Annotated in this window: 47 protein-coding genes, 1 tRNA gene and 1 pseudogene (2 of these 49 cut by a window edge); 26 read left to right on the top strand and 23 right to left on the bottom strand. The window is 64.9% G+C overall.

The genetic code is table 11. The features are described from left to right. The 7 genes and pseudogenes from hflK to BM315_RS25470 all read left to right on the top strand — a co-directional run. Positions 1-965, top strand: partial view of an FtsH protease activity modulator HflK gene (gene hflK / locus BM315_RS12940; RefSeq protein WP_090501590.1) — the 3' portion only. 190 nt of this gene lie to the left of the window's left edge; the window shows 965 of its 1,155 coding nt (coding positions 191-1,155); its start codon lies off the left edge, out of view; the stop codon is at positions 963-965. Then, complete coding sequence (hflC, locus tag BM315_RS12945) at positions 965-1,834, top strand: protease modulator HflC (RefSeq protein WP_090501592.1); 870 nt, start codon at positions 965-967, stop codon at positions 1,832-1,834. Before hflK ends, hflC begins: the two co-directional genes overlap by 1 nt. 154 nt (positions 1,835-1,988) lie before the next feature. Then, complete coding sequence (locus tag BM315_RS12950) at positions 1,989-2,174, top strand: DUF2065 domain-containing protein (protein ID WP_090501593.1); 186 nt, start codon at positions 1,989-1,991, stop codon at positions 2,172-2,174. A gap of 37 nt (positions 2,175-2,211) precedes the next feature. Beyond that, complete coding sequence (locus BM315_RS12955) at positions 2,212-3,399, top strand: ATP phosphoribosyltransferase regulatory subunit (RefSeq protein ID WP_090501595.1); 1,188 nt, start codon at positions 2,212-2,214, stop codon at positions 3,397-3,399. 147 nt (positions 3,400-3,546) lie between these two features. After that, entirely contained in the window at positions 3,547-4,842 is a 1,296-nt protein-coding gene (locus BM315_RS12960; RefSeq protein WP_090501597.1) for an adenylosuccinate synthase, read from the top strand. Positions 4,843-5,787: 945 nt separating this feature from the next. After that, positions 5,788-6,048: pseudogene (locus BM315_RS25465) on the top strand (HAMP domain-containing protein); the annotation flags it as partial. After that, on the top strand, positions 6,022-6,906 hold the full coding sequence (locus BM315_RS25470) for a methyl-accepting chemotaxis protein (protein WP_425287784.1): 885 nt from the start codon (positions 6,022-6,024) through the stop codon (positions 6,904-6,906). The pseudogene BM315_RS25465 and the gene BM315_RS25470, both read left to right, overlap by 27 nt. 148 nt (positions 6,907-7,054) lie before the next feature. Here BM315_RS25470 and BM315_RS12970 read toward each other — a convergent pair. Then, positions 7,055-7,141 (bottom strand) — tRNA-Leu (locus BM315_RS12970). 214 nt (positions 7,142-7,355) lie between these two features. Between BM315_RS12970 and rnr the strand changes: the two genes are divergently transcribed. The 7 genes from rnr (at position 7,356) to dnaB (ending at position 14,571) form a co-directional block, all read left to right on the top strand. After that, positions 7,356-9,902, top strand: a complete 2,547-nt coding sequence (gene rnr / locus BM315_RS12975) for a ribonuclease R (RefSeq protein ID WP_090501601.1) — start codon at positions 7,356-7,358, stop codon at positions 9,900-9,902. Beyond that, positions 9,899-10,651 carry a 23S rRNA (guanosine(2251)-2'-O)-methyltransferase RlmB gene (gene rlmB / locus BM315_RS12980; protein WP_090501603.1) on the top strand — a complete coding sequence of 251 codons (753 nt, stop codon included), beginning with the start codon at positions 9,899-9,901 and terminating at the stop codon, positions 10,649-10,651. The genes rnr and rlmB overlap by 4 nt, the downstream gene beginning before the upstream one ends. 292 nt (positions 10,652-10,943) lie before the next feature. After that, positions 10,944-11,369: a 30S ribosomal protein S6 gene (rpsF, locus tag BM315_RS12985; protein ID WP_090501605.1), complete on the top strand. Its 426-nt coding sequence runs from the start codon at positions 10,944-10,946 to the stop codon at positions 11,367-11,369. A gap of 28 nt (positions 11,370-11,397) precedes the next feature. After that, a complete protein-coding gene (gene rpsR / locus BM315_RS12990) occupies positions 11,398-11,628 on the top strand; it encodes a 30S ribosomal protein S18 (RefSeq protein WP_003246847.1) in 231 nt (76 codons plus the stop codon). Positions 11,629-11,664: 36 nt separating this feature from the next. After that, positions 11,665-12,558 (top strand): hypothetical protein, encoded by an 894-nt coding sequence (locus tag BM315_RS12995; protein WP_090501607.1) that lies wholly within the window; start codon positions 11,665-11,667, stop codon positions 12,556-12,558. A 21-nt stretch (positions 12,559-12,579) separates the two neighbouring features. Then, positions 12,580-13,029, top strand: coding sequence for a 50S ribosomal protein L9 (gene rplI / locus BM315_RS13000; protein ID WP_090501609.1), 450 nt, complete (start codon positions 12,580-12,582; stop codon positions 13,027-13,029). A 147-nt stretch (positions 13,030-13,176) separates the two neighbouring features. After that, entirely contained in the window at positions 13,177-14,571 is a 1,395-nt protein-coding gene (gene dnaB, locus BM315_RS13005) for a replicative DNA helicase (protein WP_090501611.1), read from the top strand. 190 nt (positions 14,572-14,761) lie between these two features. Here dnaB and BM315_RS13010 read toward each other — a convergent pair whose 3' ends face one another. Beyond that, on the bottom strand, positions 14,762-16,669 hold the full coding sequence (locus tag BM315_RS13010; RefSeq protein ID WP_090501613.1) for a diguanylate cyclase: 1,908 nt from the start codon (positions 16,667-16,669) through the stop codon (positions 14,762-14,764). A gap of 196 nt (positions 16,670-16,865) precedes the next feature. On the opposite strand from BM315_RS13010, the gene BM315_RS13015 reads away from it, so the two are divergent. Continuing rightward, complete coding sequence (locus BM315_RS13015) at positions 16,866-19,193, top strand: YgiQ family radical SAM protein (protein WP_090501615.1); 2,328 nt, start codon at positions 16,866-16,868, stop codon at positions 19,191-19,193. A gap of 191 nt (positions 19,194-19,384) precedes the next feature. Here the strand turns inward: BM315_RS13015 and BM315_RS13020 are convergent, their stop codons facing one another. From BM315_RS13020 to BM315_RS13030, 3 genes are all read right to left on the bottom strand, one after another. Then, positions 19,385-20,650, bottom strand: coding sequence for an Hsp70 family protein (locus tag BM315_RS13020; protein WP_090501617.1), 1,266 nt, complete (start codon positions 20,648-20,650; stop codon positions 19,385-19,387). A 148-nt stretch (positions 20,651-20,798) separates the two neighbouring features. Beyond that, positions 20,799-21,251, bottom strand: coding sequence for a YqaA family protein (locus tag BM315_RS13025; RefSeq protein ID WP_090501619.1), 453 nt, complete (start codon positions 21,249-21,251; stop codon positions 20,799-20,801). Positions 21,252-21,306: 55 nt separating this feature from the next. Then, a complete protein-coding gene (locus BM315_RS13030; protein WP_090501682.1) occupies positions 21,307-22,020 on the bottom strand; it encodes a VC0807 family protein in 714 nt (237 codons plus the stop codon). Positions 22,021-22,282: 262 nt separating this feature from the next. Between BM315_RS13030 and BM315_RS13035 the strand changes: the two genes are divergently transcribed. Further along, positions 22,283-22,549, top strand: coding sequence for a DksA/TraR family C4-type zinc finger protein (locus BM315_RS13035; RefSeq protein WP_090501621.1), 267 nt, complete (start codon positions 22,283-22,285; stop codon positions 22,547-22,549). Between the two features lie 92 nt (positions 22,550-22,641). Here the strand turns inward: BM315_RS13035 and BM315_RS13040 are convergent, their stop codons facing one another. Next, positions 22,642-23,238 (bottom strand): MarC family protein, encoded by a 597-nt coding sequence (locus BM315_RS13040; RefSeq protein WP_090501623.1) that lies wholly within the window; start codon positions 23,236-23,238, stop codon positions 22,642-22,644. Positions 23,239-23,436: 198 nt separating this feature from the next. On the opposite strand from BM315_RS13040, the gene BM315_RS13045 reads away from it, so the two are divergent. Continuing rightward, entirely contained in the window at positions 23,437-23,706 is a 270-nt protein-coding gene (locus BM315_RS13045; protein ID WP_090501627.1) for a MoaD/ThiS family protein, read from the top strand. Between the two features lie 52 nt (positions 23,707-23,758). Beyond that, complete coding sequence (locus BM315_RS13050) at positions 23,759-24,835, top strand: WD40/YVTN/BNR-like repeat-containing protein (RefSeq protein ID WP_090501629.1); 1,077 nt, start codon at positions 23,759-23,761, stop codon at positions 24,833-24,835. A gap of 30 nt (positions 24,836-24,865) precedes the next feature. Here BM315_RS13050 and BM315_RS13055 read toward each other — a convergent pair whose 3' ends face one another. The 13 genes from BM315_RS13055 to BM315_RS13115 form a co-directional block, all read right to left on the bottom strand. Further along, complete coding sequence (locus tag BM315_RS13055) at positions 24,866-27,661, bottom strand: hybrid sensor histidine kinase/response regulator (RefSeq protein WP_090501631.1); 2,796 nt, start codon at positions 27,659-27,661, stop codon at positions 24,866-24,868. Positions 27,662-27,875: 214 nt separating this feature from the next. Next, positions 27,876-29,165: a phosphoribosylamine--glycine ligase gene (gene purD / locus BM315_RS13060; RefSeq protein ID WP_090501633.1), complete on the bottom strand. Its 1,290-nt coding sequence runs from the start codon at positions 29,163-29,165 to the stop codon at positions 27,876-27,878. 241 nt (positions 29,166-29,406) lie between these two features. Continuing rightward, positions 29,407-31,014: a bifunctional phosphoribosylaminoimidazolecarboxamide formyltransferase/IMP cyclohydrolase gene (gene purH, locus BM315_RS13065; protein WP_090501635.1), complete on the bottom strand. Its 1,608-nt coding sequence runs from the start codon at positions 31,012-31,014 to the stop codon at positions 29,407-29,409. A 94-nt stretch (positions 31,015-31,108) separates the two neighbouring features. Beyond that, entirely contained in the window at positions 31,109-31,429 is a 321-nt protein-coding gene (gene fis, locus BM315_RS13070; RefSeq protein WP_090501637.1) for a DNA-binding transcriptional regulator Fis, read from the bottom strand. After that, on the bottom strand, positions 31,426-32,424 hold the full coding sequence (gene dusB, locus BM315_RS13075) for a tRNA dihydrouridine synthase DusB (protein ID WP_090501639.1): 999 nt from the start codon (positions 32,422-32,424) through the stop codon (positions 31,426-31,428). Before dusB ends, fis begins: the two co-directional genes overlap by 4 nt. A gap of 258 nt (positions 32,425-32,682) precedes the next feature. After that, positions 32,683-33,990: a DUF3426 domain-containing protein gene (locus BM315_RS13080; RefSeq protein ID WP_090501641.1), complete on the bottom strand. Its 1,308-nt coding sequence runs from the start codon at positions 33,988-33,990 to the stop codon at positions 32,683-32,685. A 63-nt stretch (positions 33,991-34,053) separates the two neighbouring features. Next, positions 34,054-34,932 (bottom strand): 50S ribosomal protein L11 methyltransferase, encoded by an 879-nt coding sequence (gene prmA / locus BM315_RS13085; protein WP_090501642.1) that lies wholly within the window; start codon positions 34,930-34,932, stop codon positions 34,054-34,056. Positions 34,933-35,057: 125 nt separating this feature from the next. Further along, positions 35,058-36,407: an acetyl-CoA carboxylase biotin carboxylase subunit gene (gene accC / locus BM315_RS13090; RefSeq protein WP_090501644.1), complete on the bottom strand. Its 1,350-nt coding sequence runs from the start codon at positions 36,405-36,407 to the stop codon at positions 35,058-35,060. Positions 36,408-36,424: 17 nt separating this feature from the next. Continuing rightward, entirely contained in the window at positions 36,425-36,895 is a 471-nt protein-coding gene (gene accB / locus BM315_RS13095) for an acetyl-CoA carboxylase biotin carboxyl carrier protein (RefSeq protein ID WP_090501646.1), read from the bottom strand. 22 nt (positions 36,896-36,917) lie between these two features. Further along, entirely contained in the window at positions 36,918-37,361 is a 444-nt protein-coding gene (aroQ, locus tag BM315_RS13100; protein ID WP_090501648.1) for a type II 3-dehydroquinate dehydratase, read from the bottom strand. A 121-nt stretch (positions 37,362-37,482) separates the two neighbouring features. Next, complete coding sequence (locus BM315_RS13105; protein WP_090501684.1) at positions 37,483-39,261, bottom strand: protein-disulfide reductase DsbD; 1,779 nt, start codon at positions 39,259-39,261, stop codon at positions 37,483-37,485. Positions 39,262-39,402: 141 nt separating this feature from the next. Next, a complete protein-coding gene (locus BM315_RS13110; RefSeq protein WP_090501650.1) occupies positions 39,403-41,367 on the bottom strand; it encodes a methyl-accepting chemotaxis protein in 1,965 nt (654 codons plus the stop codon). A gap of 150 nt (positions 41,368-41,517) precedes the next feature. Continuing rightward, a complete protein-coding gene (locus tag BM315_RS13115) occupies positions 41,518-43,146 on the bottom strand; it encodes a response regulator (protein WP_090501652.1) in 1,629 nt (542 codons plus the stop codon). Positions 43,147-43,414: 268 nt separating this feature from the next. Here BM315_RS13115 and BM315_RS13120 point away from each other — a divergent pair, with 268 nt between their 5' ends. The 6 genes from BM315_RS13120 (at position 43,415) to rhlE1 (ending at position 50,174) form a co-directional block, all read left to right on the top strand. Then, a complete protein-coding gene (locus tag BM315_RS13120; protein ID WP_090501654.1) occupies positions 43,415-44,482 on the top strand; it encodes a DUF2333 family protein in 1,068 nt (355 codons plus the stop codon). Positions 44,483-44,485: 3 nt separating this feature from the next. Further along, entirely contained in the window at positions 44,486-45,022 is a 537-nt protein-coding gene (locus BM315_RS13125; protein ID WP_090501655.1) for an NUDIX hydrolase, read from the top strand. Positions 45,023-45,316: 294 nt separating this feature from the next. Continuing rightward, positions 45,317-45,688: a translation initiation factor Sui1 gene (locus BM315_RS13130; protein WP_090501657.1), complete on the top strand. Its 372-nt coding sequence runs from the start codon at positions 45,317-45,319 to the stop codon at positions 45,686-45,688. 115 nt (positions 45,689-45,803) lie between these two features. Then, complete coding sequence (gene speA, locus BM315_RS13135; protein ID WP_090501658.1) at positions 45,804-47,717, top strand: arginine decarboxylase; 1,914 nt, start codon at positions 45,804-45,806, stop codon at positions 47,715-47,717. Positions 47,718-47,938: 221 nt separating this feature from the next. Continuing rightward, on the top strand, positions 47,939-48,547 hold the full coding sequence (locus BM315_RS13140) for a 3'-5' exonuclease (protein ID WP_090501660.1): 609 nt from the start codon (positions 47,939-47,941) through the stop codon (positions 48,545-48,547). 289 nt (positions 48,548-48,836) lie between these two features. Next, the gene (rhlE1, locus tag BM315_RS13145) at positions 48,837-50,174 is read left to right on the top strand and encodes an RNA helicase RhlE1 (RefSeq protein WP_090501662.1); all 1,338 of its coding nucleotides are present in this window, start codon (positions 48,837-48,839) and stop codon (positions 50,172-50,174) included. Positions 50,175-50,444: 270 nt separating this feature from the next. On the opposite strand, the gene BM315_RS13150 is transcribed toward rhlE1, so the two are convergent. Together BM315_RS13150 and BM315_RS13155 are read right to left on the bottom strand one after the other, a co-directional pair. After that, complete coding sequence (locus tag BM315_RS13150; protein WP_090501664.1) at positions 50,445-51,680, bottom strand: BaiN/RdsA family NAD(P)/FAD-dependent oxidoreductase; 1,236 nt, start codon at positions 51,678-51,680, stop codon at positions 50,445-50,447. A gap of 214 nt (positions 51,681-51,894) precedes the next feature. Then, positions 51,895-52,107 (bottom strand): DUF3079 domain-containing protein, encoded by a 213-nt coding sequence (locus BM315_RS13155; RefSeq protein ID WP_090501666.1) that lies wholly within the window; start codon positions 52,105-52,107, stop codon positions 51,895-51,897. A 209-nt stretch (positions 52,108-52,316) separates the two neighbouring features. Here BM315_RS13155 and BM315_RS13160 point away from each other — a divergent pair, with 209 nt between their 5' ends. After that, complete coding sequence (locus BM315_RS13160; protein ID WP_090501668.1) at positions 52,317-54,455, top strand: NosR/NirI family protein; 2,139 nt, start codon at positions 52,317-52,319, stop codon at positions 54,453-54,455. Between the two features lie 91 nt (positions 54,456-54,546). Here BM315_RS13160 and BM315_RS13165 read toward each other — a convergent pair whose 3' ends face one another. Further along, a complete protein-coding gene (locus BM315_RS13165; RefSeq protein WP_212632954.1) occupies positions 54,547-55,527 on the bottom strand; it encodes a GlxA family transcriptional regulator in 981 nt (326 codons plus the stop codon). A gap of 82 nt (positions 55,528-55,609) precedes the next feature. On the opposite strand from BM315_RS13165, the gene BM315_RS13170 reads away from it, so the two are divergent. Then, on the top strand, positions 55,610-56,812 hold the full coding sequence (locus tag BM315_RS13170) for an NAD(P)/FAD-dependent oxidoreductase (protein ID WP_090501672.1): 1,203 nt from the start codon (positions 55,610-55,612) through the stop codon (positions 56,810-56,812). Positions 56,813-57,061: 249 nt separating this feature from the next. Here the strand turns inward: BM315_RS13170 and BM315_RS13175 are convergent, their stop codons facing one another. Next, positions 57,062-57,671: the 3' portion of a DMT family transporter gene (locus BM315_RS13175; protein WP_090501676.1), read on the bottom strand. The gene runs 353 nt beyond the window's last position; 610 of the gene's 963 nt are visible here — the last part of the coding sequence; the start codon falls outside the window, past its right edge; the stop codon is at positions 57,062-57,064.

Raw genomic sequence — 57,671 nt, forward strand, 5'->3', positions numbered from 1 at the left:
GTCTGCTGTTTATTGGCCTGGGTGTGCTCGCGGCCATTTGGCTGTACAGCGCGATCTATGTGGTCGATGAGCAGGAGCAGGCCGTGGTGCTGCGTTTCGGCAAATACTACGAAACCGTAGGGCCGGGCCTGAACATCTACTTCCCGCCGATCGATCGCAAGTTCCAGGAGAACGTCACCCGCGAGCGTGCCTACAGCAAGCAGGGGCAGATGCTCACCGAGGACGAGAACATCATCGAAGTGCCGCTGACCGTGCAGTACAAGATCAGCAATCTGCAGGATTTCGTGCTCAACGTCGACATGCCGGAAGTGAGTCTGCAGCACGCCACCGACAGCGCAGTGCGCCATGTGGTCGGCTCCACCGAGATGGATCAGGTGCTGACCGAAGGCCGCGAGCTGATGGCCAGTGAGGTCAAGGACCGTCTGCAGCGTTTCCTCGATACTTATCGCACCGGCATCAATGTCACCCAGGTCAACGTGCAGAGTGCGGCGGCGCCGCGCGAGGTGCAGGAGGCTTTCGATGACGTGATTCGCGCCCGTGAAGACGAGCAGCGCGAGAAGAATCAGGCGGAAACCTATGCCAACGGCGTGGTGCCGGAGGCTCGTGGTCAAGCCCAGCGCTTGATCGAGGACGCCAGTGGTTACCGCGATGAAGTGGTTTCCCGGGCAACGGGTGAGGCCGATCGCTTTACTGCGTTGGTGGCCGAGTACCGCAAGGCGCCGGAGGTCACGCGTGAGCGTTTGTATCTGGACACCATGCAGGAACTGATGAGCAATAGCAGCAAGGTGTTGGTGACTGGCGACAAGGGGCAGAACAATCTGCTCTATCTGCCGCTGGACAAGATGATCGACGGCCGCAGCAGTGCCGGCGCTAGTGCCATTTCGGGTGCGGGTGCCAGTGAGCTTGGTGCGCGTGTCGGTAGTGAGCCGCGCCAGGTCGAGCTGCGTACAAGGGAGAGCCGCTGATGAGCAATAAATCGCTGATCGCCCTGATAGTTGGCGTAGTGCTGGCGCTGGTGGCCTGGAACAGCTTCTATATAGTGGCGCAAACCGAGCGGGCAGTACTGTTGCAGTTCGGTCGAATCGTCCAGCCGGACGTGCAGCCGGGCTTGCATGTGAAGATTCCTTACGTCAATCAGGTGCGCAAGTTCGATGGGCGTCTGTTGACTCTGGATTCCTCCAGTTCACGCTTCCTCACCCTGGAAAAGAAGGCGCTGATGGTCGATGCCTTCGCCAAGTGGCGGGTGCTCGATGCCGAGCGTTACTACACCGCGACTTCGGGTATCAAGCAGATCGCTGACGAGCGTCTGTCGCGGCGCCTGGAGGCTTCGTTGCGTGACCAGTTCGGCAAGCGCACGCTGCACGAATCGGTGTCCGGCGAGCGTGATGCGCTGATGGCGGACGTTACCGCGTCGCTGAACCGTGCCGCCCAGCAGGAACTGGGTATCGAGGTGGTGGATGTGCGGGTCAAGGCCATCGACCTGCCGAAAGAAGTCAACCGTAGCGTGTTCGATCGCATGAGTTCCGAGCGTGAGCGTGAGGCGCGCGAGCATCGGGCCAAGGGTAAGGAACTGGCCGAAGGTATTCGTGCCGATGCCGATCGTCAGCGCCGCGTGTTGCTGGCTGATGCCTACCGCCAGGCGGAAGAGCTGCGCGGCGATGGCGATGCCCAGGCAGCGGCCATCTACTCCAAGGCGTATGGCCAGGATCAGGAGTTCTACTCGTTCTATCGCAGCCTGAAGGCTTATCGTGAGAGCTTCGCGGATAAGCGTGATGTGCTGGTGCTCGATCCGAGCAGTGACTTCTTCCGTTATCTGGAAAAGTCCAAGCCCTAAAGGCAGCGTCAAGCTGCAAGCCATAAGCTGCAAGTAAGCGTCGGACTTCGCTTGCAGCTTAAAGCTTGTGGCTTGTGGCTTGTGGCTTGTGGCTATGAGCGTGGTATGATTCGGCAGCCGGGGAAATCCCGGCTTTTTTGCGTCTGTGGGTATCATGTGGCAGGAATCGGGCATTGCGTTTTGTCTCTTGCTGGTCCTGGAAGGCATCCTGCCCTTCCTTTGTCCGCGCCTTTGGCGTGGGGCAGTCGCACAGCTTGCAAGGTTGTCGGATCGACGACTGCGATTGATGGGGCTGACCAGCATGTTGCTGGGTACAGCTTTCCTTTATCTGCTTCACTGAAGGCTTGTGCCGCCCGGTTCAAGAGGGGAATGGCGAAATGGCAACGGTAGACCGCTGGCTATTGCCAGATGGCATCGAAGAAGTACTGCCGCCGGAAGCGGCGCGCATTGAAGTCGCGCGCCGTCAGGTGCTGGATCTGTTCCAGCGCTGGGGCTATGAATTCGTGGTGACGCCGCATATCGAATATCTGGAGTCGCTGCTTACCGGAGCGGGTCGGGATCTGGATCTGCGCACCTTCAAGGTGACCGACCCGTTGTCGGGCCGGCAGATGGGCTTTCGTGCCGATATCACGCCGCAAGTGGCGCGGATCGATGCACATACACTGCGCCGCGAAGGGCCGAGCCGGCTGTGTTATGCCGGCAGTGTGGTGCATGCCCAGCCGCGCGCGCTGACCACCTCGCGCAGCCCGATCCAGTTGGGCGCCGAGTTGTATGGCGATGCCAGTCCGGCCAGCGATGTGGAGGTCATCAGCCTGCTGGTGGACACCCTGGAGCTGGCGCAGGTCCCCGACATCCACATGGATCTCGGTCATGTCGGTATCTACCGTGGCCTGGCGCGTGCCGCCGGCTTGTCCGGCGAGGTCGAGCAGCAACTGTTCGATGCGATGCAGCGCAAGGCCATGGATGAGATTGTGCTGCTGACCGAGGCCTTACCGGCTGCGCTGTGCACGATGCTGCGCGCCCTGGCCGAGCTCTGTGGTGGTCGTGAAGTGCTGGACCTGGCGCAGGCTTGCCTGGTCGAGGCGCCGGACGATGTGCATGCTGCGCTGGATGACTTGCTGGCGATTGCCGATGCGCTGAGCCTGCGTTACCCGGAGTTGCCGTTGTACTTCGATCTGGGCGAGTTGCGCGGTTATCGCTATCACACCGGCGTGGTATTCGCGGCCTTCGTGCCGGGTGTCGGCCAGTCGATAGCCCAGGGCGGTCGCTATGACGATATAGGTGCGGACTTCGGTCGGGCGCGTCCGGCGACGGGGTTCTCCACCGATCTGAAAACCCTGGTCAGTCTCGGTCAGATGCCGCTCGGTGAGCTACCGGCGGGCATCTGGGCGCCTGATCATCATGACCTGTACCTGTGGCGTGCCGTGCAGCGCCTGCGCAGTGAAGGCGAGCGTGTGGTGCAGGCTTTGCCTGGGCAGGCTTTGGCTGACGCGCATGAGGTGGGCTGTGATCGACAATTATTGCTGTGTGACGGCCGTTGGCAGGTGATGCCGCTGGCTTCCTGATCTGGGGTTCAGGTCGGTCGGGCGCTGGTTGCATACCTGATTGGGTCGGCCTGACAGGCCGTCCAAACTGGCCGTCCTGATAGGCCGTCCCAAATTGTTTCCGTCGGCTGCGGTCGACATCAAGCTTGCGCGAAGAGGACAAGTGTTATGGGTAAGAATGTCGTAGTCCTGGGCACCCAGTGGGGCGATGAGGGCAAGGGTAAGATCGTCGACCTGCTCACCGAACAGGCTGCAGCCGTCGTGCGCTACCAGGGTGGCCACAATGCCGGTCATACCCTGGTGATCGATGGCGAAAAAACCGTTCTGCACCTGATCCCTTCGGGCATCCTGCGCGAGAACGTCCAGTGCCTGATCGGCAATGGCGTGGTGGTTGCCCCTGACGCGCTGATGCGGGAAATCGTCAAGCTGGAAGAAAAGGGCGTGCCGGTGCGCGAGCGCCTGCGTATCAGCCCGTCTTGCCCGCTGATCCTGCCCTACCATGTGGCCCTGGATCAGGCGCGCGAGAGAGCTCGTGGCGATCTCAAGATCGGTACCACCGGTCGCGGCATCGGCCCGGCTTACGAAGACAAGGTGGCGCGTCGCGGTCTGCGTATTGGCGACCTGTTCCACCGCGAGCGTTTCGCCGCCAAGCTCGGCGAGTTGCTCGATTACCACAACTTCGTGCTGCAGAACTATTACAAAGAACCGGCCATTGATTTCCAGAAAACCCTGGACGAGTGCATGGAATACGCCGAGCTGCTCAAGCCGATGATGGCCGATGTGACGGCGGTACTGCACGAGATGCGCCGCGAGTCCAAGGACATCATGTTCGAGGGCGCCCAGGGTTCGCTGCTGGACATCGATCACGGTACCTACCCCTATGTCACCAGCTCCAATACCACGGCCGGTGGTATCGCCACGGGGTCGGGGTTTGGCCCCATGTACCTGGATTACATCCTCGGCATTACCAAGGCCTACACCACCCGTGTCGGCTCGGGTCCGTTCCCGACCGAATTGTTCGATGAAACCGGTGCCTTTCTCGCCAAGCGTGGCCATGAATTCGGCTCCACCACCGGGCGTGCCCGTCGTTGCGGCTGGTTCGATGCGGTGATCCTGCGCCGCGCCATCGAAATCAACAGCATTTCCGGTCTGTGCCTGACCAAGCTCGATGTGCTCGACGGCCTCGAGACCATTCGTATCTGCGTCGGCTACAAGGATCAGTACGGCGAAGTGCTGGTCGATGCGCCGACCGATGCCGACAGCTATCTGGGGTTGCAGCCGGTGTACGAAGAAATGCCGGGCTGGAGCGAGTCGACCCTGGGCGCCAAGACCCTGGACGAATTGCCGGCCAGTGCGCGGGCCTACATCAAGCGCGTGGAAGAACTGGTCGGTGCGCCGGTCGACATCATTTCCACGGGCCCGGATCGCAACGAGACCATCGTGCTGCGTCACCCGTTCGCTTGAGAGCTTGTGAGCGGTACAGCAAAGGGTCGCCATGGGCGGCCCTTTGTTGTTTTATGGTGGTGGCTTCAGCTTTGGATTCTGCGGCCGATCACTGGTTATAAGCTGGCCCGATTTGAAAGGAGTGGAACCTTGTCCGCCATGTTCGCATTGCTGCACAGCCGTTTGTTGCGTCCGGTATTCATTGCCCTGGGCGTGGCCATGCTGGTGCAGGTATTCCTGGCCGTATGGTTGACCCGCACCACTGTGGGTGACCTGGTCGCCGACCTGACGACGCGCCTGGAAGGCGATAGCCAGCGTCTGGGTGGCGAGTTGGGCGCTGCCGAGCGTGAGGTGGTGCAGAGCTTGACCGCCTTGTCGGCCAATACCCGTGAAAGCCTGGGGGTGGCGTTGTCCGGGCGGCTCCAGGCCGAGCAGGAGCAGTTGCGCGGCGTACTCGAGGAGAATCTCAAGCAGTCGGGCGGCGCCATGGCGCAGTTGCTGGCTGGTGTCGCGCCCAAGGCGATCTGGGATGGCGACGTGCCGGCGCTGACTGCGTTCACGCGCATCGCTCAGCGCGATCCCGCGGTGCTGTTCGCCGTCTATTACGACGCGCAGGGACAGCGCCTGACCCGCAATTTCAACCGCAGCGATGCGCGGGTTCGGGCTCTGGTCGCGGCGGGGCAGGGCGATACTCCGCTGGACAAGCTGGTCGAGGCGGCCTCGCGCGATCCGCAGGTGTATATGGTCGAAGTAGCTATTAGTCCCATGGGGGCGCAGATCGGCAAGGTCCAGTTGGGCTTGTCCAGGGCGGCTGTGGAGCAGGAGTTGCAAGCGCTTGATCAGCGTTTTTCCGCGCTGGTGGACAGCGCCGGCGAGTTGGTGGACGTCAGTCTGGCCAGCGCTGCGGGTGAAAGCACTCAGGCGCTGCAGCGGCGCCTGACTGAGGCGCAGCAGGCGGCCGAGGGGATGGCGCAGGGTAGCCTGAGCTCGGTGCGGGCTGCTGCCGAGAGCTTGCGCTGGCGTATCGCTGTCGGGCTCTTGGTGGTCGGTTTGCTGACGTTGCTGGCGGTGGCGCTGGTCCTCGGTTGGCGGGTGTTGAGTCGCCTGCGATTGCTGATCGCGGCCCTGCAGGACTTGGCGCAGGGCGAGGGCGACCTGACCCGGCGAGTCGAGTTGGACAGTCGTGACGAGGTGGGTGAGATGGCGGCCGCGGTCAATCGCTTTGTCGCCAGGTTGCAGCCCATCGTGCGCGAGGCGGGCGAGGTGGCGGTACTCACCGGACGCGAAATCGACGGTCTGGCGTCACGCAGTGCGGCGGCCGAGGCTGCCGCCGGGCGTCAGCGCGACGAGGTGGCGGGTAGCCTGCAGGCCTTGGCGCAGATGGCGGGTGAGGCGCAGGCGGAAAGCCAGGCGATGCAGGAGGCGTTGCGCCGGGTGGCGGCGATTCGGCAGGCGACTCAGGATAATGCGGCGATTGCGGCGCGGGTCGGTGGGGCGATGGAGACTCTGGTGCTGCGGGTCGGCGACGGAGCGGCAGTGATCGAGCGCCTGGCCAGGCAGAGCGAGCAGATCGAAGTGGTGCTGACGGTGATCCATGGTATCGCCGAGCAGACCAATCTGCTGGCCTTGAATGCCGCCATCGAGGCGGCGCGCGCTGGGGAGAGCGGTCGCGGTTTTGCCGTGGTCGCCGACGAGGTGCGTGCCCTGGCGAGCAAGACCCAGCAGTCGACCGGCGATATTCAGGCGCATATCGGTGCCTTGCAAAAAGGCGCGCGTGAGGCGGTTGGCGCAATCGGGCAGGCCGGCCAGCAGGCGGATCAGGGGCTGGCTGCGCTGCTGGAAAGCGCCAAGGTGCAGCAGTCGGTGCAGGCGGCGGTGGAGGAGGTGCATGGCGCCATCAATGCGGCGACTCAGGCAGCGGCGCATCAGGCGCAAGGTGCCGATGCGGTGCGTGGACGGGTCGAGGTGATTCATGCCGAGGCTCAGCGGGCGGCCGAGGCGGTGGCCGCCACGGCCGACAGCGGGCGGGTGCTGGATGGTCTGGCCAGGCAACTGAAGGCCAGTCTGGGGCAGTTCCGCGTCTAGTTGGGGATTCTGGATTACGTTTTTGTCGGTTGGGTTGCGCAGTCTGCAACTGCAAGACCCAGCCTGCAATTAGCAGTCGGGCGGGGCTAGTATGCCGTGCTAAATCGCAGGCAAGAAAAAACCGAGCGCTTGGCTCGGTTTTTTGAATTGGTGCCCAGGAGAAGACTCGAACTTCCACGACCGTAAGGTCACCAGCACCTGAAGCTGGCGTGTCTACCAATTTCACCACCTGGGCTTGATTGCAATGATCGCTCATTTGCTATCAACTACAACTTGGTTAACTTCGTTTCCCGTCGTTGTGGCGCGCATAATACGGATCGAGTTTTTACTTGTAAACCCCCGTGATCAAAAAATTTTATTCTGTGTGCTGGGCTGACCCGGATAGTGGTTTCGCGCTTCAATAGGCACATGGCAAACCGAATTTAAATAGAAAAGGTGAACTCTCTCTAATGGCCGACTGGCAATCCCTCGACCCTGAGGCCGCTCGTGAAGCGGAAAAATACGAAAATCCCATCCCGAGTCGCGAACTGATTCTGCAGCACCTCGCCGAACGTGGTTCCCCGGCGAACCGTGAGCAGTTGCTCGACGAGTTTGGCTTGACCACCGAAGAGCAGATCGAGGCGTTGCGCCGTCGGCTGCGCGCCATGGAGCGCGACGGCCAGTTGATCTACACCCGCCGCGGCACCTATGCGCCGGTGGACAAGCTGGACCTGATCCTCGGCCGCGTCAGCGGTCACCGCGATGGCTTCGGCTTCCTGATTCCGGACGACGGCAGTGATGACCTGTTCCTCAGTCCGGCGCAGATGCGTCTGGTCTTCGACGGCGACCGTGCCCTGGCGCGGGTTACCGGCCTGGATCGGCGTGGGCGCCGCGAAGGCGGCATCGTCGAGGTGCTGACCCGCGCCCATGAAAGCATCGTCGGTCGCTATTACGAAGAGAGCGGTATCGGTTTCGTGGTCGCCGACAACCCGAAGATCCAGCAGGAAGTGCTGGTCACCCCGGGGCGCAATGCCGGGGCCAAGCAGGGCCAGTTCGTCGAGGTGAAGATCACCCACTGGCCGACCCCGCGTTTCCAGCCGCAGGGCGACGTGATGGAGGTGGTCGGCAACTACATGGCGCCGGGCATGGAAATCGATGTCGCGCTACGCAGCTACGACATCCCGCATGTCTGGCCCGAGGCCGTGGTCAAGGAGGCGCGCAAGCTCAAGCCTGAAGTCGAGGAGAAGGACAAGGAAAAACGCATCGATCTGCGTCACCTGCCCTTCGTTACCATCGATGGCGAAGATGCCCGCGATTTCGATGATGCTGTGTACTGCGAGAAAAATGGCAGCAACTGGCGGCTGTTCTCCGGCGGCTGGAAGCTGTATGTGGCGATTGCCGACGTCTCCCATTATGTGAAAGTCGATTCGGCGCTGGATGCCGAGGCGCAGGTGCGCGGCAACTCGGTGTATTTCCCCGAGCGGGTGATCCCGATGCTGCCGGAGGAGCTGTCCAACGGCCTCTGTTCGCTGAATCCGCAGGTGGATCGTCTGGCCCTGGTCTGCGAGATGAGCATCTCCAAGACCGGCAAGATGATCGACTACCAGTTCTGCGAGGCGGTGATCCACTCCCATGCGCGCCTGACCTACAACAAGGTCAGTGCCATGCTCGAAGAGCCGAAAGGCAGCGAAGGCAAGGCCCTGCGCAGTGAGTACAAGGCAGTGCTGCCGCACCTCAAGCAGCTCTACTCGCTGTACCAGGTATTGCTGGCGGCGCGGCACGAGCGTGGCGCCATCGACTTCGAGACCCAGGAGACGCGGATCGTTTTCGGTGCCGGGCGCAAGATCGCCGAGATCCGGCCGACCCAGCGCAACGATGCGCACAAGCTGATCGAGGAGTGCATGCTGGCCGCCAACGTGGCCACCGCCGCGTTCATGCAGAAGCATGAGATTCCGGCGCTGTATCGCGTGCACGATGGTCCGCCGCCCGAGCGGGTGGAAAAGCTCAAGGCCTTCCTCACCGAGTTGGGCCTGTCCCTGCATCGCGGCAAGTCCAAGGACGGTCCGACGCCCAAGGACTACCAGGCGCTGCTGGAAAGCATTCGCGGCCGCCCGGATTACCACCTGATCCAGACCGTGATGCTGCGTTCGCTCAGTCAGGCGGTGTACAGCGCCGACAACCAGGGCCACTTCGGCCTGAATTACGAGGCCTATGCCCACTTCACCTCGCCGATCCGCCGCTACCCGGACCTGCTGATCCATCGGGCGATCCGCAGCGTGATCCGCTCCAGACTCGATACCCCGCACGTCAAGCGCGCGGGCGCGGCGAGCATGCCCAAGGCGCGCATCTATCCCTATGATGAGCCGACCCTGGAACAGCTCGGCGAGCAGTGCTCGATGTCCGAGCGGCGCGCCGACGAGGCCACCCGCGATGTGGTGAACTGGCTCAAGTGCGAGTTCATGAAGGATCGTGTCGGCGAAACCTTCCCTGGCGTGATCACCGCGGTGACCGGTTTCGGCCTGTTCATCGAGCTGACCGATATCTACGTCGAAGGCCTGGTGCACGTCACCGCCTTGCCGGCCGACTACTACCACTTCGATCCGGTCCACCACCGTCTGGCCGGAGAGCGCAGCGGGCGTAACTTCCGCCTCGGCGACACGGTCGAGGTCAAGGTCATGCGGGTCGATCTGGACGAGCGCAAGATCGACTTCGAAATGGCCCAGAGCGTCGTGGATGCGCCGGCCGGGCGTAGGCGCGGTGGTTTCGAGTCGGCGGCGGGTAAGACCGCGCGCAGGGATGGGCGAGTTGCCGCTGCCGGCGGTACCGATGTGGAGAAGAGTCGCGAGCTGAAAAAGGCGCTGCTGGCCGAGTCCAAGGGCAAGGGCCGCGGTGCTAAAGGCGAGCCGGCCAGGTCGGCGAGCGCGGATGGCAAGGCCGCCAAGCATCGCAAGGGTCCGCCGAAGGGCGGGGCGCCGGCCGCCGGTGATGGGTCGCGCAAGCGTAAGGCAAAATCATGAGTCAGTTGGAAAAGATCTACGGCGTGCATGCCGTGGAAGCCTTGCTGCGTCATCACCCCAAGCGGGTCAAGCAGGTCTGGCTGGCCGAAGGGCGCAATGATCCACGGGTGCAAACCCTGTTGGCGTTGGCGGCGGATGCGCGGGTTGCCGTCGGCCAGTGCGAGCGCCGCGAGATGGATGCCTGGGTCGAGGGGGTGCATCAGGGTGTGGTCGCCGAGGTCAGCCCCAGCCAGGTCTGGGGCGAGGCGATGCTCGAGGAGTTGCTCGATCGCGCCATTGGCCCGCCGCTGTTGCTGGTGCTGGACGGGGTGACCGATCCGCACAACCTCGGCGCCTGCCTGCGCACCGCCGATGCGGCGGGTGCGCTGGCGGTGATAGTGCCCAAGGACAAGTCCGCCACGCTCAATGCCACGGTGCGCAAGGTGGCCTGTGGCGCCGCCGAGGTGATTCCGTTGGTGGCGGTGACCAACCTGGCGCGCAGCCTGGAGAAGCTCCAGCAGCGCGGTCTGTGGGTAGTCGGTACGGCCGGCGAGGCCGAGCAGGAGTTGTATCAGCACGACATGACCGGGCCCACGGTGCTGGTCATGGGCGCCGAAGGCAAGGGCATGCGCCGGCTGACCCGCGAGCATTGCGATTACCTGGTCAAGTTGCCGATGGCCGGCAGCGTCAGCAGTCTCAACGTCTCGGTGGCGACCGGGGTCTGCCTGTTCGAAGCGCTGCGCCAGCGCAGCGGCAAGAGCAAGCCGTAGGAACCTGCGTGCTGTGGTTCGGCACTCCGGCGATCCGGTGTGCATGCGCGCCGATCGCCAGCAAGGACTCGGCGCCCCTGGCTGTCACATGAATTGGCCTGGTGTGGTGATCGCTGCGCTGCTCAAATAATCACCAGTCCACCTTGCTTGTGCCTGGGCGCTTCTCTAGAATGGCGCCCCTTGCCGCGACGGCAGGCGCTAGCGCGCCCTGCTGTTTCGGCAAGACACACAGTGATATTCACTCCTTGCCTGACCGCGTTTGGCGGCAGGCTACAACCCGTAAGGAGCATTTATGCGTCATTACGAAATCATCTTTCTGGTTCACCCGGACCAGAGCGAGCAAGTCGGCGGCATGGTTGAGCGTTACACCAAGCTGATCGAAGAAGACGGCGGTAAAGTCCACCGCCTGGAAGATTGGGGTCGTCGTCAGTTGGCTTACGCCATCAACAACGTCCACAAGGCTCACTACGTGATGCTCAACGTCGAGTGCACCGGCAAGGCCCTGGCCGAGCTGGAAGACAACTTCCGTTACAACGATGCCGTGATCCGTAACCTGGTCATCCGTCGCGACGAGGCCGTTATCGACCAGTCCGAGATGCTCAAGGCCGAAGAAAACCGCAGTGAGCGCCGTGAGCGTCGCGACCGTCCTGACAGTGCCGATTCCGCCGATGGCGATGACAGCGACTCCAGTGACAGCAGCGATAACGCTGACGAGTAATCCACGGATCTATTGAGGAGCCAATTACATGGCACGTTTCTTCCGTCGTCGTAAGTTCTGCCGTTTCACCGCTGAAGACGTGAAAGAGATCGATTTCAAAGATCTCAACACCCTGAAAGCCTACATCTCGGAAACCGGCAAGATCGTTCCTAGCCGTATCACCGGTACCAAGGCTCGTTATCAGCGTCAGCTGGCTACCGCTATCAAGCGCGCCCGCTTCCTGGCCCTGCTGCCCTACACCGACAGCCACGGCCGCTGAGATCGGGTGTTCGACAAGAAGTAAGGGATAAAACGCATGCGCGCCTTGGCTGAATTCATTATGCGCGGCCGTATGCAGGCCATCCTCGTGGTGGTGGTTTCGGCGGCATTGCCGCTGCTGTTCTGGTTAAGTGCTGCCGCAGGTTGCCTGGTGCTCCTGCGGCGCGGTCTGAGCGATGCCCTGGGCATCCTCGCCTGGGCGATGCTACCGGCGATAGGCTGGTGGTATTTCGGTGAGCCGCGCACCCTGTTGGTGTTGCTCGGTGCGTTGGGGCTGGCGTTGTTGTTGCGCGCCAGTCTGTCCTGGGATCGTGTGCTGCTGTGCAGCGTGGCATTGGGCCTGGTGTACGGGTTGGTTTTGGGTGCGGTGTTCCGCGAACCCATCGCGGCGATGGCAGGTGAGCTGCAAAAGCTCCTGCCGCAAATGCTCGATGGGGTTCACCAGCAGATGTCGGTGGACGAGCGAGCGCGCCTGGAGAGCCTGATTGCACCGGTGCTGACCGGTTTATTGGCGGCGTTGCTGCAGATTGTCAGCCTGCTGAGCCTGATGCTTGGGCGTTATTGGCAGGCGCTGTTGTATAACCCGGGTGGTTTCGGACGCGAGTTTCGCGCGCTGCGACTGCCGCTGGCACCGGCGATGTTGCTGCTGGTCGGCATGCTGTTGGGCCCCAACCTGGGCGCCGAGATGGCCATGTTGACCCCGCTGTGCAGCGTGCCGCTGGTGTTCGCCGCCATAGCCCTGTTGCATGGGCTGGTGGCGCAAGGGCGACTGGCCAAGTTCTGGCTGGTCGGGTTGTACATCACGCTGCTGCTGTTCATGCAGCTGACTTATCCGTTACTGGTGGTCCTGGCCATTGTCGACAGCCTGTTTGATTTTCGTGGTCGCTTCGAGCGCAAGCACGGCTCGGGTCCTGCGAACGGTGAAGGTTAAAAGTTAAGAGGTTATTACCAAATGGAACTGATCCTGCTGGAAAAAATCGCCAACCTGGGCAACCTGGGCGATAAAGTGAACGTTAAGGCCGGTTACGGCCGTAACTTCCTGCTGCCATTCGGCAAAGCCACCGCTGCAACCGCTGCCAACCTGGCTGCGTTTGAAGCGCGTCGCGCCGAACTGGAACAGCTGGCTGCCGATAAGAAAGCATCTGCTGAAACTCGCGCCGCTCAGTTGGCCGAACTGGAAGTCACCATCACCGCTACCGCGGGCGATGAGGGCAAGCTGTTCGGCTCCATCGGTACGCACGACATCGCCGACGCCCTGACCGCCTCCGGCGTGGAAGTGGCCAAGGCCGAAGTGCGTCTGCCGAACGGTACCATTCGCCAGATCGGCGAATACGACGTGGCGGTGCACCTGCACTCCGACGTCGAAGCGACCGTACGCGTCGTTGTGGTTGCAGCCGCCTAAGAGCCTCGCTCTTAAGCTAGCCGCTCAACGGGCTTGCGCTCAGGCGCAGGCTCGTTAACATCGGGCACGGCATTGCGCAAGCGATGCCGTGCCCTTTGTTTTTCTATTCCCGAAATTCAGTGCAGCCGATTTTTTGCCCAGAGCCCTATGAACGACATCAGCATTCCCGAGCAATACGACCTGCAAACCTCCGCCTTGAAAGTGCCGCCGCACTCGATCGAGGCCGAGCAAGCCGTGCTGGGTGGCCTGATGCTCGACAACAATGCCTGGGAGCGGGTGCTCGATGCGGTGTCCGATGGCGATTTCTATCGGCATGACCACCGGCTTATTTTTCGCGCCATCTACAAGCTGGCCGAACGCAACCATCCGTTCGACGTGGTCACCGTGTCCGAGCAGCTGGACAAGGAAGGCCAGCTGTCCCAGGTCGGCGGCCTGGCCTATCTGGGCGAACTGGCGAAGAACATTCCATCGGTGGCCAACATCAAGGCCTATGCGCAGATCATCCGTGAGCGCGCCACCCTGCGCCAGCTGATCGGCATCAGCGGCGAGATCGCCGACAGTGCCTATGCCCCGCAGGGGCGTAGCGGCGAGGAGATTCTCGACGAGGCCGAGCGGCTGATTTTCCAGATCGCCGAGGCGCGGCCGAAGACCGGCGGTCCGGTGGGCATCAACGACATCCTGGTCAAGGCCATCGACCGCATCGACACCCTGTTCAACTCGGGCGATGCGATTACCGGCCTGTCCACCGGCTTCAACGATCTGGATGCGCAGACCAGCGGCCTGCAGCCGGCGGACCTGATCATCGTCGCCGGCCGTCCGTCCATGGGTAAGACCACCTTCGCCATGAACCTGGTGGAAAACGCCGTGCTGCGCAGCGACAAGGCCATCGTCGTGTATTCGCTGGAGATGCCGTCGGACTCGATCGTCATGCGGATGCTCGCCTCCCTGGGGCGCATCGACCAGACCAAGGTGCGTGCCGGTCGACTGGATGACGACGATTGGCCGCGCCTGACCTCGGCGGTCAACCTGCTCAACGACCGCAAGCTGTTCATCGACGACACCGCCGGCATCTCGCCCTCGGAGATGCGCGCGCGCACCCGGCGCCTGGCCCGCGAGCACGGCGAGATCGGCATGATCATGGTCGACTACCTGCAGCTGATGCAGATTCCCGGCTCCAGCAGCGAAAGCCGGGTCAACGAGATCTCCGAAATTTCCCGCTCGCTCAAGGCCCTGGCCAAGGAATTCAACTGCCCGGTGATCGCCCTGTCGCAGCTCAACCGTTCCCTGGAGCAGCGGCCCAACAAGCGCCCGATCAACTCCGACTTGCGCGAATCCGGGGCGATCGAGCAGGACGCCGACATCATCATGTTCGTCTACCGCGACGAGGTGTATCACCCGGAGACCGAGCTCAAGGGCGTGGCCGAGATCATCATCGGCAAGCAGCGTAACGGGCCGATCGGCACCACGCGGCTGGCCTTTCTCGGCAAGTATTCGCGCTTCGAGAACCTGGCGCCGGGCAGCTACCAATTCGACGAGGATTGAGAGGCGGGTTGCGACGTAGCTTCTGGCCGAACCGGATCGATAACAACGGGCGCTCAGCGATCAGCCTGGCCGCCCGTTTTTTGGGATGTTGCGCTCATGCACCTGCTCGTCGCCACCATCGATTGCCTTGCCGGGCGAAAGACGCGCTGCCGCTAGCGATGATTCGGCAGGCGTCGTTGCGGGCAGCCTCCTAGAGCCCGCTGGTGACCTTGATCACGTCCAGTTGCAGGCGTGCGCTGCTGCTCAGTTCGCCGTCTTCGCCGCACACCGACGAACCTGAGCGGCCGCGGGCCTTGACCTTGTACAGGGCCTCGTCGGCGGCCTTGTAGAGACTGGCGAAGTGCTTGGCGTGCTGGGGGTAGAGGGCTACGCCGATGCTGATGGTCACAGCCAGTCGTTCGGCGCCATAGAGCACCGGTTGCGCCAATTCGGCGAGCAGGCGCGCGGCGATCTCGCGGGCGTGGCGCTCGGCCTCGTCGCCGCAGATCAGCACGGCGAACTCATCGCCGCCCAGGCGCGCCACGCTATCGCCGCTGCGCACGTGTTCGCGCAGGCGCTTGGCGACCATTTGCAGCATCAGGTCGCCGGCATCGTGGCCGAAGCGGTCGTTGATCGGTTTGAAATGGTCGAGGTCGATCAGCAGCAAGGCCACGCTTTCGCCGTGGCGCTCGGCGTGGGCCAGAGCGGTTTCGGTGCGCTCAACCAGATAGCGGCGGTTCGGCAGTTCGGTCAGCGGATCGTGGAAGGCGGCATGTTGCAGTTCCAGTTCGCGCTGCAGCAGGCGCTGGTTGGCCGCCGCCAGTTCGGCGGTGCGTTGTGCCACTGCGCGGTGCAGTTCGTTGGCGTTGGCTTGGGCCAGGGTCAGGCGCGCGGTTTTTTCCCGGTCGGCTTGTCGTATCGCTTCGGCCTTCTCCTGCTTGAGCATCTGGATGCGGTAGGCCAGGGCAAAGGAGAACAGGATGGTTTCTGCGGCGACCGACAACGGGAACAGGTAGGCGGTGAAATTGTCTGGCTCGATCAGTCCGGCCGCGCGCATCACCAGCACCACGGTGCTGCCGAGCACGGCGCCGTAGCCGAGCAGGTAGAAGCGCGCCGGGAAGAAACCCTGGTAGCAGCGCACGCCGGCACTGAACAACGCGGTTGGCACCGTAACCAGCGGCGTCAGGGCGATCAGCAGGGCACCTTCGGCGCGGTAGCCGAAGGCGTTGATCGCGATGGCGATGAGATAGAGCACGCAGCCGGCATTCAGCAGGCGATGCGGCCAGGGCAAGCCGCGTTTGGTGTAGAGCAACTCCTGGGTGAAGCGCATGACGAAGATACCCCACAGCGAGGGCAGGGTGATGCGATCCAGCCAGAAGGGCACGGCGCTGCCCGGCCACAGGTACTGGAAGCCGTGACCGCTCATGCTGAGGATGAATACCAGCACGCAGGCGGTGGCCAGCACGTACCAGAGATAGGCCTGGTCGCGCAGGGCGACGAGGATGAACAGGTTGTACAGCAGCAGCGCCAGGATCATGCCGTAGATCAGGCCGAAGCCGATGTTTTCGTTGCTGGCCTGTTGCTCGAGGTCGCCGAGCTGCCAGATGGTCAGCGGGAAGGAGTTGCCGGCGGGGTCGAGGCTGCGGAAGTACAGGGTCAGGGGTTCTGCGCCCAGCTCGGGCAGTTTGAACAGCATGCGTCTATAGGCGTAGTCGCGGCCCTCGGCGTAGGGCACCGCGGTGCCCGTTGCGCGCGTGTGCCAGCCGCCCTGGCCGTCAGGCAGGTAGAGTTGCAGGTTGAAGATGGTGATGCCGGCGTTTTCCAGCCACCACTGGCTCGGTGCGTGCTGGCCGCGTTGCAGGGTGACCTTGAGCCACCAGGGATGGCGGCTCTGGCCGACGGTGGCCCGGCCATTGGCCGGCTGGAAGCGGCTTTGCACGGCCGGGTCGGCCATGTCGGCGATGCTCAATTGCGCGCCGACATCTTCCAGCAGCTCTATCTGTTCATTCAGCAGCATGCCGCTGCTGGTGCTGTCGAGCAGGATGGTCGCCGCACTGGCCCCGTCGGGCAGGCCGGTCAGGCTCAACAGTAGAATGAGTGAGGAGACGATCCGCTGCACTGCAAGCACCTCTTGCGCCGGCACCGCTACCGGTGGCGTGTCGGCGGAGTATAGCTATAAGTGCGCCTGTGATCACAAATGCCTTGCGCCTGGTTCCCGTGCGCTCGAGTGGGTTTGTCCTAGTGTAAGGGTCGGACTTGGTCAAATTTTGTGCTATATTCCGCGGCCGTTTACTCCTGACATCTCGGTCATTTCCATGCACGCAGCCAAGCCGTTATTCGACTATCCAAAATACTGGGCTGAGTGCTTCGGCCCGGCGCCTTTCCTGCCGATGAGCCGGGAAGAGATGGATCAGCTCGGCTGGGACAGCTGCGACATCATCATCGTCACCGGCGATGCCTATGTCGACCACCCGTCGTTCGGCATGGCGATCATCGGCCGACTGCTTGAGGCCCAGGGCTTTCGCGTCGGCATCATTGCCCAGCCGGACTGGAGCAGCAAAGACGATTTCATGCAGCTGGGCGAGCCCAACCTGTTCTTCGGCGTCGCGGCCGGCAACATGGACTCGATGATCAACCGCTACACCGCCGACAAGAAGATCCGCAGCGACGATGCCTACACGCCCGGCGGTCTGGCCGGCAAGCGCCCGGATCGCGCCAGCCTGGTCTACAGCCAGCGCTGCAAGGAAGCCTACCGGCATGTGCCGATCGTGCTCGGCGGCATCGAGGCCTCGCTGCGGCGCATCGCCCATTACGATTACTGGCAGGACAAGGTGCGTCACTCGATCCTGATCGACTCCTGCGCCGATATCCTGTTGTATGGCAACGCCGAGCGGGCCATCGTCGAGATCGCCCAGCGCCTGTCCTACGGTCATGAGATCGAGAGCATCACCGATATTCGCGGCACCTCCTTCATTCGCCGCGATACGCCGCAAGGCTGGATGGAGATCGACTCCAGTCGTATCGACCGCCCGGGCAAAGTCGACAAGGTCATCAATCCCTATGTGAACACCCAGGATACCCAGGCCTGCGCCATCGAACAGGACAAGGGACCGATTGAGGACCCCAACGAGGCCAAGGTGGTGCAGTTGCTGGCGCACCCGCGCCTGGAGCGTGACAAGACAGTGATCCGCCTGCCGTCGTTCGAGAAGGTGCGCGCCGATGCGGTGCTGTACGCCCACGCCAACCGCGTGCTGCACCTGGAAACCAACCCGGGCAATGCCCGCGCCCTGGTGCAGAAGCACGGCGAGGTGGATGTGTGGCTCAATCCGCCGCCCATTCCCATGACCACCGAAGAGATGGATTACGTGTTCGGCATGCCCTTCGCACGGGTGCCGCACCCGGTCTACGGCCAGGCGAAGATTCCAGCCTACGAGATGATCCGCTTCTCCATCAACATCATGCGCGGCTGTTTCGGCGGCTGTACCTTCTGCTCGATCACCGAGCACGAAGGGCGGATCATCCAGAGCCGCTCGCAGGAGTCGATCATTCGCGAGATCGAAGATATCCGCGACAAGGTGCCGAGTTTTACCGGGGTGATTTCCGATCTGGGCGGGCCGACCGCCAATATGTATCGCCTGGCCTGCAAGAGTCCGGAGATCGAAGCCGCCTGCCGCAAGCCGTCCTGCGTGTTCCCCGGTATCTGCGAAAACCTCAATACCGATCACTCGGCCTTGATCCAGTTGTATCGCTCGGCCCGTGCCCTGCCGGGGGTGAAGAAGATTCTGATCGCCTCGGGCCTGCGTTACGACCTGGCGGTGAAGTCGCCGGAGTACGTCAAGGAACTGGTCACTCACCATGTCGGCGGCTACCTGAAAATCGCCCCGGAGCACACCGAGGAAGGCCCGCTGAACAAGATGATGAAGCCGGGCATCGGTACCTACGACCGCTTCAAGCAGATGTTCGAGAAGTACACCAAGGAGGCGGGCAAGGAGCAGTACCTGATCCCCTACTTCATCGCTGCGCACCCCGGTACCAGCGACGAGGACATGCTGAACCTTGCCCTGTGGCTCAAGAGCAACGGCTTCCGCGCCGATCAGGTGCAGGCCTTCTACCCCTCGCCGATGGCCACCGCCACCGCCATGTACCACTCGGGCAAGAACCCGCTGCGCAAGGTCACCTACAAGAGCGATGGCGTGGCCATCGTCAAGAGCGAGGCGCAACGCCGTCTGCACAAGGCCTTCCTGCGTTACCACGACCCCAAGGGCTGGCCGATGCTGCGCGAGGCGCTGGAGCGCATGGGCCGCAGCGACCTGATCGGATCCGGCAAGCATCAGTTGATTCCGCTGCATCAGCCGGCTACCGACAGCTACCAGAGCGCGCGGCGCAAGAACTCCACCCCGGCCGGCAGCAAGAAGCTCGGCGGCGCTGCTCGCAGCGCCGGCGACAAGACCCGGCCTCTGCTGACCCAGCACACCGGCCTGCCGCCGCGCGATACCGGTGCCGCTGGCGGAAACCCCTGGGACAAGCGCGAACAGGCCAAGGCCGCCGCCCAGGCGCGCAACCAGCAGGCCGCCAGGGAGCGTTCGGATGCCGCCAAGGGCAAAGGCAAGAAGCCGCCGAGGAAGCCTGTAGCGCCGCGCTGATTGGCTTGTAAGCGGCCGCAGCCTGTCGCGGCTAAAACCCCTCCCACAGATGCGCTATCGACTTGTGGGAGGGGCCGGGCGGCGTTCCACTTTAGCCGCGAGCTTTTGCGCTGTTTAGCCGGGTAGGGGGGGATGGCCTAAATCGCTTCCCGGATTGCGCTGAGGCTTATCCGGGCTACGGCTGATGTCGCTCAGCCGTAACGCTTCTGTGCTTCGATGGCCAGGCCGCTGCCGATGCTGCCGAAGGTGTTGCCTTCCACATGGCGGGCGTTGGGCAGCATGGCTGCGACGCTCTGGCGCAGCGCCGGGATGCCGCTGGAACCGCCGGTGAAGAACAGCGTATCGACCTGCTCGACACCCACCCCGGCATCGCCGAGCAGCTGCGTCACGCTGGCGCGCACGCGCTCGAGCAGCGGCTCGATGGCGGCCTCGAACAATTCGCGGGTCAGCTCGGCGACCAGGCCGGGTTCGACCCGGCTCAGGTCGATGGGCCGCGCGGCCTGCTCGCTCAGGGCGATCTTGCTGTCTTCAACCTGCATCGCCAGCCAGTGGCCGTCACGCCGTTCGATCAGCTGGAACAGGCGGTCGATGCCGACGGGGTCGAGGATGTCGTAGCGCATGCTCTGCAGTTGGCGCTGGGACTGCGCCGAGTAGACCGCGTTGATGGTGTGCCAGGTGGCCAGATTGAGGTGAGTGCTGGTGGGCATCGGCGCGGCGCTCTTCATCCGGCTGCCGTAGCCGAACAGCGGCATCACGCCGGCCAGCGAGAGTTGTTTGTCGAAGTCGGTGCCGCCGATATGCACACCGCCGGTGGCGAGGATGTCGGCATGCCGCTCGGCAATGGCGCGGCGCTCGGGCGCCAGGCGCACCAGGGAAAAGTCCGAGGTGCCGCCGCCGATGTCGACGATCAGCACCAACTCCTCGCGCTCGATGCCCGACTCGTAGTCGAAGGCCGCGGCGATCGGTTCGTACTGGAAGGACACGTCCTTGAAACCGAGCTTGTGCGCCACCGCCACCAGGGTGTTCTGCGCTTCAAGGTCGGCGAGCGGGTCGTCATCGACGAAGAACACCGGGCGGCCCAGCACCACTTCCTCGAATGGCCGTTGCGCTACAGCCTCGGCGCGGTTTTTCAGCTCGCCGATGAAGAAGCCGAGCAGGTCCTTGAACGGCAGGGAGCTGCCCAGCACCGTGGTTTCGCTTTTCAGCAGCTTGGAGCCGAGCAGGCTCTTCAGCGAGCGCATCAGCCGGCCCTCATAGCCTTCCAGGTATTCCTGCAGGGCCAGGCGGCCGTAGACCGGGCGACGTTCCTCGAGGTTGAAGAACACCACCGAGGGCAGGGTGATCTTGCCGTCTTCAAGCTCGATCAGGGGCTCGGCGTCCGGGCGCAGCCAGCCGACGGTGGAGTTGGAGGTGCCGAAGTCGATGCCGCAGGCGCGGGCGGGGGTGGAGAAAGTCATGCGACGCGCTGTTCCTAGAAAAAATTACCGGGAGAAATTTTTGACGTCGCGTAGCGACGGCCCGGAGGCTGGCCGCCATGGATGGCATGGCCACAAAAACGGCCGCGCATTCTATGGGATACGCCGCGCAAATGCTGCGTCGATTGCGCTATGACGCGACGAACGATCCCCAGCCCAGGGTCAAGGCGGCGAGCATGCTGTAGCGCGCGGTCTTGGCCAGGCCGACGATCAGCAGGAAGACCCACAAGCGCTCACGCATCACCCCGGCGACCAGGGTCAGGGGATCGCCGATGATCGGCAGCCAGCTGAGCAGCAGCGCCCAGCGCCCATAGCGCGCATACCAGCCCTGCGCCTGGTGCAGGCGCCGTTCGCTGACCGGGAACCAGCGGCGCTGGCGGAAGTGCTCGAGGTAGCGGCCCAGGGTCCAGTTGACCAGCGAGCCGAGGACGTTGCCGACGCTGGCCACCGCCACCAGCAGCCACAACAGGTAGGCATCGCTGAGCAACAGGCCGATTAGCACCGCCTCGGAGCCCAATGGCAGCAAGGTCGCGGCGCCGAAGGCGGAAAGGAACAGGCCCAGGTAGGCGGAGATCGTCAGCATGCCGCGGTTAGCTTGGCTGCCGGGCGCTGCCGCGCCTGTACGGCAGGCCGCGTACTCAGGCCTGCGGCGCCATGATCTCTTCCAGCTTCAAACCGGTCAGGCCGTGAATGGTGCGCCACAGGTAGTAGAAGATCGCCATCAGCATGATCATCGAGGGGATGGCGATCATCGGGTAGCTGAGCAGGTTCATCCGCCCCAGTTCGGCATTGAAGGCCTCGCTGCCGGCCGGGCTGATCACGATCCACTTGGCCAGCGCATAGTTCATCGCCGAGGAAAAGAAGAAGGTGCCGCTCAGCCAGTAGGTGGCGGTCAGCAGGCGCGTTTCGAAGTGCTGGGTATGCCCGCCCTGTTCCAGGCGCTCATGGATCTTGTCGACGTTGAGCACGCTTTTATTGAACAGCAGGGTGCGGATCAGCGGGTAGCGGGTGCGGGTCGACACCAGCACGGCGATGCCGATCAGGCCGGGAATCGCCGCCTCCTTGATCGCCAGCCACTGGTTGTCCAGCTTGAGCAGGCCGATGCCGCCGGTCAGCAGCACGCTGATCAGGCCGAGCAGGGCGATGAAGTTGAATTTGCGGTACTTGACCAGCTCGAACGTGCCCCAGCCAAGGGGGAACGCCAGCGCCAGGACCAGGGCGCCATCGGCGCCGAGGTTGGCTTCGCCGCTGAGCTTCATCAGGATCAGTGACGGAATCAGGATGCTGATCAGCAAATCCACCAGCGGGCGGGGCTTGTGTGTGGCGGTGGAGCTGTGGGTGGTATCGGTCATGTCGTTCATGGCGCAGGAATGAGTGCTGATGATCGCCTGCCTGGGCCTCGGCCGCCAGTCCGACCGTCGGTTGGACTGTGACAAAGTGGTGCGGCTGGCGAAAATACGCCGCGAGGGCGATGAGTTTCCACCACTTTCCGCGACCTGCCAGGCGAGGACCTGGCCTGGGCCGCGGAATTCAGGGGGGCAGACGACTAGCACTTGAGATTCGTCGTGCGCGAGCGCATATCTCCGGGGTGACTAATGTTGCGAGGGCGGGCAAATGGCCAGTGGTTGGGCAAATGACGACGCAGTGCAGGAACAGATCGACAGCAGTATCGAAGACGCCGTCCGGCGCGCCCGCAGCCAGCTGCCGAGCGGGGAAAGCCTGAGCCACTGCGAAGAGTGTGACGCCCGCATTCCCGAGGCGCGGCGCCAGGCGATTGTCGGCGTGCGCCTGTGCGTGGCTTGCCAGGGCGAGTGTGACCGGGAACAGGCGAAATTCAGCGGCTATAACCGCCGTGGCAGCAAGGACAGTCAATTGCGCTGAGCCCGGCATGCGCTTGCGCTCCTGTGGGGCTTGGTTTACCCCCGGCCGTGGTGCGCGCCGCACCCCGGGCAGCCCTGCAGCCCTGCAGCGATTCAGGGCGACAGGTAGTTCTTCACCCCGGTGAAGATGATCTGCGCCGCCAGGGCGCAGACGAACAGGCCCATCAGGCGGCTGACGATCTGCAGACCCTGGTCGCCGAGCAGGCGTTCGAACTGGTTGGACAGGTACAGCACCACGCCGACCGTGAGGCTGGCCAGGGCGATGGCCAGCACCGCCAGCAGCTTGTCGTCCCAGTGCGGCTGGCCGGCGCCCATCAGCAGCAGCGCACCTATGGTGCCGGGGCCGACGGTCAGCGGAATGGTCAGCGGCACTATGGTCACGTCCTGCTGCACGTTGTCGCTCTGCACCGCCGAGTTGCCCTGGGCCATGCCCAGCGCCGAGATGAACAGCACGCTGCCGGCGCCGATACGGAAGGCGTCGATGGTGATGCCGAACAGGGTGAAGATGTGCTTGCCGAACAGGTACAGCAGCAGGCTGGAAATCAGTACGCCGAGGGCGACCTTCCAGGCCAGACGCTTGCGCTCCTTGACCGTGTAGCCGCGGCTCAGGCCGATAAAGCAGGACAACACGAAGAACGGGCTGTAGAGCACCAGTAACTTCAGATACAGACTGAACAGCTCGGACGCCATGGGGGTGGACTCGTCTCTTGGCTAAAGGGGGGCCGGCAGCGCCGGTGGCGCCTGCATGATCCGGGATTGTCGGCTCGATCTCCAGTCCCCGCTGCGGCAATTGTGCGCGCACGCCAGGCAACCGTTCGGCAGCTGAGGCATAGGCGGGCAGCGGCGTCGGCTATACCTGTTGGCTTAACCACTGTTGGCAACGGGCGCATGGCGCGTATCAGTTTCACCCCCAACCTGCAGCGTCACCTCGATGTGGCGCCGTGCGCGGTGCCGGGCGCCACGGTCGCCGCCGTGCTGGCCGAGGTGTTCGCCACCAACCCGCGGCTGCGCAGTTACCTGCTGGACGACCAGGGGCAGCTGCGTCGGCATGTGGCGATCTTCGTCGATGGCGAGCGGATCGATGATCGCCGCCACCTGAGCGACAGGGTCGGCGCCGCCAGCGAGGTCTATGTGGTGCAGGCGCTTTCCGGCGGCTAGCAGGCCGGGCAGCGCAGGTCGTTTCTCAACAGCCTGCTGGAGGGAGAACGATATGGCGGATGTGCTTTATGTGGCCACGCGCAAGGGCCTGTTGACCTTCGCCCGCGCGGGCGGGAGCTGGCGCCTGGCGCGTACGGACTTTCTCGGCGAGCCGGTCAGCATGGTTCTGGCCGATCATCGCGACGGTCATCTGTATGCGGCCCTGAACCTGGGGCATTTCGGCCCGAAACTGTGGCGCTCGACGGATGCCGGGCAGCACTGGCAGGAGATCGCCGTGCCGGCCTTCGCCGCCGAGGAGGAGGGCGAAGGGCCGTCGGTGACGATGATCTGGTCGCTGGAAGGCGGCGGCGCCGATCGCCCCGGCAGCCTGTGGGCCGGCACCCTGCCGGGGGCCTTGTTCCACTCGGCGGATCACGGCGACTCCTGGCAGTTGAACGAGGCGCTGTGGCAGCGTCCGGAGCGGGCCCAGTGGTTCGGCGGCGGCTACGATCAGCCGGGCATCCACTCCATTTGCGTCGACCCGCGCGACAGTGCGCGCTTGCGCGTGGCGGTGTCCTGCGGCGGGGTCTGGTGCAGCGACGACGAGGGCGTCAGCTGGGCTTGTCGCACCCGGGGCATGCGCGCCGCCTATATGCCGGCGGAACTGGCGCAGACCCCGGAGATCCAGGATCCGCACCGCATGCTGGCCTGTCCGGCGGCACCCGAGACCCTCTGGGTGCAGCACCATAACGGCATCTTCCTGTCCCGCGACGATGCCGCGCACTGGCAGGAGCTGCTCGACGTCGAGCCCTCGAGCTTCGGCTTCGCCCTGGCGGTACACCCCCGTGAGCCGGAAACCGCCTGGTTCGTGCCGGCGCTCAAGGATGAATGCCGGGTGCCGGTGGGCCAGCGTCTGCTGGTGACCCGCACCCGCGATGGCGGCCGCAGTTTCGAGCGCTTGAGTCGCGGCCTGCCGCAGTCCGACTGCTTCGACCTGGTCTATCGTCATGCCCTGGAGGTGGACGAGAGCGGGCAGCGCCTGGCGATGGGCTCGACCACCGGTCATCTGTGGCTATCGGACGACCAGGGCGACAGCTGGCAGGCGTTGGCCGGCAATCTGCCGCCGATCTATGCATTGCGCTTTGCCTGAAACGCCGCCATGCGGACTTGTCGGCGCAGGTCAGGGCAGGGCCTCGCGCGGCTGGCGGATCTCGCGCTGGGCGATCCAGTATTCGAGCAGTTCGCGCAATTGCGAGAGTTCCACCGGCTTGGCCATGTGGCCGTCCATGCCGGCCTCCCGTGCCCGTTCCTTGTGTTCGTTGAGGATGTGCGCGGTCAATGCCACCACCGGGGTGCGCGGGCGCTGTTCGGCGGCTTCCCAGGCGCGCAGTTGTTCGGTGGCGGAGAAACCGTCGAGCAGCGGCATTTCGCAGTCCATCAGCACCAGGTCGTAATGTTGCGCCTTCATGGCGTTGAGGGCTTCCTCGCCATTGCTGGCGGTATCCGGTTGCAGGTTGAGCTTGCCGAGCATGCCGCGGATCACCTTGGTCGAAATGCTGTTGTCTTCGGCGACCAGGATGCGGAAGTCGCTCGGCACATTCAACGCAGTGCTGACCAGGTGCGGGGCGAACAGCGGCGAGTTGCTGCCACCGCGTTGGGACAGCTCGTCGGCCAGGGTGGTCTTGAGCGTGTAGCTGGCCACCGGCTTGGCCAGGATGCGCTTGACTCCGGCGTTGCGCGCGATGATCTTGCTCGGTGAATTGCTGATGCCGGTGAGCATGATCAGCAGGATATCGTGATTGAGGCTGGGGTCTTCCTTGATTCTCGTCGCCAGCTGCATGCCGGTCATGCCGGGCATGTCCTGGTCGAGCAGTACCACGTCGAAGTATTCGCGCATGTGCGCCTTGGTGCGCAGCAGGGCCAGGGCTTCCTTGCCCGATGGCACGGCGCTGACCTGCAGGCCCCAGGCATTGCATTGCTGCACCAGGACCTTGCGGCAGGTGTCGTTGTCATCCACCACCAGCAGGCGGGCGCCCTGCAGCGGGCCATCGAGGTCGGCCGTAGGCCGTTCGAGCCGCTGGCTGTCCAGCGGCAGGGTCAGCCACAGGGTCGAGCCCTGGGTGCCGCCGCTCTGGATGCCGAACTCACCACGCATCAGGCGCACCAGTTGGCGGGCGATGATCAGGCCGAGGCGGCCGCCGAGTTGGGTCGCGGCGAGGAAGTCCTTGCTGTGCAGTTCGGCATTGAGCAGGGCGTCGCGCTCGCCGGCCTGTAGCGGGCGCCCGCTGTCCTGCACGGCGATGCGCAAGCGTGGCTGCCCGCTGCCGCTGTCAAGAGCCACGACCAGGAGAATTTCGCCTTCGTCGGTCTGTTTGAAGGCGTTGTCGAGCAGGCTCAGCAAGATCTGGCGCAGACGCGTCGGGTCGCCGCTGATAACCCGTGGCACCTGCGGTTGCATGAAACTGATCAGTTCGACTTTCTGCTGTTCGGCCTTGGCGCGGAAGATGTTCAGGCAGTCCTCGGTCAGTGCATCCAGGTCGAACTGTACGTCGTCCAGCTCGATCTGCCCGGATTCGAGCTTGGAAATGTCGAGAATCTCGTTGATCAGAGCCAGCAGCTCGTTACCCGAGCTGTGGATGGTCTGCACGTAGTCACGCTGTTTGACCGACAGGGGCGTGTCGAGCAGCAGTTCGGTCATGCCCAGCACGCCATTCATGGGTGTGCGGATTTCGTGACTGATCTTGGCGAGGAATTCGGCCTTGGCCTTGAGTTCGGCCGAACTGGCGGCCAGTGCGGTGCTCTCCCTGAGGTTGGTGCGCTGGATCTGCCGTTGCCGTTCGGCGAGCGAGAGGCTGAGGAAGATGCCGCCGAGCGTGGCGATACTGAAGACGGCGATCACCAGCCAGCCGGGGTTGAGCTGGTCGAGACCGAGCAGTACCGGGATGAATGCGCTGAAGCCGAGGGCGAATACCAGCATGCCGACGACGATGAAGCGTGCGGGCTGATAGCCGCCATACCAGAGCCGGCTGGCCATCAGCAAGACGCTCAAGGTGCTGAGTAGCACCAGCAGGTAGACCAGGCTGCTGTACCAGAGCAGGCCGGTGCCGGCGATCACCAGTGCGCTGCCCAGGATCAGTCCGGCGATGCCCTGCAGCAGGTGCTTGAGCCTGCCGGGCTGGGCCTGGGTGTGCTGCATGAAGCCGAGGCAGAAGGCCTGTAGGCAGAAGGCCGCCAGCAGCGCCGACAGGTCGGCGACCAGCGACTGGTTGTAGCTCTGGCTGGGCACCCAGACGGCGAACAGGCCCAGATTGGCCGCCGCGCAGACCGCCAGGCTGGCATGCAGGGCGCTCAGCCACAGGCAGCAGGTGGCGCGGCTGTAGAGAAAACGGATGAGGTTGTACAGGGTCAGCAACAGCAGGCCGCCGAGCAGGGCGCCAAAGACATAGGCGGGCTTTTCCTGGGCCACCAGCCCGGCCTCGTCGATGAGCTTGAACCAGGCCATCAACGGATGGTTCGAGGTCATGCGTACATAGGCCTCGCGGGGCTGGCCGTCGTTGGGCAGGGTCAGCAGGTAGGCGCGGGAATCGAGCGGTCGCGCGCTCATCGGTCTGGATTCGCCGGTCTGCAGCTCGCGTTCGATGGTGCCGTCGCGCAACAGGTAGTAGTCGAGGTACTGCACGCGCGGAGCGAAGAGCCACAGCCAACCCGGTTGCTGGTTGCGCGGCAGCTCGACATGCAGCCAGACGGCCTGTTCGCTGGGGGGGAAGGTGAAGGCCTGTCTGCCCAGCGGCTGGAACTGCTGCTGGCGTGCCCGCACATCCTCCAGGGTCAGCGCGGCACTCGGGTCGAGCAGATACGACCAGTTTTCGGGCTGGCCGTCAGCGGCGTCTGGCACGTTCTCGGCCATGGCTGTCGGCAACAGACAGGCCATGAGCAAAGCGACGAGTAGTCCTGTGGCAATCCTGAGCCCGTGCACGCTGAATTCCCTTTGAAAGATGAGTGGCCAGATTATAACCAAGCCGTTGTGTAGCGGAATATGGCCAGGATGGCTAGGCCAGACGCGGTGAAAGCGACCACTGGCGCCTTGTGGCACCTTGCAGGCCGGGTCTCTGCGGCACGACGCTCGTGGGGGTGAGCCGTGCCAGGTTGCCACTGCCCGGCCACCGCGGCCGGGCGGGTTTTGTCGATGTTTATGCTTCGCCGCGTTCGCGGGCAATTGCGCGGTAACCGATGTCGGTGCGGTAGAAACAGCCAGGCCAGCGAATCTTCTGCGCCAGGCGGTAGGCCTGCTGCTGGGCGTCGGCCACGCTGGCGCCAATGGCCGTGGCGCAGAGCACCCGGCCACCGGCCGTCACCACTTGACCGTCCTTGAGTGCGGTACCGGCATGGAACACCTTGCCTTCCAGTGCGGCGGCATCGGCCAGACCCTCGATCACCTCGCCCTTGGCGTAGTCGCCCGGGTAGCCGCCCGCGGCCAGCACCACGCCGACCGTCGGGCGCGGATCCCAGCGCGCTTCGACCTTGTCCAGGGCCTGCGCCAGTGCGGCTTCGACCAGCAGCACCAGCGACGATTCCAGGCGCACCATGATCGGCTGGGTTTCCGGGTCGCCGAAGCGGCAGTTGAATTCGATGACCTTCGGCTTGCCGGCCTTGTCGATCATCAGTCCGGCGTAGAGGAAGCCGGTGTAGACGTTGCCTTCGCTGGCCATGCCGTTGACGGTGGGGTAGATCACCTCGTCCAGCACCCGCTGGTGCACCTCGGCGGTGACCACCGGCGCCGGCGAGTAGGCGCCCATGCCGCCGGTGTTGGGGCCGCTGTCGCCGTCGCCGACGCGCTTGTGGTCCTGGCTGGTGGCCATCGGCAGGACGTTCTTGCCGTCGACCATGACGATGAAGCTGGCTTCCTCGCCGTCGAGAAATTCCTCGATCACCACCCGCGAACCGGCCTCGCCGAAGGCATTGCCGGCGAGCATGTCGCGCACCGCGTCCTCGGCTTCGCCCAGGGTCATGGCGACTATCACACCCTTGCCCGCGGCCAGGCCGTCGGCCTTGATCACGATAGGCGCGCCGACCTTTTGCAGGTAGGCCAGGGCCGGCTCGACTTCGCTGAAGTTCTGGTAATCGGCGGTGGGGATCTGGTGGCGGGCGAGGAAATCCTTGGTAAAGGCTTTCGAGCCTTCCAGCTGCGCCGCGCCGGCGGTCGGGCCGAAGATATCCAGCTGGCGCGCGCGAAACAGGTCGACCACGCCGGCCACCAGCGGTGCTTCCGGGCCGACTATGGTCAGTTGCACGTTTTTCTCAGCAAAGTCAGCAAGCTGCTCCAGGGCCAGCACGTCGATGGCGACGTTCTCGCATTTGGGCTCAAAGGCGGTGCCGGCATTGCCCGGAGCGACGAAGACTTTGGCCACGCGCGGGTCTTGCGCGACTTTCCAGGCCAGCGCATGTTCGCGTCCGCCGCTGCCGATGATCAGTACGTTCATGGGGTTCTCCTTCAGGAGGCGGGCCTGCGGCCCGTTTGGTGGATAGGAAAAGCGCTATCCACCCTACGAAAGCGGTGTTGGGTATCGCTGCGCTCCACCCAACCTACGAAACAAATCTCGAGGTCGCAATGAAGCCGGTAGATGCAAGGCGCCCTGGGTTTCGCCAAGCGGAGTTGCCGTCTGGCAATGAGCATTGGCGGAACCCAGGGCAACGCAGCAGATGCCGGCTTCAGTGCGGCCGTCAGTGGCGGAAATGGCGCATAGAGGTGAAAACCATGGCGATATTCGCCTCGTCGGCGGCGGCAATCACTTCTGCATCGCGCATCGAACCGCCCGGCTGGATCACCGCGGTGATGCCGTTGGCGGCGGCGTTGTCCAGGCCGTCGCGGAACGGGAAGAAGGCGTCGGACGCCATCACCGAGCCGGCCACCTGCAGGCCGGCATGCTCGGCCTTGATCGCGGCGATCCGCGCCGAGTTGACCCGGCTCATCTGGCCGGCGCCGACGCCGATGGTCTGGCGGTTCTTGGCGTAGACAATCGCATTGGATTTGACGAACTTGGCCACTTTCCAGGCGAAGATCAGGTCGTGGATTTCCTGCTCGCTGGGTGCGCGCTGAGTGACGATCTTCAGGTCTTCTGCCTTGATCATGCCGATGTCGCGGCTCTGCACCAGCAGGCCACCGTTGACCCGCTTGAAGTCCCAGCCGGCGCTGCGCTCGGCCGGCCACTCGCCGCACTCGAGCAGGCGCACGTTGGCCTTGGCGGCCACCACGGCGCGGGCCTCGGCGCTGATCTTCGGCGCGATTATCACTTCGACGAACTGGCGCTCGACGATGGCCTGGGCGGTGGCGCCGTCCAGTTCGCGGTTGAAGGCGATGATGCCGCCGAAGGCCGATTCGGTATCGGTGGCGTAGGCCAGTTCGTAGGCCTGGCGGATGCCGCCTTGGCTGTCCAGGGCCACGGCCACGCCGCAGGGGTTGGCGTGCTTGACGATGACGCAGGCCGGCTTGACGAAGCTCTTCACGCATTCGAGGGCGGCGTCGGTGTCGGCGACGTTGTTGAACGACAGCTCCTTGCCCTGCAGTTGCACGGCGGTGGAGACGCTGGCTTCGCCTTTCTTCGCCTCGACGTAGAAGGCCGCGCTCTGGTGCGGGTTCTCGCCGTAGCGCATTTCCTGGGCCTTGATGAACTGGCTGTTGAAGGTGCGCGGGAAGGCGCCACGCTCTGCGGTGGAGAGGGTCTCGCGCGACTGGTCGATGGTGCCCAAGTAGTTGGCGATCATGCCGTCGTAGGCGGCGGTGTGCTCGAAGGCCTTGAGCGCCAGGTCGAAGCGCTGGGCGTAGCTCAGGCCGCCGGCTTTCAGGCTGTCGATGATGCCGGCGTAGTCGCCGGCACTGACCACGATGGCCACGTCTTTGTGGTTTTTCGCGGCGCTGCGGACCATGGTCGGGCCGCCGATGTCGATGTTCTCGATGGCGTCGGCCAGGTCGCAGTCAGGCTTGGCGACCGTGGCTTCGAAGGGGTAGAGGTTGACCGCGACCAGGTCGATCGGCTTGATCCCGTGCTGCTCCATGACCGCGCCGTCGAGGGCGCGACGGCCGAGGATGCCGCCGTGGATCTTCGGGTGCAGGGTCTTCACCCGGCCGTCCATCATCTCCGGGAAGCCGGTGTAGTCGGCGACTTCCACGGCGGCCACGCCGTTGTCCTTGAGCAGCTTGTAGGTGCCGCCGGTGGAGAGGATTTCCACGTTCAGGGCGACGAGTTCGCGGGCGAACTCGAGGACGCCGGTCTTGTCGGAGACGCTGATCAGCGCACGGCGGACGGGGAGGCGGGTAGTCTGGTCGGTCATAACGATTCCATCAAGGGTTTAGCTGCAAGCTACAAGTTGCAAGCTGCAAGAGAAGCGCGCTCCCGCTTGAGGCTTGCGGCTTGCAGCTCATCACTTAGAGAAGATCGTATTGCTTGAGTTTCTTGCGCAGGGTGCCGCGATTCAGGCCGAGCAGTTCGGAGGCCTTGGTCTGGTTGCCCTTAACGTAATTCATCACGGTTTCCAGCAGTGGCGCCTCCACTTCGCTGAGCACCAGGTTGTAGACGTCGGTGACGTCCGCCCCTTCGAGGTGGGCGAAATAGTTGTGCAGGGCTTTCTCGACACTGCCGCGCAGGGTTTGCCCTTCTTCGCTCGGTGTATTGAGGTGCTGTTTCAAGCTTGTGCTGTCGCTCACGGGAGCCATTTCAGTTCCTAAGGTCTCGGTCAACATCGTCATGCGGCCACCCCATCTCCATCATTTTGCCGTTCGCCGAAGAACTCGCGAACGTTGGTGTACTGCGCGTGCGTACTTTCCAGGCGATTGAATCGGGCGCGGAACTCCCTGGCGCCCGGCAGGGTTGCGAGGTACCAGCCGACATGTTTGCGGGCGATGCGCACCCCCATCACCTCGCCATAGAACAGGTGCAGTTCGGCCAGATGCCCTAGCAGAATACGTTCCACCTCGAACAGACTCGGCGCCGCCAGCTTCTGCCCGGTGCGCAGGTAGTGCTCGATCTCGCGGAAAATCCATGGCCGGCCCTGGGCTGCCCGGCCGATCAGCAGGCCGTCGGCGCCGGTGGCGGCGAATACCGCCTTGGCCTTCTCCGGCGAATCGATGTCGCCATTGGCCAGCACCGGGATCGACACCGCCTGCTTGATCGCGGCGATGCTGTCGTATTCGGCCTCGCCGCTGTACAGATCGGCACGGGTGCGGCCATGTACGGCCAGCGCGACTATCCCTTCCTGCTCGGCGATCTTCGCCACCTCGAGGCCGTTCTTGTTCTGCCGGTCCCAGCCGGTGCGGATTTTCAGGGTCACCGGAACAGCCACCGCGGCAACCACCGCCTGTAAAATCTCGCGCACCAGGCTCTCGTCTTTCAGCAGGGCGGAGCCGGCCGCCTTGTTGCAGACCTTCTTGGCCGGGCAGCCCATATTGATGTCGATAATCTGCGCGCCCAAGGCGACATTTCGTCGCGCCGCCTCGGCCAGCATCTGCGGGTCGCCACCGGCGATCTGCACCGAGCGCGGCTCGGCATCGTCCTGATGGGGCAGGCGCAGGCTCGACTTGCGGGTGTTCCACAGGCGCACATCGCTGGTGACCATTTCCGACACCACCATGCCCGCACCCAGGCGCTGGCAGAGCTGGCGGAACGGTCGGTCGGTGACTCCGGCCATGGGCGCGAGAATCAGCGGGTTGGGCAATCTGTAGGGGCCGATGCATAACGCCGACATGGGGCTTCCCTGCTCAAGAGACGTGCTGTTGAGACCAATAGGAGACAGCGAAAAAGGGTGGGAATCATACCCGCTCTGGATGACCGGATAAAGGCTGTTTTGAACAAATTCTGAACAGTTGCGGGCTTATAGCCATGGGTTGGATTCGCTCCCGGATACCCGAAAGAGCCCGTTGGATCGGTCAGGGGGCAAGGGGGACAATGATGGATGAGGCTTGCGGCTGCCTCGAGGCAGTGCGTGATCCCCCATCCCCCGCCCCTACTCCGGCGAGTGGAAGCTCAGGCTGTAGTTCACCGCCTGGTTGCCCGGGTCGAGGATGTCCAGGGACACATGAATCGGCGTTTGCGGCGGCATTTCCGCCTGTCCGGCCAGTTCGCCGGCGAGGTACTCGCTGGGTTTGAAGCGGCGGCTGGCCAGCAGTCGGCCATTGATGTCGGCAAAGCGCATTTCCAGCAAGGGGAATGGCTGGGCGAAGGGCGCACGGTTATACAGGATTGCATCGACTACCAGGGCACCGCTGAACTCCGGATGGCTGCGCACCACCAGGTTGCTGCTCTTGATCTGGCTGATATCGACCTTGGACGGCAGGGTGCAGCCAATGATCGGGCAGAGCTGCTCGAACCAGGGGCGGTATTGATCCTGGCGGGCCAGCTCGGCGAAGTTGTAATGGATGTGCTGGGCGATCAGGGCGGTTGCGGCCAGCAGGTTCAGCAGGCCCCAGCCGAGCCAGCGGCCCCAGGGCTTGCGCGCTGGTTGCCAGTCCAGTTGCAGTGGTTCGTCGTCCAGTTCGAGCAGGTGTTCGTCACGCAGGCCGGGCTCGCTGCGTGTGGTTGGGTTGGAGGGCTGGCGCTGTGCGGCAGGCTCTGGTTGTCGCTCGTCCGGCGTGTCGAGGGCGTCCAGGTCGAGGTCGGGATCGTCGCGCTGGGCGCTCAGGCCAGGCTCGTCCAGGGCAGGTTGCGGGTCTTGCGTCTCCAGTGCGCTGAGCTTGAGCGGCGGTATGTCGCGAACAGCGGGATCTGCCGCTTGTTCCGTGACGGGGGCCGTTGTCGCGGGCGTCGGCGCCTGGGCCGCATCGCCGGGACTCGATGGCGCTTGGGGCGAGTCCTCTTGCAGCAGGGCTTCGGCCCAGTCTTCGTCATGGGTGCCGCTATCCGCGGCTGGACGGAAGGGCTCGCTATGCTCGGGCGTCTGTTGCAGGGCAAGGAACTGCTGTGACAGTTGCTGTTCCTGCTCTTCCAGCTTGGCCAGTTCCTCATCGAGGTCGAGGTCGTCGAGATCCAGGTCGTCGTGAATCCACAGCGTATCGCTGTCGCTCTTTTGCTGTTGGGCGCTCTGCTCAGGTTCGATCTGGGCCGTCGGCGCGGCGGCGGGGCCGGTCGGCGCAAGAGTTGGCCGGGGCGTAATGGCGGGCAGTTGTTGCCCCCGCTCGAGCAATTGCTGCGCGGCATTGAACAGGTGCAGGCAGGCTCCGCAGCGCACGACGCCACGGGCGGCGCCGAGTTGCGCGAGATTGACGCGAAAGCTGGTGCGGCAATGGGGGCACTGGGTGACGAAACTTTCGGTCATGCGACGATCCGGCGGCCTGCGATCAGGGAAAACAAGGCGATTAGTCTAACGCAAGTGCCTGAACTAGCGGCGAGTGCCGCTGATGCGTACCCAGCCGTCCTTCTGCGCGGTCGGCTCGAGTGCGAAGGCCTCGCTATAGGCCGCGCGCACCTCCTCGGCCTGTTCGGCGAGGATGCCCGACAGGGCCAGGCGCCCACCTGTCTTGACCAGGCTGGTGATCTGCGGAGCCAGGGCCACCAGGGGGCCGGCGAGGATATTGGCCACCACCACGTCGGCCTGTTGCGGCGGCAGGTCGGCCGGCAGGTAGAGCGGGAAGCGGGCCGGGTCGATGCCGTTGCGTCCGGCATTGTCGCGCGAGGCTTCCAGGGCCTGCGGGTCGATGTCGGTGCCGACCGCACGGGGTGCGCCGAGGAGCAGGGCGGCGATGGCCAGGATGCCCGAGCCGCAGCCGAAATCCAGCACCTCGCTGTGGCGCAGATCCTGGCCGTCGAGCCATTCCAGGCACAGCGCGGTGGTCGGGTGGGTGCCGGTGCCGAAGGCCAGGCCGGGATCGAGCAGCAGGTTGACCGCATCCGGCTCGGGCGCGGCGTGCCAGCTGGGCACTATCCACAGGCGCTGGCCGAAGCGCATGGGGTGGAAGTTGTCCATCCAGCTGCGCTCCCAGTCCTGATCGGCAATCACCTCGGCCTGGTGCTCGGGTAGTTCGGCGCCGGTGAGCAATTGCAGGTGGGCGAACACCGCCTCGGCCTGGGTGTCGGCCTCGAACAGGGCGAGCAGGTGGGTGTGCGACCACAGCGGCGTGGTGCCCAGGTCCGGCTCGAAAATCGGCTGGTCTTCGGCGTCCATGAAGGTTACCGACACGGCGCCCACTTCCAGCAGGGCGTCTTCGTAGGTTTCCGCCTGCTCCGGGGTGATGGCGAGACGGACTTGTAACCAGGGCATAGGCTTTCCTTCGGCAAGCAGCTGCAAGCTTAAAGCTGCAAGAAAAAAGCGAGGGAGCGGACTGGCCGCTCCCTCGTGGGTTGCACATCATACTTCTTGCCGCTTGAGGCTTGTAGCTTGCAGCTTTAGTGCTTATCCATACCCAGTTTCTTTTCCAGGTAATGGATATTCACGCCACCTTTGCAGAAGCCCTTGTCGCGCACCAGGTCGCGGTGCAGCGGCACGTTGGTCTTGATGCCGTCGACGACGATTTCGTCCAGGGCGTTGCGCATACGGGCCATGGCCTCGTCGCGGGTCGCGCCGTAGGTGATCAGCTTGCCGATCAGCGAATCGTAGTGCGGCGGCACTGTGTAGCCGCTGTACAGGTGCGAATCGACCCGCACGCCATTACCGCCCGGGGCGTGGAAGTGCTTGACCTTGCCCGGGCAGGGCATGAAGTTGTCCGGGTCTTCGGCGTTGATCCGGCATTCCAGGGCATGGCCGCGGATCACCACGTCCTCCTGGGTGAACGACAGCTTGTTGCCGGCGGCGATGCTGAGCATTTCCTTGACGATGTCGATGCCGGTGACCATTTCCGATACCGGATGCTCGACCTGCACGCGGGTGTTCATCTCGATGAAGTAGAAGTGGCCGTCTTCGTAGAGGAACTCGAAGGTGCCGGCGCCGCGGTAGCCGATCTCGATGCAGGCATCGACACAGCGCTTGAGCACTTCGGCGCGCGACTGTTCGTTGATGAACGGTGCCGGCGCTTCTTCCAACACCTTCTGGTGGCGGCGCTGCAGCGAGCAGTCGCGGTCGCCCAGGTGGATGGCCTGGCCCTGGCCGTCGGATAGCACCTGGACTTCCACATGGCGTGGGTTGCCGAGGAACTTTTCCAGGTAGACCATCGGGTTGCCGAACACCGAACCGGCTTCGCTGCGGGTCAGCTTGGCCGATTTGATCAGGTCTTCTTCCTTGTACACCACGCGCATGCCGCGACCACCGCCGCCGCCGGCGGCCTTGATGATCACCGGGTAGCCGACGTCGCGGGCAATCGCCAGGGCGACTTCCTCGTCTTCCGGCAGCGGGCCGTCGGAGCCGGGGACTACCGGCACGCCGGCGCGCTTCATGGCGTCCTTGGCCGAGACCTTGTCGCCCATCAGGCGGATGGTCTCGGCTTTCGGGCCGATAAAGGCGAAGCCGGAGTTCTCCACCTGTTCGGCGAAGTCGGCGTTTTCCGCGAGGAAGCCGTAGCCGGGGTGGATCGCTGTAGCGCCGGTGACTTCAGCGGCGCTGATGATCGCCGGAATATTCAGGTAGGACAGGGCGCCGGACGCCGGGCCGATGCATACCGACTCGTCGGCCAGGCCCAGGTGCATCAGGTCGCGGTCGGCGGTGGAGTGCACCGCGACGGTCTTGATGCCCAGCTCTTTGCAGGCGCGCAAGACGCGCAGGGCGATCTCGCCGCGGTTGGCGATCAGAACTTTTTCCAACATCGCAGGCTCTCCGCGGTTCAAACGATGGTGAACAGGGGCTGATCGTATTCCACCGGCTGGCCGTTCTCGCCCAGGATGGATTCGATGGTGCCACTGCTCTCGGCCTCGATGTGGTTCATCATCTTCATCGCTTCGACGATGCAGAGGATGTCGCCTTTCTTCACGCTCGAACCGACTTCGACGAAGTTGGACGAGGTCGGCGAGGCGGCGCGGAAGAAGGTGCCGACCATCGGCGAGCGCACCACGGTGCCGTTCAGCTTGGCGGCAGCCGGAGCGGCGGCTTCGGCAGCGGCGGCAACCGGGGCAGCGGCGGCAACGGGCGCAGGCGCAGGCGCAGGCGCCTGAGCGTAGACCGGCTGCTGGGCGTAGGTCGGTTGCTTGCCGTGGCGGCTGATGCGTACGGACTCTTCGCCTTCGCGGATTTCCAGCTCGTCGATGCCGGATTCTTCCAGCAGTTCGATGAGTTTCTTGACTTTACGTATATCCATAGTGGCTCAACTCCCAGTGAGGTCAGGGCTGTTCAAGTTGTTCGAGTGCGGCCTCCAGGGCCAGCCGGTAACCGCTGGCGCCAAGGCCGCAGATCACTCCTACGGCAACATCGGAAAAGTAGGAGTGATGGCGGAAAGCTTCGCGTTTGTGCACGTTGGACAGGTGCACTTCGATGAATGGGATGCTCACCGCCAGCAATGCGTCACGTAATGCGACGCTGGTATGGGTGAAAGCGGCGGGATTGATCAGGATAAAGTCGACACCTTCGCCTTTTGCGGCGTGAATGCGCTCGATCAGCTCGTACTCGGCATTGCTCTGCAGGTACAGCAGGTGATGACCGGCCTCGCGGGCGCGGCGCTCCAGGTCGAGGTTGATCTGCTCCAGGGTGGTGGCGCCATAGACGCCCGGCTCGCGGCTGCCCAACAGATTGAGATTGGGGCCGTGCAGCACCAGTAGGGTTGCCATATCTGCATGTCCTTGTTTTTACGCTGCGCAAGACTATGCCGGAGACGGCACAAGGCTGTCCAGTTGTCGGCAATAGCCGACACGATGGCGGTAGTTTGCGTCATTTATATGACTGTGAGCGTTACAGGCGTTCGCTTGCCCGATCCAGGCGCGCGGCGAAGGCTGGCGCGTCGATCTCACCGACCACCCGCAGGTCCTGCCATTCCCGGCCCTTGGCATCGAACAGCAGGATCGCCGGCGGGCCGAACAGCTGGTAGCGATCGAGCAGGGCGCGCTGTTCGGCAGTGCTTGCGGTGATATCGAAGCGCACCAGGCGGTAGGCGCCCAACTGGCTGGCGACTTGCGGGGCGTCGAGCACTTCGCGCTCGATCACCTTGCAGCTGATGCACCAGTCGGCGTACCAGTCGAGCAGCAGCGGTTTGCCGGCGTTTTGCGCGGCGACGAAGGCGGCATCCAGTTCGGCGGGGCTGCTGACAGTCTGCCAGTGGCTCGATTCCAGCTGCTCACCTGCGCTGCCGGCCAGCGGCATGCGCCCGAGCGGGCGCAAGGGATCGTTCTGACCTTGCAGGGCACCGGTCCAGGCGGCCAGGGCATAGACCAGCAGCACCAAACCGGCCAGCTGGCCGAGTTTCTGCTTGTGGGTCTTCGGGCCGAGTTCCAGGGCGCCGAGAAACAGCGCTACGCCACCGGCGAGTAGGCCCCACAAGGCCAGCGCCAGCTGACCCGGCAGCACCCGCTCGAGCAACCATACGGCGACGGCCAGCAGCAGTACGCCGAAGGCGTTGCGCACGCCAATCATCCAGGTGCCCGACTTCGGCAGCAGGGCACCGCCGCCGGTGGCGAACAGTACCAGTGGCGCGCCCATGCCCAGGCCCAGGGCGAACAGTTTCAGGCCGCCGCCCAGGGCATCGCCGCTGGCGCTGATATACAGCAGGGCACCGGCCAGGGGGGCCGACACGCAGGGCGACACCAGCAGGCTGGAGAGCACGCCAAGCACGGCGGCATTGGCGTGGGAGCCGCCGCGGGTCTTGCCGGCCAGGCGATCCAGCGGTTCGCTGAGCCAGCGCGGCAGGCGCAGTTCGTAGACGCCGAACATGGCCAGGGCGAACAGGGCGAAAAAGCCGGCGAAGGGCACCAGAATCCATGCCGATTGCAGGCGCGCCTGCAGGTTGAGGCCGGCGCCGAACACCCCCATCAGGGCGCCAAGCACGGCGAAACAGAGGGCCATCGGCAACACATAGGCCAGCGACAGGCTGAAACTGCGCAGTCCGCCAACCTGGCCGCGCAGCACCACGCCGGAGAGGATCGGCAGCATCGGCAGCACGCAGGGGGTAAAGGTCAGTCCCAGCCCGGCGAGGAAGAACAGCGCCAGGTCGCTCCAGCTCCAGCTGCTAGCCGTGGAACCCGGCGTGGCGGGTGTGGCGGCGGCGGGCAGGCCGCCGCCGATCTTCAGCTGTTCGGTTTCCGGTGGGTAACACAAGCCCTTGTCGGCGCAACCCTGGTAGCTGACGTTGAGGTTGAACGGGCGCTTGTCCGGGTTATCCAGCGGCAACTCGACATCCAGCACGCCGTAGTACACCTCGACGTCGCCGAAGTATTCGTCGAATTTCGCCTCGCCGGCCGGCAGCTGGGCGGCGCCCAGGCCGACATCGGCAGGTTCGCTGCTGAACTGGAAGCGGTGCCGGTAGAGGTAGTAGCCCTCGGCGGCGACGAAGCGCAGGGTGATCGACTCGGCCGAGCTGTCGACCAGGCTCAGGCGGAACGCCTCGCGCACGGGGAGGAAGTCCGCACTGTTGTTCAGCGGCGCACCCAGCGTTGCGGAGGCGGGACGGTTGTCGAACAGGCCGGCGCCGGCGGGCAGGGCAGCCAGTAGCAGGATCAGGCAGAGCAAACGGCGCATGACGGTCTCGCGGGGCGGAAGTAGCTGCATCATAACCAAGCCTGCGCCCTGGCGTCAGGGCGCAGGCTGTAAGCGGCCTTGTCGGGCGCACCAATGGCCTGTAATCAGGGCCGTTCGCGGCGCCTGCGACAGATGGTCGCGCTACAGGCGGAAAGCCTGCACCGCCGTGTGCAACTGGCCGCCCACCTGCAGCAGCCGATCGCCTTGCTGGCGACCTTCGCCGATGCGCACCAGATTGTCGCCGCCGAGCTGGTGGATGCGTTCGCTGTGGCCGCGAATCTCGCTGACCGCGCCGCTCTGCTGAGCGGTGGCGTCGGCGATGCGCTCGGCCATGCTGGCGATGGTGCGAATCGCCGCGATGATTTCGTCCAGCGCGCCATCGGCCGCCTCGGCCTGGCCGGCGCTGGACTGGGCATGCTCGACCTGGGTGCGCATGGCGTCGACGGATTGGCGGGCGGCCTGCTGCAGGCGGCCGATCAGTTCCTGGATTTGTGCGGTGGCGCCGCTGGTGCGCTGCGACAGCGAGCGCACCTCGTCGGCGACCACGGCGAAGCCGCGTCCGGCCTCGCCGGCGCGGGCCGCTTCGATGGCGGCGTTGAGCGCCAGCAGATTGGTCTGCTCGGCGATGCCGCGGATCACCGTCAGCACATTGCCGATGGTCGCGGTTTCCTCGGCCAGGCGCTCGATGGCCTGGGCATTGTCCTGTACTTCGCCGACCAGTGCGTGCAGCCCACTGAGGCTCTGGCCGATCACCTGCTGGCCCTGCTCCAGGGCGCGATCGGCATCGCGGCTGGCATCGGCGGCCTGGCTGGCGTCGCCGGCGACCTGCTGGATGGTCGCTTCGAGATCGCCGAGGGCATCGCGAATCTGCGCGGTATCGCCCGCCTGGCGTTCGGCGCCGGCATGCAGGCCGCCGCTGAGGTCGGCCAGGGTGCGGCTGGAACCGGCAACCTGTTCGGCATGCAGGCGGATGCTGCCGACCAGGTCGACCAGGTAGGTCCGCAGGCGGTTCAGCGATGCCTCGATGTCGCGCAGTTCGCGGGTACGCGAGCCGAGCCTGATGTCCTCGGCGAAATCGCCCTGGGCCCAGGCCGAGAGGGCCGGCACCAGATGGTTGAGGACCCGGGTCAGGCGCCGTTGAATACGGTCGATGGTCAGGGCGATCAGCAGGATCAGGCCGATCATCAGGCCCTGGAGCAGGCGCACCTCGCCCTGAATCCGCCCATGCTCGGCGCGCACGGCCGGCTCCAGGGTGGCGAGGGCCTGTTGCACGCCATCGACCTGGCTGCGGGTGGCGCCGGCCAGGGCGACGCGCTGTTCGATCAGGCTGCGGGTGCGCTGCAGTTCGTTCGGGTAGCGGTTGATCAGGCTGGCAAAATCGCGCTTGAGGGCGATGCCGCGGTCTTCTGTCGGCGTGCTGTCGTTGTCGCTGGCCAGGCCCAGCAGGGCGGAAAAGGCAGCGCTGCTGGAACTGCTGTCATCGGCTACGCCGAGCAGGGGCAAGGCATCCAGGGCTTGCGCCTGACGGCCGAGCACCGCCAGTTCGCGCTCGACGTCGCTGGCCAGTTCGCTACGGCCGCTGCTGACCAGTTTGGCGCGGGCATGGGCCAGGCGACTCAGGTGCTGGGCCGCGACGAACAGGGGCTGGCGGTAGGCGTGCGCCACATCGGCGGCAGCGCTGTCGGCATAGTGCGCCAGTTGTTCCAGGGCGCCGCCCATCTCGCGTTCGGCCTGCAGCAGCAAGCCCTGGGGGTCGCCGGCCAGTTTGCCGGCGGCGAGCAACTGGTTGGCGCTGAAGCTGTGCAGTTCGGCGAGGCTGGGGCGCAGCTCCTCGGCCAGTTGCGGCGGCAGTTCGGCAAGCGCGGGCGCCAGGTTGTCCAGGGCCTGGATCGCCGCGCTGTGCTGCAGCGCATCGCCGCTGGCGAGGTAGCCGAGGATATTGCGCGCCGCCTCCCGCTGGAACTGCTGGGACAGGCTCAGGTAGCGCTCCATCAGCAGATAGGGGCGCTCCAGGGCGCGTTGCGACCACCAGAGGGTGGCGGCCAGGGCTATGCAGACGGTGACCAGCAGCAGGGTATTGAGGTTGGTAAGTGATTTCAGGCGCATAGGACTCGACCGCAGACGGAAGGGTGCTGGAGTGCGTCCGACGAACGGCTGCACGATTGCTATGGCGCTGAAGTTATTGCGTTTTCATGACAGGTTGATGACGCACCGAGACCCGCGACAATTGCGCGGTACAGCGAAATGGTATCGGGATCAGGCCGGGGTCATTTCCGTGTACACCTCGACCCGGTTGCGCCCGCCGTGCTTGGCCCGGTAGAGCGCCTCGTCGGCCTGCTGGGTCAGGCTCTGGCTGCTGGTATCTCCCTGCAGTTGGGCGATGCCGCCGCTGAAGGTGCAGGACAGGTCGAGCGGCTGCGCCGGGTAGCGGATCTCGGCGAAGCGCCGGCGGATCTCGTCGAGCACCTGGCGGGCCGTCTGGGCGTCGGTGCCCGGCATGACCACGGCGAATTCTTCACCGCCGTAGCGGCCGATGTGGTCGCTTTTGCGCAGGCGCTGCTTGAGGAACAGGGCCAGGCTCTTGATCACCCGGTCGCCCATGGGGTGGCCATAGTTGTCGTTGACCTTCTTGAAAAAGTCGATGTCGAGCATGGCGAAGCTCAGCGGCTGGTCGTCGCGCTGGGCGCGCAAGCGCGCATCTTCGAGCAGTTGCAGGGTATGGGTGTGGTTGTACAGGCCGGTCAGGCTGTCGCGCACCATGCGTGCCTTGAGGTTGCGCGCGCGGGCGGCGCGGTTGCGCACGGTGGCGATCAGGTGGCGCGGCTTGATCGGTTTGGTGAGGAAGTCGTCGCCGCCTTCGCTCATGGCGTCGAGTTGCTTGTCGAGATCGTCTTCGGCGGACAGGTAGATGATCGGCACGCTGACGTAGCGGTCGTTGTGGCGAATCACCTTGGCCAGTTCGGTGCCGTTGCACTCCGGCATGTACATGTCGAGGATGATCAGGTCGGGCTGGAATTCGGCCAGCTCGGCCATGGCCTGGATCGGTTCGATCAGGGTGCGGGTGAGGATGCCGGCGCTGTTGAGCGCGCGTTCGGTATAGGTGGCCTGGGCGCGCGAGTCGTCGACGATCAGCACTTTGTAGGGTTCGTACTGCGCCACATGGGCCAGCACTTCGATACGTTCGAGCAGGCTGGACGCATCCAGGGTGCCGGTGAAAAACTCCTGGCCGCCAGCGCGCACGGCCGCCAGGCGGGTCGGCGTGTCGGTGTCCTGGTGGCTGTAGAACAGCAGGGGGATTTTCTCTTCCAGGTCCTGCTGCACCGTCTGGGCCAGTTGCAAACCGGCTCCGCGGCCGGAGAAGTCCACGTCCATGAGGATGGCGGCCGGATGCCGTTCGAGCATCGCCGAGCGGAAGGCATTGGCGCTGTCCAGCGCTTGCGCGTTCATGCCGAAGTACCCCAGCTGCTGCGCCAGACGCTCGGCCCGCTCGAGGTGTTGCAGAGCCAGGTACACCGGTTTGCGCAGCGGCGGCAGGGCGGTCTGCTCGAAGCTGTCGCCACGGCGCAGGCCGGTGCGCGACAAGCGCTGCATGAGCAGGTTGAGTTGGCTGATCAGGTCGCTGTTGAGGCGCCCGCGATTGTCCGTTACCGCCTCCAGGCAATCACCGATGCCTTGCGCCAGCTGAAGGTGCTCGGCCTGCTCGAAGCGCTCGGCATAGCGTTGCAGCAACAGCGTGGCCTCGCGCAGCTCGCGCATGCCGCGCTCGTTCCACTCGTTGCGTTGCAGGCGCTGCCAGACCTCCAGTATTTGCCGTGCCTGATGGATCACGCGCTGGGCGAAGTGCTGCTTGAGGCGGTCGCGACTGGGGTCTTCGTGCTCGGTCATGGCCCGGATTCCATTTGCGGCGGCGGAAGCAGTCTGCCGTGGTGGCTCCATGCTATCACTGTTGCTTTGGCCGGCAGTACCACTGATCTCTCGGCGTGAGCCTTCGGTCACATTGACCGCCGCGCAGGCCAGGAGTTTCAGCGTGGCGAAGTTGCTAGCCAACGCTGCGCATCGGCCTGTGCTTCATTTATAGTGCGAGGCTGTTGCGCAACCTGAGGTCTGGGGTTGTGGTCGAACCGCCAAATGCTTTAGATGAAAGGACACTGCCATGCTGGATTGGAAAAAACGCACCGCAGGCGCGCGCGACAGCGTCGATGACTCTGTGGATAACGTGCGCAGTTATCTGGGTGGCGGCTGGCTCAGTCGCACCGTGGGGGGCTTGCTCGGCCTCTACCTGCTGCTGGCGCTGGTGGTCGGCTGGTACTGGAGTCAGGAGCCGGAGCAGTTCCCGGTGCAGCAGCGCGCCGAAGCGGCGGCGCAAGGCGCACAGCAGCAGATGGTCAATGGCTACACCACGGTGGTCACCCTCAAGCATGTCGCCAGCACCTTGCTGGACAAGCCCGGTGGTTACCTGGCCAACGACCTGGCCCCGCCGGGGCTGTGGCTGGACAACATGCCGAGCTGGGAATACGGCGTGCTGGTGCAGGTGCGTGACATGGCGCGCGCCCTGCGCAAGGACTTCGCCCGTTCGCAGTCGCAATCCACCGAGGACCCGGATCTGGCCAAGGCCGAGCCGCGTTTCCACTTCGACAACAAGAGCTGGGCGCTGCCGGCATCCGAGGCGGAATACCGCGAAGCGATCAAGTCACTGGATCGCTACATGGCGCGGCTGGGTGATCCGAGCCAATCGAACGCACTGTTCTATACCCGGGCCGATAACCTCAACGCCTGGCTGGGCGATGCCGCGACCCGCCTGGGCTCGCTGTCGCAGCGCCTGTCGGCGAGTGTCGGCCAGGTGCGCCTGAATACCGATGTCGCTCTGCAAGACGCGGCCGCAGGTCAGGCGGTGCAGGTCAACGAGGGCGCTTACGAGACCCCGTGGATGCAGATCGACAACGTGTTCTACGAAGCTCGTGGCCAGGCCTGGGCGCTGTCGCATCTGTTGCGTGCCATCGAAGTGGATTTCGCCGATGTGCTGGCGAAGAAGAATGCCACCGTCAGCGTGCGGCAGATCATCCGTGAGCTGGAGGCCGCCCAGGAAACCCTGTGGAGCCCGATGATCCTCAATGGCAGCGGCTATGGTCTGCTGGCCAACCATTCGCTGGTGATGGCCAACTATATTTCGCGGGCCAACGCCGGGCTCATCGATCTGCGCCAACTGCTGTCGCAGGGCTAGGCAATGGCTATCTCCGACGCCGAGATGGCGCATCGCGCCGCCTCCGATGCCGAACTGATCACCTGGGTCGACGAGCAGGATCGGCCGCTCGGTGGCGTGTTGCGCGCCGAGTTGCGCGAGCGCCGGCTGATCGGCCGCGGCACCTATATCCTGCTGTTCAATTCGGCCGGTGAGCTGTGCGTGCACCGGCGTACCCTGAGCAAGGCGCTGTACCCGGGCTACTGGGATGTGGCCGCCGGCGGCATGGTGCTGGAGGGTGAGAGTTACGCCGAGTCCGCCGCGCGCGAGCTGGCCGAGGAGCTGGGTATCGAGGATGCGCTGCTGGTCGAGCACGCACATTTTCTCTACGACGCGCCGGAAAGCCGCCTGTGGTGCAGGGCTTACTCGGCGGTGTCCGATGCGCCGCTGGTGCTGCAGCCGGAGGAAGTGCTGGAGGCGCGCTTCATGTCCATCGACGAGGCCTTGGCCGATACCAGGCGCAAGCCCTATTGCCCGGACTCGCTGGCGGCCTTGCAGCGCTATCTGGCGGCACGGACGTAGGGTGCGCCTTGCGCACCAGCCATCTGCTGGCCCACAGGCTGCAAGTGGTGCGCATGGCGCACCCTACTCGGCGTACGGCATTCCGAGCGTTGCCGTGCAAGATGCAGAACAGCGTCGCCAATCCGTCGATCAATGGCGCATCTTTGCTCTTAGCATCGCGAGTTTTTGCCGTTACACTGCGCGCCCTTCAAGCCCGAACCGTCCAGTTCGGGTGCGCCGCCCCTGCCAGAGTGGGGCTTCGCGGTCGATGCAGATCGGCCAGTCGCTATCCTGACCCCACATGAGGAAAAGCCGGTGGTCAAGAAAGCTTCGTCATTCGCCGCCCTGAGCGGCCTGGTGTATTCCACCGACAGCGGCCGGCACTGCCCGGACTGCGGCCAGCCGGTGGCTGCCTGCATCTGCAAAACCACCCTGATCCCCGCCGGTGACGGCATTGCCCGCGTGCGCCGCGAAACCAAAGGCCGTGGCGGCAAGACGGTGACCACCGTCAGTGGCGTGCCCCTGGCCGAAGAGCCGTTGAAAGACTTGGCCAGCGCCCTGAAGAAGCGCTGCGGCTGTGGCGGCTCGCTGAAGGACGGGGTGATCGAGATTCAGGGCGAGCATGTCGAACTGCTGCTCGCAGAACTGCTCAAACGCGGCTTCAAAGCCAAAAAATCCGGCGGCTGACCCCAGGTTTTCTAAACTTCCCCCGGCACATTGCCGGGTAATCGTCATTTCCAGACTTTAATCTGTACGGGCCCCGCTTGATCCGGGGCTTCAATCGCCAGCAAGGGAGACCTCGATGTCCGCACGACGCACACGCAAAGACGACGGCAGCCAGTGGACAGTAGCGGACAGTCGCAGCGTCTACGGTATTCGTCATTGGGGCGCGGGTTATTTCGCGATCAATGACCGGGGCCGCGTCGAAGTGCGGCCGAACGGCCCCCAGAGCACGCCGATCGACCTGTTCGAACAGGTCGACGAGTTGCGCCAGAGCGGCCTCAGCCTGCCGCTGCTGGTGCGTTTCCCGGACATCCTGCAGGATCGTGTGCGTCAGTTGACCGGCGCCTTCGATGCCAATATCGCCCGTCTCGACTACCAGAGCCGCTACACCGCGCTCTACCCGATCAAGGTCAACCAGCAGGAAGCGGTGATCGAGAACATCATCGCCACCCAGAACGTCTCCATCGGCCTGGAAGCCGGCTCCAAGCCCGAGCTGCTGGCCGTGCTGGCGCTGGCGCCGAAGGGCGGCACCATCGTCTGCAACGGCTATAAGGATCGCGAATTCATCAAGCTGGCGCTGATGGGGCAGAAGCTCGGCCACAACGTGTTCATCGTGATCGAGAAGGAATCCGAGGTGCAGCTGGTGATTGAGGAGGCGGCCGAGCTCAAGGTCGCCCCGCAGATCGGCCTGCGCGTGCGCCTGTCGTCGCTGGCCTCGAGCAAGTGGGCCGACACCGGCGGCGAGAAGTCCAAATTCGGCCTGTCGGCGGCGCAGTTGCTCTCGGTGGTCGAGCGCTTCCGCGCGGCTGGGCTGGATCAGGGCATCCGCCTGCTGCACTTTCACATGGGCTCGCAGATCGCCAATCTTTCCGACTATCAGCATGGTTTCAAGGAAGCCATCCGTTATTACGGCGAGCTGCGCGGTCTGGGGCTGCCGGTCGATCATATCGACGTCGGCGGTGGCCTGGGGGTCGACTACGACGGCACCCACTCGCGCAACGCCAGTTCGATCAACTACGACATGGACGACTACGCCGGCGTGGTGGTCGGCATGTTGAAAGAGTTCTGCGATGCCCAGCAGCTGCCGCACCCGCACATCTTCTCCGAGAGCGGCCGCTCGCTGACCGCGCACCACGCCATGCTGGTGGTGCAGGTGACCGATGTGGAAAAGCACAACGACGAAATCCCGCATATCGAGGACATCACCAGCCTGCCGGAAACTGTACGTTATCTGGTCGAGCTGCTCGGCCCGACCGATATCGAGATGGTCACCGAAACCTATTGGCGCGCCACCCACTACATGAGCGACGTGGCCAGCCAATATGCCGACGGCAAGATTGGCCTGACCGACAAGGCACTGGCCGAACAGTGTTACTTTGCCGTGTGCCGGCGCCTGCACAACTCGCTGAAGGCGCGGCAACGCTCGCACCGCCAGGTGCTCGACGAACTCAACGACAAGCTCGCCGACAAGTACATCTGCAACTTCTCGGTGTTCCAGAGCCTGCCGGACACCTGGGCCATCGGCCAGGTGCTGCCGATCCTGCCGCTCAACCGCCTCGACGAGGAGCCGCTGCGCCGCGCCGTGCTGCAGGATCTGACCTGCGACTCCGACGGCAAGATCCGCCAGTACGTCGACGAGCAGAGCATCGAGACCAGCCTGCCGGTGCACGAGGTGCGCGAGGGTGAGGACTACCTGCTGGGGATCTTCCTGGTCGGCGCTTACCAGGAGATTTTGGGCGACATGCACAACCTGTTCGGCGATACCGACTCGGTGAACATCTACCAGAACAGCGATGGCAGCGTGTACCACGCCGGCATCGAGACCCACGACACCATCGAGGACATGCTGCGCTACGTGCACCTGTCGCCGGAGGAGTTGATGACTCACTACCGCGACAAGGTCGCCAGCGCCAAGATCAGCGCCCGCGAGCGTACCCAGTTCCTCGACGCCCTGCGCCTGGGCCTGACCCGCTCGTCCTATCTGTCGTCCTGATGGGCAGCCCTCGAGTCGCGCGGTTTTTGTAGCCCGGATGCAATCCGGGAGCGGTTTGCCAGGCGCCGGATTTCCCCGGATCGCATCCGGGCTACGAAGCCGCTCCATGGGCTGTCGTAGGGTGCGCCGTGCGCACCAGGCACTAGGTTGTCACTGGTGCGCGCGCCCTGCACAGGCCGGCCTCCTGGGCGTTAAGAAATCAGTCGTTGGGAAACCGATCAATGCTCGAAGCTCCGATAGCCGTCCTCGATTTTGAAACCACCGGCATGTCGCCGGCGCAGCAGGCGCGCGCCACCGAGATCGGCGTGGTCATCGTCGAAGGCGGGCAGATAGTGGCGCGTTACCAGAGTCTGATGAACAGCGGCGCCCGGGTGCCGCCCTTCATCGAACAGCTCACCGGGATCAGCAACGCCATGCTGCGCAACGCCCCGCCGGCGGCGCAGGTGATGAACGAGGTGGCGGATTTCGTCGGCGACACCCCCTTGCTGGCGCACAACGCCGCCTTCGACCAGAAGTTCTGGGATGCCGAACTGGCGCTGATCCGGCGCAAGCGGGTGCAGCCGTTCGCCTGCTCGCTGCTGCTGGCGCGACGCCTGTTGCCGCAGGCGCCGAACCACAAGCTCGGCACCCTCAACCGCTGGGCACAGCTGCCAGACACCGGCCAGGCCCACCGTGCGCTGGCCGATGCGGAAATGGCGGCCAACCTGACCTGTTTCATGGCCGCGCTGTTGCGCGAGCGCCACGGCCTTGCCGAGGTGTCTCATGCATTGCTCTGCGAGTTGCAGAAGCTCTCGGCGGCCAAGGTGCAGGCGTTGCTCGGTTCCAAATAGTGCCGGGAATCGTGGGAGGGGCTTTAGCTGCGACTGGCAGGGCTGGCTCGGAAGGTCGCGGCTAAAGCCCCTCCCACAGAAGCCCCGCCCAGTCCCGTAGCCCGAATGCAATCCGGGAGCGGTTTGTGCGGCTATACAATTCCCCGGATCGCATCCGGCTACGAGGAGAAGGCCGCGCCGTCACTCTGCGCCCGGTCGAACGTGCTGCTCACACAACAGAAACACTATGGTCGGCACCGGGCAGGGTAAACTGCGCGCCATTGTCACTTCGTCTTCTGTGGTTACCTCTATGAGCTTCGCTTCCCTCGGCCTGATCGACCCCCTGCTGCGTACCCTCGATGGTCTCGGCTATGCCACCCCCACCCCGGTGCAAGCCCAGGCCATCCCGCCGATCCTCAAGGGCCAAGACCTGATGGCCGCGGCGCAGACCGGCACCGGCAAGACCGCCGGCTTCGCCCTGCCGCTGTTGCAGCGGCTGATGATGGAAGGGCCGGTGGTGGCCAGCAACTCGGTGCGCGCCCTGGTGCTGGTGCCGACCCGCGAGCTGGCCGAGCAGGTGCAGCAGAGCTTTCTGACCTACGGCCAGAACCTGCCGCTGCGCAGCTACGCGGTGTACGGCGGGGTCAGCATCAACCCGCAGATGATGAAGCTGCGCAAGGGCCTCGACGTGCTGGTCGCCACCCCCGGGCGCCTGCTCGATCTGTACCGGCAGAACGCGGTCAAGTTCAATCAGCTGCAGGTGCTGGTGCTCGACGAGGCCGACCGCATGCTCGACCTGGGTTTTGCCCGCGAGCTGCAGGACGTGTTCGCCGCGCTGCCGAAAAAACGCCAGACCCTGCTGTTTTCCGCGACCTTCTCCGAAGCCATCCGCGCCATGGCCGGCGAGATGCTGCACGACCCGCTGAGCATCTCGGTCAGCCCGCGCAACGCCGCGGCCAAGTCGGTCAAGCAGTGGCTGATCCCGGTGGACAAGAAGCGCAAGAGCGAACTGTTCCTGCACCTGTACCAGAGCAAGCGCTGGAGCCAGGCGCTGGTGTTCGTCAAGACCCGCAAGGGCGTCGACGAGCTGGAAGGCGAGCTGCAGCGCCACGGCATCAGCGCCGATGCGATCCACGGCGACAAGCCCCAGGCCACCCGCCTGCGCGCCCTGCAACGGTTCAAGGATGGCGAGGTCAAGGTGCTGGTAGCCACCGACGTGGCGGCCCGCGGCCTGGATATCGACGACATGCCGCTGGTGGTCAACTTCGACCTGCCGATAGTCGCCGAAGACTACGTGCACCGCATCGGCCGCACCGGCCGCGCTGGCGCCACCGGCCAGGCGGTGTCGCTGGTGTGCGCCGACGAGGTGCAACTGCTGTCGGCCATCGAGACCCTGACCCAGCAGGTGCTGCAACGCATCGACGAACCGGACTTCATCCCCGACCACCGCGTGCCGCAAACCCTGCCTGGCGGCCAGGTGGTGAAGAAACCGAAGAAAGCCAAGAAGCCGAAAGTGGTCGGTGGCGGCAAATCCGCCAGCCTCGGCCGCTGGCTGGAAAGCGCCGAACCCGCCGCCCCCGCGGTCAAGGCCGTGCGCAAGGTACCGAGCTTCGGCGGCAAGCCAGCCAAGGGCGGGCGCAAGCCGTAGCTTCGCGGGGCGGGTTAGCGGCAGGTTGCACCCGAGTGCCGCAGCTACCGAGCCGTGGGAGGGGCTTTAGCCGCGACTGAAAACTCGCCGCTAAAGCGCCTCCCACATGTTTCGTTCGCCGCTATTCAGCGTTGTTGGTGATCGCATGCGGTCCTTGCGGCGATGGGTATCGCTGCGCTCAACCGTCGTAGGGTGCGCCGTGCGCACCAAGGTGGCGGAGTGCATGAGCGGGCTCTGGATCATCGGTGTATTCGGTGCGCGCGGCGCACCCTACGGTTGTAACCACTCCAGCATGCCCAGCCCGGCCGTCCGGCCGCTGGCGAAGCAGGCAGTGAGCAGGTAGCCGCCGGTCGGCGCTTCCCAGTCGAGCATCTCGCCGGCGCAGAACACCCCGGGCAGTTGCCTGAGCATCAACTGCGCATCCAGCGCCTCGAAGGGCACGCCGCCGGCCGTGCTGATCGCCTCAATCAGCGGTCGCGGCCGGACCAGGGTCAGCGGCAACGCCTTGAGCGCGGCGGCCAGGCGGACGGGGTCGGCGAAGCAGTCGGCCGGCGCCAGTTCGCGCAGCAGCGCGGCCTTGACCCCGTCGATGCCGACCTGGCGGTGCAGGTGCTTGGCCAGCGAGTGCGAGCCGCGCGGCTTGCCCAGTGCGGCTTGCAGCTTGGCCAGCGGGCTCTGCGGCAGCAGATCGAGATGGACAGTGGCCGTGCCCTGGCGGTTGATCCGCTCGCGGATGGGCGCCGACAGCGCGTAAACCAGGCTGCCTTCGACGCCGCTGGCGGTCAGCACGAATTCGCCCTGGCGCGGCGGTTCGTCGTCCAGGCGCAGGCTGACGTTCTTCAGCGGCGCGCCGGCGAACTTGCCCTGCAGCAACGGGCTCCAGCCGGCCACCTCGAAGCCGCAGTTGCTCGCCTGCAGCGGTGCTATCTCGACTCCGCGTGCCTGCAGCAACGGCACCCAGGCGCCGTCGGAACCGAGCCGCGGCCAGCTGCCGCCGCCCAGGGCCAGCAGGGTGGCATCGGCCCGCAGCGCAATTTCGCCGGCGGGCGTGGCGATGCGCAGGGCGCCGTCGGTCGTCCAGCCCAGCCAGCGCTGGCGGGTGTGAATAGTGACGCCCAGTTCGCGCAGGCGCTTGAGCCAGGCGCGCAGCAGCGGCGCGGCCTTCATGCCGGTAGGGAAGACCCGCCCCGAGGTGCCGACGAAGGTGGCGATGCCCAGGCCGTGAATCCAGGCACGCAAGGCGTCGGCATCGAATTCGGCGAGCAGCCGGGCGATCTCCTCGCGGCGCTGGCCGTAGCGCGCGAGGAACGCCGGCTTGGCCTCGGAATGGGTGATATTCATCCCGCCCACCCCGGCCAGCAGGAACTTGCGCCCGACCGAGGGCATGGCGTCATACAGCTCGACCCGGACCCCGGCCAGCGCCAGCACCTCGGCGGCCATCAGCCCGGCCGGGCCGCCACCGATGATGGCGACGCGAGGAGCGATGTGCTGGGCCGGATCGGTCATGGGCGAGGCGCTGATAATGATGGGCGAGGGCGCATTCTACCCGAGGGTCGGCGTTTGCGGCTTGCTGCAGGCTGACGGAACTCGTCGAGCGACAAGATGCGCTGCCGATGGCCGATCATTGGGCCACTTCAGCAATCCGCGCTCCGTAGCGACACTCGCCGCACTGGCTCGGCGGCGCGGCACAAAGCTGGCGGGCTGTCGCTGCGCAGACGATTCAGCGCGGCTCGTCCTCCGGCTTCTGCGTCTCGCTTGGCGCCTCGATCCCCCAGTCGCCGATCAGGTGCCAATCCTCGCCGAGCATCTCGGCCGGGTGCATGGTGCGGTCGGCGCCATTGCCACAGGCCAGTGAGCCCGCCGGGCAATACCTGTCGCAGCCCCAGCAAATGCGCTCGGGATGTTTGGGTTGCAAGGGGAATTTCTTGGCCATGCTCCCCCCTCGAGGATCAGTGCGGCGATTGCGCCAAGGCTACTCCGGCGGCGGGAAAAGACGCTTGATCTCGCGCAAGAAGCCCAAACGCTGGCGCATGTCCCCGTTTCTACGACTGAAGTAGCGGGCAAACTGCCGGCAAGTCGCATGGCGTCCGGCGGCGCGCTGGATAGCATGGCTCGATAAGGACAATACCGACGAGGCGCGCCATGCCATCCTGCTTCAGCCGCTTTGCCTGTCTGCGGATGCTCGTGCTGGTGTGCGCGCTGTTCAGCCAGGCGCTGGCCGCCGAGGGATTGCAGGAGGAGATCCTGCAGTTGTTCCCGAAGGCCACGCGGATCGAACCCAAGCAGGAGTCGCCGCCGGTCTACAGCGTCTACCAGCTCGACGAACTGCTCGGCTACGCCTTCGAGTCCAGCGACTACTCCAGCCTCCAGGGTTTTTCCGGCAAGCCCATCCGCCTGCTGATCGGCATGGACCTGCAGGGCGTGCTGGCCGGGGTGCGGGTGCTCGAACACCATGAGCCGGTGTTTCTCTATGGCCTGGGGGTGCAGCCGCTGCTGGACTTCGTCGAGCAGTACCGGCAGCACCCCATCGGCCGGCCGATCATCGTCGGCGGTCGCCGTTCGGACAGCGCCGAGGGCGAGTCGACCACCCAGTTCGACGGCGTCAGCAAGGCCACGGTGTCGGTGGTCATCCTCAATGAGACCGTGCTGCAGGCAGCCATGAGCGTTGCCCGGCAACTGCTCGACGGTTTCGCCAGCGCTCCGCTGGCCACGCCGAAACGCGAGCTGTACCAGCCCATGGACTGGCAGCGTCTGCTCGACAAGGGTTATGTCCAGCGCTGGTCGCTGGGCCGCGAGGAAGTCGAAGCCGAGCTGGGGCATCCGCTGAGCGACTACCCCGAGTTCGAGCAGGCGGACGACGACGGCCCCTTCAGCGAACTGCATTTCGCCTACCTCAACGCCCCGAGCATGGGCCGCAACCTGCTCGACGCGGCCGGTTGGCAGAAGCTCAACGAGCAATTGCAGTCCGGCGAGCAGGCGCTGCTGGTGCTGTCCAGCGGCCTGTATCGGCATGTCCCGGCCGATTTCACCCCCGCCACCGCGCCCAGCCGTCTGCTGCTGATGCAAAACGACCAGGCCATCGAGCTGTACGACATGCACTTCAATAACGGCGAGGTGCTGGAGATGCTCGCCACGCCGCTGCGCAATGTGGATGCGCATATCTTCCGCATCAAGAGCCACGCCGCCTTCAACCCGGCGCAGCCCGCCGCCCTGCAACTGAACGTCAGCCTGCGGCGCAATCATCTGGTGGAAAGCCATAGCCACTTCAGCCGTGCGTTCCAGCTCGACCAGCAGCTGTTCGATATCCAGCAGGCCGTCGCCCCGGCCGAGCCGGTGCCCATCTGGCTGCGCATGTGGCAGGAGCGCTGGTGGCAGATCGCCCTGCTGGTCGGCGCGCTGATCCTGCTCAGCGGCGTGTTCATCTTCCAGCATCGCATCAGCGCGCACAGTCGCGGCTTTCACCTTTTCCGCTCCGGCTTTCTGCTGTTCACCCTGGTATTCATCGGGCTCTATGCCCAGGGCCAGCTGTCGGTGGTGAATATCTTCACCCTGCTGCAGACCCTATGGGATGGCTTCGATATCCGCATTTTCCTGATGGACCCGCTGATCTTCATCCTCTGGAGCTTCACCTTCGTCAGCCTGTTCCTCTGGGGCCGCGGCCTGTTCTGCGGCTGGCTCTGCCCCTTCGGCGCCCTGCAGGAAATCCTCGGTTGGGTCGCCAAGGCTCTGCGGATCAGGCAGTGGAAAATCACCGAGCGCAACCACCTGCGCCTGCAGAAGCTCAAATACGTCATCCTGCTCGGCCTGCTGCTGAGCGCCTGCTACTCCCTGAGCCTGGCCGAGCGCCTGGCCGAAGTGGAGCCGTTCAAGACCTCCATCACCCTGTTCTTCGTGCGCAGCTGGCCGTTCGTGCTCTACGCCCTGATCCTGCTCGGCCTGGGCCTGTTCGTGCACAAGTTCTACTGCCGCTACCTGTGCCCGCTCGGCGCCGGCCTGGCCGTGCTCGGCAAGTACCACCTGTTCGCCTGGCTCAAGCGTATCGACGCCTGCGGCAAGCCGTGCCAGCACTGCAGGAACCACTGCGAAATCGGCGCCATCGAGCGCGACGGCCGCATCGACTACGACGAGTGCATCCAGTGCCTGGAGTGCATCGTGATCCTCAATAACGACGACCAGTGCGTGGCCAGCATCAGCGCGCACAAGCAGGCGCAAAAGGCCGGCAAGCGGGAAAACCGGGAGGCGATCATCGTCAGCGACTGGCAGCCGCAACCAGCCGACTAGGGCCGACCATCCAGGCTGGGTGGATAGCGATCGGCGCCGCCAACGGCCGGCGAAGCGCAGCGGATTGTCCTGCCGGCACCAATGGATGCTGCTAGCGCGAGAAGTGCCTGCGATAGTCCCGCGGCGAGATCGCCAGATGGCGTTGGAAGGTGCTGCGCATCCGTTCCTCGTCGCCAAAGCCGCATTGCCGGGCGATCTGCTCGATGTTGCGCTCCGAGTCCTCCAGCAAGCGGCGCGCCGCCTCCAGGCGAAACAGCTCCACGGCCTTGGCCGGCGAGCGGCCGGTCTTCTGCTTGTACAGGCGGGAGAAATTCCGTGGGCTCATGTGGCAACGCTCGGCCAGTACTTCCACCCCGAGGTTCGCCAGGCCGAGGTTGTCGGCCAGCCAGCGGTGCAGTTCGTCGAACACCGCCGCGTCGCGGGTCTGGGCCTGCAGCAGCTCGCTGAACTGCGCCTGCCCGCCCGGCCGTTTGAGGAACACCACCAGTTCGCGCGCCACCTGCATCGCCACCTCGCGGCCGCAGTCGGCTTCCACCAGCGACAGGGCCAGGTCGATCCCGGCGCTGACGCCGGCGGAGGTCCAGACGCTGCCCTGCTGAACGAAGATCGCGTCGTTGTCCACCTCGATGGACGGGAAGCGCGTCCCCAGCCGCTCGCACATCGCCCAGTGGGTCGCCGCGCGCTTGCCGTCGAGCAGACCGGCCTCGGCCAGCAGAAAGGTCCCGCTGCAGACCGAGGCGGTGCGCCGCGCCAGGGGCGCGTGGTCGGCGATCCAGCGGATCAGCTCGGCCGATTCGGCCACCACCTGCTCGATGTGCGGCGAACCGGGCACCACCAGGGTGTCGACGGCGTCCAGCGCAAAGTCGGACAAGGGCAGCGTGTCCACCACCAGACCCTCGGCGCTCTGCATCTGGCCACCCGTGAGGCTGACCGTGATCCGCTGGTAACCCGGCAGATCGCGGGCGTGCATGGCTTTGTTCGCGGCCCAGAACACGGTCTGCGGGCCGGTCAGGTCCAGCAGACCGACCTGCGGGTAGGCGATGAACAGGACGCTGCGGGGCGTGGTTGGCATGAAATCCGGGTTATCTGTCATTTGTGCCGAAGTCTTCCGCTTTTAGCATGGTTGCGTCAAACGAACCGAACCAGGAGTCACCATGAACCAACACCTACTGATCATCGGGGCCGGATTCGCCGGACTGTGGAGCGCGCTGAGCGCCATGCGCCTACTGGATCAGCACGGGCGCAGCGACGTGCGCGTGACCCTGCTCGCGCCTCAGGCCGAACTGCGCATCCGTCCGCGCTTCTACGAGCCGGACGTGCACAGTATGCGCGCACCGCTGCTGGATCTGTTCGCCGCCACCGGCGTGCGCTTCGTCCAGGGGCTGGCGCTGAGCATCGATGCCGAAGGCCGCCAGGTGACCTACCGCGACGCCGCTGGCAGCGAAGCCGCGCTGGGCTACGACCGCCTGATCCTGGCTGCCGGCAGCCAGTTGTTCCGCCCCGGCGTACCGGGGCTTGCCGAGCACGCCTTCGATGTCGACCAGATCGAGCAGGCCGCGCGCCTCGAGCAGCACCTGTGCGCCCTGGCCAAACGGCCGGACTGCGTCGCCCGCAACACCGTGGTGGTGGCCGGTGGCGGCTTTACCGGGATCGAAACCGCCACCGAACTGCCGGCGCGCCTGCGCGCCATTCTGGGACACGACGCCCAGGTGCGGGTCATCGTCGTCGAGCGCAACAGCCAGGTCGGCGCCAGCCTGGGCGACGGCATCCGCCCGGCCATCCTCGAAGCCTGCCGCGAGCTGGGTGTGGAATGGCGCCTGGGCGGGTCGGTCGCGGCGGTGGACGCCGACGGCGTGGTGCTCGACGACGGTCAGCGCATCGACAGCCATACGCTGATCTGGACCGTGGGCTTTCGCGCCAGCGACCTGACCCAACAGATCGCCGCCCCGCGCGACGCCCTGGGCCGGTTGCAGGTGGACCGCCACCTGAAGGTCGAAGGCATGAGCGACCTCTATGCAGCCGGCGATACCGCACGCGCCGCCACCGACGAGTTGGGCAACTTCAGCGTCATGTCCTGCCAGCACGCCATCGCGCTGGGCCGCCACGCCGGCAACAATGCCGCGGCCGACCTGATCGGCGTCGCGCCGCGGGTCTACAGCCAGCCCAAGTACGTTACCTGCCTCGACCTGGGCGCCTGGGGCGCGGTGTACACCGAAGGCTGGGAGCGCCAGCAGAAGCTGGTCGGCGCCGAGGCCAAGACGCTGAAAACGCAGATCAATACCCTGTGGATCTACCCGCCGGCGGCCGAACGCGCCGCGGCCCTGGCGGCTGCCGACCCGGCGATCCCGGTGGCCTGAACGGCTGCAAACAAGCCCCGCCTGCGGCGCAATGCTGCTGACGTTGCGCTCGCTATTTTGACGACGCGGATGGTTCGATCCGCTAGGGATGGCGCGGGCGGCGATCCGTCGGACCGCGTCGGGTGAGTGCGCAGTGATACCCATCGGGCGTCGAGCCTGCACGGCTGGTGTCACGCTGCCCTTCAAGCGTCCTTGGTTTCGGGGCGCGGGCGGCCGTGTTGAGAGCCACGGCGGTGCGGATAAGTGCCTTCAGAACCTGGCGTTTTGCGCGCAAGCCGCCGCGGCAGCTCGTTCCCGTCGAGCCGGCGCGGCGTTGCGCCGGGAGACCAGCCACACGCCCGCCAGCACCAAACCGGCACCGGCCAACTGCGCGAGGGAAACCGGCTCGGCGAGCAGCAGCCAGCCGAACAGGATCGTCAGTATCGGGCCCAATGTACCGATCAGTACGGTGCGCGCCGCGCCTATACGACGAACCGCCGCCGACTGCCAGAACACCGGCAATAGCGTGGAGAACAGCGCCATCGCTGCGCCATAGGCATAGACAGGCGCGGGCTGGATCAGCGCGGAGAACGGCTGGGCGGCGAGGAAGTGCAGCTGCGTGGCGACTGTGGAAACCAGGATCGCCAGCGCGGCGAAGCGCAGGGTGCCGAGGCGATGCACCGCGATCTCGGCCCCGGCGCTGTACAGCGCGTAGGACACCGCGGAGGCGAAGACGAAGGCCGCGCCGATCAGCACGGCGTTGCTGTCTTGCGCCACCTCCAGGTCGTGGGCGAACGCCAGGCCGATGCCGGCATAGGACAGCAACAGCGCACCCACCTGGCGCCGTTCCAGGCGTTTGCCCATGGCGAGTACACCGATC

The organism is Pseudomonas borbori (assembly GCF_900115555.1).
GTDB classification, from domain to species: domain Bacteria; phylum Pseudomonadota; class Gammaproteobacteria; order Pseudomonadales; family Pseudomonadaceae; genus Aquipseudomonas; species Aquipseudomonas borbori.

What these genes read in the sequence shown, in the direction of transcription:
- hflC (WP_090501592.1), top strand. Translation starts at nt 965, where the DNA reads ATGAGCAATAAATCGCTGATCGCCCTGATAGTTGGCGTAGTGCTGGCG.
- BM315_RS12950 (WP_090501593.1), top strand. Translation starts at nt 1,989, where the DNA reads ATGTGGCAGGAATCGGGCATTGCGTTTTGTCTCTTGCTGGTCCTGGAA.
- BM315_RS12955 (WP_090501595.1), top strand. Translation starts at nt 2,212, where the DNA reads ATGGCAACGGTAGACCGCTGGCTATTGCCAGATGGCATCGAAGAAGTA.
- BM315_RS12960 (WP_090501597.1), top strand. Translation starts at nt 3,547, where the DNA reads ATGGGTAAGAATGTCGTAGTCCTGGGCACCCAGTGGGGCGATGAGGGC.
- BM315_RS25470 (WP_425287784.1), top strand. Translation starts at nt 6,022, where the DNA reads ATGGCGGCCGCGGTCAATCGCTTTGTCGCCAGGTTGCAGCCCATCGTG.
- rnr (WP_090501601.1), top strand. Translation starts at nt 7,356, where the DNA reads ATGGCCGACTGGCAATCCCTCGACCCTGAGGCCGCTCGTGAAGCGGAA.
- rlmB (WP_090501603.1), top strand. Translation starts at nt 9,899, where the DNA reads ATGAGTCAGTTGGAAAAGATCTACGGCGTGCATGCCGTGGAAGCCTTG.
- rpsF (WP_090501605.1), top strand. Translation starts at nt 10,944, where the DNA reads ATGCGTCATTACGAAATCATCTTTCTGGTTCACCCGGACCAGAGCGAG.
- rpsR (WP_003246847.1), top strand. Translation starts at nt 11,398, where the DNA reads ATGGCACGTTTCTTCCGTCGTCGTAAGTTCTGCCGTTTCACCGCTGAA.
- BM315_RS12995 (WP_090501607.1), top strand. Translation starts at nt 11,665, where the DNA reads ATGCGCGCCTTGGCTGAATTCATTATGCGCGGCCGTATGCAGGCCATC.
- rplI (WP_090501609.1), top strand. Translation starts at nt 12,580, where the DNA reads ATGGAACTGATCCTGCTGGAAAAAATCGCCAACCTGGGCAACCTGGGC.
- dnaB (WP_090501611.1), top strand. Translation starts at nt 13,177, where the DNA reads ATGAACGACATCAGCATTCCCGAGCAATACGACCTGCAAACCTCCGCC.
- BM315_RS13015 (WP_090501615.1), top strand. Translation starts at nt 16,866, where the DNA reads ATGCACGCAGCCAAGCCGTTATTCGACTATCCAAAATACTGGGCTGAG.
- BM315_RS13020 (WP_090501617.1), bottom strand. Translation starts at nt 20,650, where the DNA reads ATGACTTTCTCCACCCCCGCCCGCGCCTGCGGCATCGACTTCGGCACC.
- BM315_RS13025 (WP_090501619.1), bottom strand. Translation starts at nt 21,251, where the DNA reads ATGCTGACGATCTCCGCCTACCTGGGCCTGTTCCTTTCCGCCTTCGGC.
- BM315_RS13030 (WP_090501682.1), bottom strand. Translation starts at nt 22,020, where the DNA reads ATGACCGATACCACCCACAGCTCCACCGCCACACACAAGCCCCGCCCG.
- BM315_RS13035 (WP_090501621.1), top strand. Translation starts at nt 22,283, where the DNA reads ATGGCCAGTGGTTGGGCAAATGACGACGCAGTGCAGGAACAGATCGAC.
- BM315_RS13040 (WP_090501623.1), bottom strand. Translation starts at nt 23,238, where the DNA reads ATGGCGTCCGAGCTGTTCAGTCTGTATCTGAAGTTACTGGTGCTCTAC.
- BM315_RS13045 (WP_090501627.1), top strand. Translation starts at nt 23,437, where the DNA reads ATGGCGCGTATCAGTTTCACCCCCAACCTGCAGCGTCACCTCGATGTG.
- BM315_RS13050 (WP_090501629.1), top strand. Translation starts at nt 23,759, where the DNA reads ATGGCGGATGTGCTTTATGTGGCCACGCGCAAGGGCCTGTTGACCTTC.
- purD (WP_090501633.1), bottom strand. Translation starts at nt 29,165, where the DNA reads ATGAACGTACTGATCATCGGCAGCGGCGGACGCGAACATGCGCTGGCC.
- purH (WP_090501635.1), bottom strand. Translation starts at nt 31,014, where the DNA reads ATGACCGACCAGACTACCCGCCTCCCCGTCCGCCGTGCGCTGATCAGC.
- fis (WP_090501637.1), bottom strand. Translation starts at nt 31,429, where the DNA reads ATGACGATGTTGACCGAGACCTTAGGAACTGAAATGGCTCCCGTGAGC.
- dusB (WP_090501639.1), bottom strand. Translation starts at nt 32,424, where the DNA reads ATGTCGGCGTTATGCATCGGCCCCTACAGATTGCCCAACCCGCTGATT.
- BM315_RS13080 (WP_090501641.1), bottom strand. Translation starts at nt 33,990, where the DNA reads ATGACCGAAAGTTTCGTCACCCAGTGCCCCCATTGCCGCACCAGCTTT.
- prmA (WP_090501642.1), bottom strand. Translation starts at nt 34,932, where the DNA reads ATGCCCTGGTTACAAGTCCGTCTCGCCATCACCCCGGAGCAGGCGGAA.
- accC (WP_090501644.1), bottom strand. Translation starts at nt 36,407, where the DNA reads ATGTTGGAAAAAGTTCTGATCGCCAACCGCGGCGAGATCGCCCTGCGC.
- accB (WP_090501646.1), bottom strand. Translation starts at nt 36,895, where the DNA reads ATGGATATACGTAAAGTCAAGAAACTCATCGAACTGCTGGAAGAATCC.
- aroQ (WP_090501648.1), bottom strand. Translation starts at nt 37,361, where the DNA reads ATGGCAACCCTACTGGTGCTGCACGGCCCCAATCTCAATCTGTTGGGC.
- BM315_RS13105 (WP_090501684.1), bottom strand. Translation starts at nt 39,261, where the DNA reads ATGCGCCGTTTGCTCTGCCTGATCCTGCTACTGGCTGCCCTGCCCGCC.
- BM315_RS13110 (WP_090501650.1), bottom strand. Translation starts at nt 41,367, where the DNA reads ATGCGCCTGAAATCACTTACCAACCTCAATACCCTGCTGCTGGTCACC.
- BM315_RS13115 (WP_090501652.1), bottom strand. Translation starts at nt 43,146, where the DNA reads ATGACCGAGCACGAAGACCCCAGTCGCGACCGCCTCAAGCAGCACTTC.
- BM315_RS13120 (WP_090501654.1), top strand. Translation starts at nt 43,415, where the DNA reads ATGCTGGATTGGAAAAAACGCACCGCAGGCGCGCGCGACAGCGTCGAT.
- BM315_RS13125 (WP_090501655.1), top strand. Translation starts at nt 44,486, where the DNA reads ATGGCTATCTCCGACGCCGAGATGGCGCATCGCGCCGCCTCCGATGCC.
- speA (WP_090501658.1), top strand. Translation starts at nt 45,804, where the DNA reads ATGTCCGCACGACGCACACGCAAAGACGACGGCAGCCAGTGGACAGTA.
- BM315_RS13140 (WP_090501660.1), top strand. Translation starts at nt 47,939, where the DNA reads ATGCTCGAAGCTCCGATAGCCGTCCTCGATTTTGAAACCACCGGCATG.
- rhlE1 (WP_090501662.1), top strand. Translation starts at nt 48,837, where the DNA reads ATGAGCTTCGCTTCCCTCGGCCTGATCGACCCCCTGCTGCGTACCCTC.
- BM315_RS13150 (WP_090501664.1), bottom strand. Translation starts at nt 51,680, where the DNA reads ATGACCGATCCGGCCCAGCACATCGCTCCTCGCGTCGCCATCATCGGT.
- BM315_RS13155 (WP_090501666.1), bottom strand. Translation starts at nt 52,107, where the DNA reads ATGGCCAAGAAATTCCCCTTGCAACCCAAACATCCCGAGCGCATTTGC.
- BM315_RS13160 (WP_090501668.1), top strand. Translation starts at nt 52,317, where the DNA reads ATGCCATCCTGCTTCAGCCGCTTTGCCTGTCTGCGGATGCTCGTGCTG.
- BM315_RS13165 (WP_212632954.1), bottom strand. Translation starts at nt 55,527, where the DNA reads ATGCCAACCACGCCCCGCAGCGTCCTGTTCATCGCCTACCCGCAGGTC.
- BM315_RS13170 (WP_090501672.1), top strand. Translation starts at nt 55,610, where the DNA reads ATGAACCAACACCTACTGATCATCGGGGCCGGATTCGCCGGACTGTGG.